General features: G+C 41.4%; 48 protein-coding genes and 1 pseudogene. 18 read left to right on the top strand and 31 right to left on the bottom strand.

Features of this window, described 5'->3' with window-relative positions:
* Positions 1–104 precede the first annotated feature (104 nt).
* The 3 genes from IQ230_RS15575 to IQ230_RS15580 all read right to left on the bottom strand — a co-directional run bounded on the left by IQ230_RS15575 (position 105) and on the right by IQ230_RS15580 (position 2,369).
* Positions 105–797, bottom strand: a complete 693-nt coding sequence (locus IQ230_RS15575) for a helix-turn-helix transcriptional regulator (RefSeq protein WP_228055001.1) — start codon at positions 795–797, stop codon at positions 105–107.
* A gap of 33 nt (positions 798–830) precedes the next feature.
* On the bottom strand, positions 831–992 hold the full coding sequence (locus tag IQ230_RS26735) for a hypothetical protein (RefSeq protein ID WP_228055003.1): 162 nt from the start codon (positions 990–992) through the stop codon (positions 831–833).
* Positions 993–1,286: 294 nt separating this feature from the next.
* Positions 1,287–2,369, bottom strand: coding sequence for a RuBisCO accumulation factor 1 (locus IQ230_RS15580; protein ID WP_193932868.1), 1,083 nt, complete (start codon positions 2,367–2,369; stop codon positions 1,287–1,289).
* A gap of 127 nt (positions 2,370–2,496) precedes the next feature.
* Between IQ230_RS15580 and ubiE the strand changes: the two genes are divergently transcribed.
* Positions 2,497–3,192, top strand: a complete 696-nt coding sequence (ubiE, locus tag IQ230_RS15585) for a bifunctional demethylmenaquinone methyltransferase/2-methoxy-6-polyprenyl-1,4-benzoquinol methylase UbiE (protein WP_193932869.1) — start codon at positions 2,497–2,499, stop codon at positions 3,190–3,192.
* 33 nt (positions 3,193–3,225) lie between these two features.
* Positions 3,226–4,461: a DUF445 domain-containing protein gene (locus IQ230_RS15590; protein WP_193932870.1), complete on the top strand. Its 1,236-nt coding sequence runs from the start codon at positions 3,226–3,228 to the stop codon at positions 4,459–4,461.
* A 3-nt stretch (positions 4,462–4,464) separates the two neighbouring features.
* Here IQ230_RS15590 and hflX read toward each other — a convergent pair whose 3' ends face one another.
* Entirely contained in the window at positions 4,465–6,180 is a 1,716-nt protein-coding gene (gene hflX / locus IQ230_RS15595) for a GTPase HflX (RefSeq protein ID WP_193932871.1), read from the bottom strand.
* Between the two features lie 326 nt (positions 6,181–6,506).
* On the opposite strand from hflX, the gene IQ230_RS15600 reads away from it, so the two are divergent.
* From IQ230_RS15600 to IQ230_RS15610, 3 genes are all read left to right on the top strand, one after another.
* Positions 6,507–6,932, top strand: a complete 426-nt coding sequence (locus IQ230_RS15600) for a DUF29 family protein (protein WP_193932872.1) — start codon at positions 6,507–6,509, stop codon at positions 6,930–6,932.
* 307 nt (positions 6,933–7,239) lie between these two features.
* Positions 7,240–7,839 carry a TetR/AcrR family transcriptional regulator gene (locus IQ230_RS15605; protein ID WP_193932873.1) on the top strand — a complete coding sequence of 200 codons (600 nt, stop codon included), beginning with the start codon at positions 7,240–7,242 and terminating at the stop codon, positions 7,837–7,839.
* 64 nt (positions 7,840–7,903) lie between these two features.
* Positions 7,904–8,587 carry a glutathione S-transferase family protein gene (locus IQ230_RS15610; RefSeq protein WP_193932874.1) on the top strand — a complete coding sequence of 228 codons (684 nt, stop codon included), beginning with the start codon at positions 7,904–7,906 and terminating at the stop codon, positions 8,585–8,587.
* A gap of 51 nt (positions 8,588–8,638) precedes the next feature.
* On the opposite strand, the gene cofG is transcribed toward IQ230_RS15610, so the two are convergent.
* Positions 8,639–9,601, bottom strand: a complete 963-nt coding sequence (gene cofG, locus IQ230_RS15615; RefSeq protein WP_193932875.1) for a 7,8-didemethyl-8-hydroxy-5-deazariboflavin synthase subunit CofG — start codon at positions 9,599–9,601, stop codon at positions 8,639–8,641.
* Positions 9,602–9,739: 138 nt separating this feature from the next.
* Here cofG and psbA point away from each other — a divergent pair, with 138 nt between their 5' ends.
* From psbA to IQ230_RS15640, 5 genes and pseudogenes are all read left to right on the top strand, one after another.
* Positions 9,740–10,822 carry a photosystem II q(b) protein gene (gene psbA, locus IQ230_RS15620; RefSeq protein ID WP_193932877.1) on the top strand — a complete coding sequence of 361 codons (1,083 nt, stop codon included), beginning with the start codon at positions 9,740–9,742 and terminating at the stop codon, positions 10,820–10,822.
* Positions 10,823–10,964: 142 nt separating this feature from the next.
* Positions 10,965–11,558, top strand: a pseudogene (gene recR, locus IQ230_RS15625) (recombination mediator RecR); the annotation flags it as partial.
* Between the two features lie 506 nt (positions 11,559–12,064).
* Positions 12,065–13,036, top strand: a complete 972-nt coding sequence (locus IQ230_RS15630; RefSeq protein ID WP_322742432.1) for a response regulator — start codon at positions 12,065–12,067, stop codon at positions 13,034–13,036.
* Positions 13,037–13,177: 141 nt separating this feature from the next.
* Entirely contained in the window at positions 13,178–14,581 is a 1,404-nt protein-coding gene (gene glmU / locus IQ230_RS15635; RefSeq protein ID WP_193932881.1) for a bifunctional UDP-N-acetylglucosamine diphosphorylase/glucosamine-1-phosphate N-acetyltransferase GlmU, read from the top strand.
* Between the two features lie 132 nt (positions 14,582–14,713).
* Positions 14,714–14,986 (top strand): hypothetical protein, encoded by a 273-nt coding sequence (locus IQ230_RS15640; RefSeq protein ID WP_193932883.1) that lies wholly within the window; start codon positions 14,714–14,716, stop codon positions 14,984–14,986.
* 71 nt (positions 14,987–15,057) lie between these two features.
* On the opposite strand, the gene IQ230_RS15645 is transcribed toward IQ230_RS15640, so the two are convergent.
* Both IQ230_RS15645 and IQ230_RS15650 read right to left on the bottom strand, forming a co-directional pair.
* The gene (locus IQ230_RS15645) at positions 15,058–16,014 is read right to left on the bottom strand and encodes an isoaspartyl peptidase/L-asparaginase (protein ID WP_193932886.1); all 957 of its coding nucleotides are present in this window, start codon (positions 16,012–16,014) and stop codon (positions 15,058–15,060) included.
* 192 nt (positions 16,015–16,206) lie between these two features.
* Positions 16,207–16,374, bottom strand: coding sequence for a DUF2256 domain-containing protein (locus IQ230_RS15650; RefSeq protein WP_193932887.1), 168 nt, complete (start codon positions 16,372–16,374; stop codon positions 16,207–16,209).
* 57 nt (positions 16,375–16,431) lie between these two features.
* On the opposite strand from IQ230_RS15650, the gene IQ230_RS15655 reads away from it, so the two are divergent.
* Positions 16,432–17,172 (top strand): RNA methyltransferase, encoded by a 741-nt coding sequence (locus tag IQ230_RS15655; protein ID WP_193932889.1) that lies wholly within the window; start codon positions 16,432–16,434, stop codon positions 17,170–17,172.
* Between the two features lie 150 nt (positions 17,173–17,322).
* Complete coding sequence (locus tag IQ230_RS15660) at positions 17,323–18,858, top strand: serine hydrolase (RefSeq protein ID WP_322742434.1); 1,536 nt, start codon at positions 17,323–17,325, stop codon at positions 18,856–18,858.
* A gap of 37 nt (positions 18,859–18,895) precedes the next feature.
* Here IQ230_RS15660 and IQ230_RS26740 read toward each other — a convergent pair whose 3' ends face one another.
* Positions 18,896–19,471: a M23 family metallopeptidase gene (locus IQ230_RS26740; RefSeq protein WP_228055005.1), complete on the bottom strand. Its 576-nt coding sequence runs from the start codon at positions 19,469–19,471 to the stop codon at positions 18,896–18,898.
* Between the two features lie 395 nt (positions 19,472–19,866).
* Here IQ230_RS26740 and IQ230_RS15670 point away from each other — a divergent pair, with 395 nt between their 5' ends.
* Positions 19,867–20,673 (top strand): hypothetical protein, encoded by an 807-nt coding sequence (locus tag IQ230_RS15670; protein WP_193932892.1) that lies wholly within the window; start codon positions 19,867–19,869, stop codon positions 20,671–20,673.
* Positions 20,674–20,708: 35 nt separating this feature from the next.
* Here the strand turns inward: IQ230_RS15670 and obgE are convergent, their stop codons facing one another.
* On the bottom strand, positions 20,709–21,722 hold the full coding sequence (obgE, locus tag IQ230_RS15675; protein WP_193932894.1) for a GTPase ObgE: 1,014 nt from the start codon (positions 21,720–21,722) through the stop codon (positions 20,709–20,711).
* Between the two features lie 107 nt (positions 21,723–21,829).
* Complete coding sequence (locus tag IQ230_RS15680) at positions 21,830–22,504, bottom strand: Mo-dependent nitrogenase C-terminal domain-containing protein (RefSeq protein ID WP_193932896.1); 675 nt, start codon at positions 22,502–22,504, stop codon at positions 21,830–21,832.
* A 104-nt stretch (positions 22,505–22,608) separates the two neighbouring features.
* Between IQ230_RS15680 and IQ230_RS15685 the strand changes: the two genes are divergently transcribed.
* On the top strand, positions 22,609–22,977 hold the full coding sequence (locus IQ230_RS15685; RefSeq protein ID WP_193932898.1) for an EamA family transporter: 369 nt from the start codon (positions 22,609–22,611) through the stop codon (positions 22,975–22,977).
* On the opposite strand, the gene IQ230_RS15690 is transcribed toward IQ230_RS15685, so the two are convergent.
* The 17 genes from IQ230_RS15690 to IQ230_RS15770 form a co-directional block, all read right to left on the bottom strand.
* The gene (locus IQ230_RS15690) at positions 22,974–24,035 is read right to left on the bottom strand and encodes a glycosyltransferase family 4 protein (RefSeq protein ID WP_193932900.1); all 1,062 of its coding nucleotides are present in this window, start codon (positions 24,033–24,035) and stop codon (positions 22,974–22,976) included. The two genes, IQ230_RS15685 and IQ230_RS15690, sit on opposite strands and share 4 nt — an antisense overlap.
* 8 nt (positions 24,036–24,043) lie before the next feature.
* The gene (locus IQ230_RS15695; RefSeq protein ID WP_193932901.1) at positions 24,044–24,913 is read right to left on the bottom strand and encodes a glycosyltransferase family 2 protein; all 870 of its coding nucleotides are present in this window, start codon (positions 24,911–24,913) and stop codon (positions 24,044–24,046) included.
* Between the two features lie 72 nt (positions 24,914–24,985).
* The gene (locus IQ230_RS15700) at positions 24,986–26,062 is read right to left on the bottom strand and encodes a glucose-1-phosphate thymidylyltransferase (RefSeq protein WP_193932903.1); all 1,077 of its coding nucleotides are present in this window, start codon (positions 26,060–26,062) and stop codon (positions 24,986–24,988) included.
* Positions 26,034–26,933: a dTDP-4-dehydrorhamnose reductase gene (gene rfbD / locus IQ230_RS15705; protein ID WP_193932905.1), complete on the bottom strand. Its 900-nt coding sequence runs from the start codon at positions 26,931–26,933 to the stop codon at positions 26,034–26,036. Before rfbD ends, IQ230_RS15700 begins: the two co-directional genes overlap by 29 nt.
* Before the next feature lie 198 nt (positions 26,934–27,131).
* Entirely contained in the window at positions 27,132–27,677 is a 546-nt protein-coding gene (rfbC, locus tag IQ230_RS15710) for a dTDP-4-dehydrorhamnose 3,5-epimerase (protein ID WP_193932906.1), read from the bottom strand.
* Positions 27,674–28,669, bottom strand: a complete 996-nt coding sequence (locus tag IQ230_RS15715) for a lysylphosphatidylglycerol synthase transmembrane domain-containing protein (protein ID WP_193932908.1) — start codon at positions 28,667–28,669, stop codon at positions 27,674–27,676. The genes rfbC and IQ230_RS15715 overlap by 4 nt, the downstream gene beginning before the upstream one ends.
* Positions 28,670–28,673: 4 nt before the next feature.
* Positions 28,674–29,300 (bottom strand): class I SAM-dependent methyltransferase, encoded by a 627-nt coding sequence (locus IQ230_RS15720; protein WP_193932910.1) that lies wholly within the window; start codon positions 29,298–29,300, stop codon positions 28,674–28,676.
* A gap of 15 nt (positions 29,301–29,315) precedes the next feature.
* Entirely contained in the window at positions 29,316–30,281 is a 966-nt protein-coding gene (locus IQ230_RS15725; protein ID WP_193932911.1) for a glycosyltransferase family 2 protein, read from the bottom strand.
* A 1-nt stretch (position 30,282) separates the two neighbouring features.
* Positions 30,283–32,037: a hypothetical protein gene (locus IQ230_RS15730; RefSeq protein ID WP_193932913.1), complete on the bottom strand. Its 1,755-nt coding sequence runs from the start codon at positions 32,035–32,037 to the stop codon at positions 30,283–30,285.
* Between the two features lie 360 nt (positions 32,038–32,397).
* On the bottom strand, positions 32,398–32,949 hold the full coding sequence (locus IQ230_RS15735) for a hypothetical protein (RefSeq protein WP_193932915.1): 552 nt from the start codon (positions 32,947–32,949) through the stop codon (positions 32,398–32,400).
* A gap of 171 nt (positions 32,950–33,120) precedes the next feature.
* Positions 33,121–33,915, bottom strand: a complete 795-nt coding sequence (locus tag IQ230_RS15740; protein WP_193932917.1) for a methyltransferase domain-containing protein — start codon at positions 33,913–33,915, stop codon at positions 33,121–33,123.
* A 216-nt stretch (positions 33,916–34,131) separates the two neighbouring features.
* Positions 34,132–36,432 (bottom strand): glycosyltransferase family 2 protein, encoded by a 2,301-nt coding sequence (locus IQ230_RS15745; RefSeq protein WP_193932919.1) that lies wholly within the window; start codon positions 36,430–36,432, stop codon positions 34,132–34,134.
* A 67-nt stretch (positions 36,433–36,499) separates the two neighbouring features.
* On the bottom strand, positions 36,500–37,768 hold the full coding sequence (locus tag IQ230_RS15750) for a sulfotransferase (protein WP_193932921.1): 1,269 nt from the start codon (positions 37,766–37,768) through the stop codon (positions 36,500–36,502).
* A 552-nt stretch (positions 37,769–38,320) separates the two neighbouring features.
* Positions 38,321–39,613 (bottom strand): calcium-binding protein, encoded by a 1,293-nt coding sequence (locus IQ230_RS15755; RefSeq protein ID WP_193932923.1) that lies wholly within the window; start codon positions 39,611–39,613, stop codon positions 38,321–38,323.
* 288 nt (positions 39,614–39,901) lie between these two features.
* Positions 39,902–40,729, bottom strand: a complete 828-nt coding sequence (locus IQ230_RS15760; RefSeq protein ID WP_193932925.1) for a sulfotransferase family protein — start codon at positions 40,727–40,729, stop codon at positions 39,902–39,904.
* A 193-nt stretch (positions 40,730–40,922) separates the two neighbouring features.
* Positions 40,923–42,236, bottom strand: coding sequence for an ABC transporter ATP-binding protein (locus tag IQ230_RS15765; protein WP_193932927.1), 1,314 nt, complete (start codon positions 42,234–42,236; stop codon positions 40,923–40,925).
* A 156-nt stretch (positions 42,237–42,392) separates the two neighbouring features.
* Positions 42,393–43,250, bottom strand: coding sequence for an ABC transporter permease (locus tag IQ230_RS15770; RefSeq protein WP_228055006.1), 858 nt, complete (start codon positions 43,248–43,250; stop codon positions 42,393–42,395).
* Positions 43,251–43,537: 287 nt separating this feature from the next.
* Between IQ230_RS15770 and petP the strand changes: the two genes are divergently transcribed.
* The 3 genes from petP (at position 43,538) to chlG (ending at position 45,996) form a co-directional block, all read left to right on the top strand.
* Complete coding sequence (petP, locus tag IQ230_RS15775; protein ID WP_193932929.1) at positions 43,538–43,732, top strand: cytochrome b6f subunit PetP; 195 nt, start codon at positions 43,538–43,540, stop codon at positions 43,730–43,732.
* An 81-nt stretch (positions 43,733–43,813) separates the two neighbouring features.
* Positions 43,814–44,917: a Get3/ArsA fold putative tail anchor-mediating ATPase NosAFP gene (locus IQ230_RS15780; protein WP_193932931.1), complete on the top strand. Its 1,104-nt coding sequence runs from the start codon at positions 43,814–43,816 to the stop codon at positions 44,915–44,917.
* A 20-nt stretch (positions 44,918–44,937) separates the two neighbouring features.
* Entirely contained in the window at positions 44,938–45,996 is a 1,059-nt protein-coding gene (chlG, locus tag IQ230_RS15785; protein WP_193932933.1) for a chlorophyll synthase ChlG, read from the top strand.
* Between the two features lie 169 nt (positions 45,997–46,165).
* On the opposite strand, the gene IQ230_RS15790 is transcribed toward chlG, so the two are convergent.
* The 4 genes from IQ230_RS15790 to IQ230_RS15805 all read right to left on the bottom strand — a co-directional run bounded on the left by IQ230_RS15790 (position 46,166) and on the right by IQ230_RS15805 (position 50,852).
* On the bottom strand, positions 46,166–46,405 hold the full coding sequence (locus tag IQ230_RS15790; RefSeq protein WP_193932935.1) for a hypothetical protein: 240 nt from the start codon (positions 46,403–46,405) through the stop codon (positions 46,166–46,168).
* 64 nt (positions 46,406–46,469) lie between these two features.
* Positions 46,470–48,299 (bottom strand): signal peptide peptidase SppA, encoded by a 1,830-nt coding sequence (sppA, locus tag IQ230_RS15795; protein ID WP_193932937.1) that lies wholly within the window; start codon positions 48,297–48,299, stop codon positions 46,470–46,472.
* 161 nt (positions 48,300–48,460) lie between these two features.
* The gene (locus tag IQ230_RS15800) at positions 48,461–49,720 is read right to left on the bottom strand and encodes a M23 family metallopeptidase (RefSeq protein ID WP_193932939.1); all 1,260 of its coding nucleotides are present in this window, start codon (positions 49,718–49,720) and stop codon (positions 48,461–48,463) included.
* A gap of 352 nt (positions 49,721–50,072) precedes the next feature.
* Positions 50,073–50,852 carry a biotin--[acetyl-CoA-carboxylase] ligase gene (locus IQ230_RS15805; protein ID WP_228055008.1) on the bottom strand — a complete coding sequence of 260 codons (780 nt, stop codon included), beginning with the start codon at positions 50,850–50,852 and terminating at the stop codon, positions 50,073–50,075.
* Positions 50,853–51,020: 168 nt separating this feature from the next.
* On the opposite strand from IQ230_RS15805, the gene pgeF reads away from it, so the two are divergent.
* A complete protein-coding gene (gene pgeF / locus IQ230_RS15810; RefSeq protein ID WP_193932941.1) occupies positions 51,021–51,800 on the top strand; it encodes a peptidoglycan editing factor PgeF in 780 nt (259 codons plus the stop codon).
* Positions 51,801–52,648: the final 848 nt, after the last annotated feature.

Consider the following 52,648-nt stretch of genomic DNA (forward strand, 5'->3'; position numbering starts at 1 on the left):
CTGATTGAGGTGTCACCTTGTGTGTATGCCTTAACTATTTTTTCTCGCAAGTCGAGCGAGTACGGTTTCATTAGACTTCATTTGTGTACTCCTCTTACTGTACCTCATAAACTTGCAATAGGCTGTATGTTTCCTTGACGCAATAACCGTTCTGCCAATTCTATCCGTTTATCATTTAAGTAGCTGAATGCCGTTTTGCCAAAGATTTCCCGAAATCCACGCCGTAAAGTACGCTCGCTCACCCCCACAAGTTGCGCTAATTCCAGCACTGATGGCGGATTCTCTAAACGAGAGAGTAAAATTTCCCTAGCGTAATGAATCTGGGCGATGGTTTCTGGCTTCAGTCGCGGCGATAGTTGTAATCCATCCTGAGCAGATAATATGGGAGCTAATTGCAACGCTATTAGTTCCAACACTTTTGCCTGTAAATATATCCGCTTTGTTATTCCCTGAAAAGGACAGTTGATAATTTGCTGTGCTATCCCCTCAATAGCCGCAGTAGTTTCGGGGTAGAGCAATGTTTGCCAGTCATTACCCTTTGCCAACAAACGCAACTGTGGAGGAATTTCTCCAGCTTCATCAGGGAAAAAAGTTGCCAGCAAGTCAGGAGACATATGGATGTTAACACCCACATATCGAGATTTAGGGGATTCTGTAATCATTTGGCGTTGAACGCCACTACCAGAAATACACGTATATCCTTCCCCTAACTGCCCTCCATATTCGTCTATGGCTTTGCCTGCAAGCAGAACACTAAATTGCAGTGGGTGACTCCATTCAGGGATTTTGACTAACATATCATCATGACATTCACAATTACAAATCGAAAGTCAAAGATTGGGATGCACCTCAATATGCCGTTCATAGCCTTTCCCCAAACGCTTGGGCATTTCATGAAAGATTTCAAATGGCTCTCGTTCCGATTGAAGATTATTGTGGTTAGCTTCTACCCACAGTTCCGTCAATTCTTTATCTGTAAGAGTAATTGTCATAACTGGTACACAGTTAAGATTAATGATATCTATTCTCAATAATCTTACTGCAAGTGTTTCATACTAAAGTAAGTTTAGATGGTGCTAAATAAATTAGTGGGTAATAAATAAACGTAACTAAAAGGTTGGTCATTGGTAACTGGTAACTGGTAAGTGGTCATTAAATAGCGATTAGCTATTGACTATTAGCTTTTTTTAGGATAGGTGCTAACAGAAGAAGTGCTAAGTGCTTTTCTATTCCCTATTACCCATTACCCAACAAATGTTGTGTGATATTTAATTATGTCCACCTACTTACTCATCAATTTGCCACGAATCTTTTGTTAGTTCTTCATCGACAATTCGCTTAGGACGCAGTACGAGAACAACTCGACCGAGTAGTGGTGTCTCAGTAGCACTATCGAACCACTGAAATTCTAATTGTCCTGATTGTTCAACAATAAAGTAGCTGTTCGCATCCCATTTGCGTTGGGAACGATCGACGAGAACCAAAACTTGTTCTTTGCTAGTATCAGTTTGATTTGGTAGGCGATCGCCTTTACACAAAATCGCGACAGGATCTTGTGTCCCTAAAACAACCTGCCATCCTGGTATTGGTACCCACGCTTGTTCTCCAGCAAACTTGACCATGCGAAACGGTTCAATTTCTTCGACTAAGGGAACTGCTTTAAAGTCATCTACCTTAAGAGGTATTTCACCAACAACAGGCACAAGGCGCGGTAATTCTTCTTCGGCTTCAAGACGATAGAACGGTAAACGAGGCGCAGGACGTTTAGAAGCAGCAGTAAAATCAACTAAAAGTTGCTCAATTTGTTCTCTAGCAGTTGCAGTATGCGCAAATCTTAAGCCTTTGGCAATGAGACGCGATCGCTCTTGTAAATCGTTTTTTTGCCGCGCCAGTTTCCAAGATTGATAGGCAACAGCATCACCAGGATGATCGGTAAACCCTGCGGGTAATGTCCGAAATCGTGAAAATTCTTTAACGGCTTTAGCAACTTCTTTGGCTTCATCTGCATCCAGTCGGTGTAATAAAATTAACTCAGCAGCAGCAGCACGTTCAGCTTGAGTTAATAAGCGAAGTTCATATAACACATCACTACCCCGCTGGGCATAATGCGATCGCACTTCGGGTGGGGCTTCAGCCTTCTCGATTGAATCATACACTTGCGCGCCCACAATCACTTGATTTTGTTGTACTGGCTCAAATCCAGTCGCTTCAAAAATTGCTTGGGAATTATAACCAGACTTTTGTAATTTGGCACAAGCTTTGCCCCATTCTACCCAATTGCCCTGCTTTTGCCGCAGCGATCGCAACAATTCCTCAAGCACTTCTTGGGATTCACCACCATTAGCAGGATTCGCCGGTAATTCAGTCATAATCTCAGCTCGTTAAGCACAAATTCTATTTTAATGTGAAGAGTGAAAGGGAGCTTCTTATGTAAGTATGCAGAGGTATAAATATAAAACTGTTTGTATTCTCACCCCTCACCCCTCACCCCTCTTTATGACTTCAACTGAAATCCGTAACATTTTCGACCGCATTGCTCCAGTTTATGACCAAATGAATGATTGGCTGAGTTTAGGTCAACATCGCATTTGGAAGCAAATGACTGTGAAATGGAGTTGTGCAAAAACGGGAGATAAGTGTCTTGATTTATGTTGTGGTAGTGGTGATTTGGCATTACGGCTAAGTCGTGTGGTGGGAACTACAGGTGAAGTGTATGGCGTCGATTTTTCACCGCAGTTACTGGCGATCGCGCAACAACGTTCTCAGCAACAATATCCTTCCTCGTCAATTACCTGGATTGAAGCTGATGTTTTAGAATTACCTTTTGCAGATAATTCCTTTGATGCGGCGACAATGGGCTACGGATTGCGTAATGTTGTAGACATTCCCCATTGCTTTCAAGAATTACACCGCGTCCTCAAACCCCGCACAACAGCTGCTATTCTCGACTTTCATCGCCCTAGCAATTCACAAGTCCGTGCCTTTCAGCAGTGGTATCTCGACACATTAGTTGTCCCGCTAGCACGTCAACTTGGCTTAACAGAAGAATATGCTTATATCAGTCCCAGTTTAGAACGATTTCCCACAGGTCAAGAACAAATCAAATTAGCACAACAAGTAGGCTTTACTGAAGTGACACACTACCCCATCGCTAACGGTATGATGGGAGTATTAACGATAAAAAAATCATAATGCAAGCAGCATTATTCTTATTGGTTCGCATCCTTGGACTGGTCTAACATTTGGTTTTACGCAGCGCCTCCTGTACTTGGAGCAGTTATTGGCTATTTTACTAATGACATAGCCATCAAGATGCTCTTTCGTCCTTATCGAACTCTGTATATTGGTGGAAAACGCTTACCTTTTACTCCTGGTTTAATTCCCCGCAACCAAGAACGCTTAGCAAAGCGGGTTTCTGACACAATCATGGGGTCATTGCTAACGCCAGAAGAGTTGCAGAACTTAGCACGACGCTTACTGCAACCTGAACGCGTACAAGCTGGTATTTTATGGTTACTACGATTAGCTTTAGACCAAATTCGCTTAGATAAAGAGCAGAAAACTGCAAAAATTACCGCAAATATTCTCAAAGATTTACTCGGTCAATCTTTACCACGTTTACTCAAAGTTTTAGCGCGGCGCGAAGATTTTTTAGAAGCACAAACAAATCAAATTTTCGATCAAGTAATACTTGAGTTTCAACTGAGTGACGAACAAGCAACTAAACTTGCAGATTGGCTACTACAAGTTGTTTTACCACCGGATGTCATTCGGCAACTTTTAGTTGACTTTCTTACCGATCGCACAATTCAAACAATCGATGAAGGTTTCAGGGAAAAAGCTAGCGGAACTTACTGGGTAGTTGCTAATTTATTTGGGTTACGCAATACCTTAACTCGCCTGAGAACCTACTGTTTAGATGAAAGAGAATCCGCCAACGATCGCATCCAAGAATTGATTCGCTCATTAGACGTTCGTACCCGTCTTAAAACTTGGTTGCAAAACTTGTCTTTACAAAACTTACCTGTTTCTACAGTACGTCAATTACGTAAGACAATCCGCGACACAATTCGCAGTTATTTACAAACCCGTGGCGGTGAAGTTCTCCAAGGATTAAGTGATTCGTTAGATTGGGAAAACATTGCGAGTTTACTTTTAAACCGTCTGCGCAATTCAGCAGTAGTTAATACTTCGTTGGATGTTGTCAGTAAAGAACTTGCCTTAATTTTAGAACGTTACTTAGAACGCGACTTAGAAAATATTGTGGCGCAGGCAATTCCTATCTTGTCAATCGATCAAGTGATTGTCGATCGTGTCAAATCGACGTCTGCGGCGGATTTGGAAACTGCAGTTGAAGGAATTGTTAAAAATGAACTACAAGCAATTGTTAATTTAGGTGGAGTTTTAGGATTTGTAGTTGGTTCGCTACAAACCCTATTTCTAGTACTCCGTAATTTTTAGTCTTTAGCTAGGCGCAACAGCATAACGCACAAGTTGTCCGAGGCGTTGGCGGAGAGTTTCTAAGCCTATGCGATCGCTTGCAGAAATATAAACCGCTTGGGGAAACTCTTCTTGCGCGACTGCTAAGGTGTCACTATCAACACAATCAACTTTATTCAAAGCAATCAGCATTGGACCTGGAGTGATTGGCATTTCTGACAAAATACTCATCACTGAACGAATTTGACTTTGCCATGCTGGATGAGAAAGATCCACGACATGAAGTAACGCATCTGCTTCGGTAACTTCTTCTAATGTGGCGCGAAAAGCATCCATTAGTGACGCGGGAAGTTCGTGAATAAAACCTACCGTGTCTGTCAAAACAATTGCTTGCGGTTCTCCACTCACACTAGGAATGACCAAACGGCGAGTTGTCGGGTCAAGTGTCGCAAATAACTGATCTGCTGTGTAAACTTCTGCATTCGTGAGTGCATTGAGTAGTGTAGACTTACCCGCATTGGTATAGCCGACGATCGCCACCGAAGGAACTTCTCGATGTTGGCGTTGTTGTCGCAGACGAGAACGATGTGCTTGTAGCTGATTGACTTCTTCTTGTAATCTAGCAATCCGTCTGGCGATCGCGCGGCGTTCTGTTTCTAATTTTGTTTCACCAGGACCGCGAGTTCCAATCCCACCACCGAGTCGAGACATTGCTTGACCCCGCCCTGTCAGTCGCGGCAGCATATACTCAAGTTGAGCAAGTTCAACTTGTAATTTACCCGCACGAGTGCGAGCGCGTTGTGCAAAAATATCTAGAATCACCTCGGTACGGTCAACAACTCGAATCCCGATTTGTGTTTCTAAATTACGCACTTGCGCTGGTGATAAATCACGGTCAAAGACGATCAGATTTGCTCCCAAAGTTTGGGCTGTTAAAGCAATTTCTTGTACTTTTCCTTCGCCGACTGCGGTTTGGGGATGCGGACGCGATCGCTTTTGGCGAAATGTTTGTAACACTTCTCCACCAGCAGTATCAACTAATCGTGCTAATTCATCTAGCGTGTCTTGAAATGCTTGTGGCGTGATATTATCAGTTTGAACTCCTACAATCAACACGCGATCGCGATCTGTATCTACCTGTGTCGCAACATATTCCCGCTGAAATTCAGCTTCGAGTCCTTCTACTAGATCGAGAAAATCTTGATTGCTGAGAATATCTAAACTCAGGGGTTGCGATACACTCCAACTCGCTAGTGGTGCGTCAGCCTCTGTTGTTTCAACACTAGGTACTAAATGCGCTAGATAAGTTTCTTTAACATAACCTGTAGCGCCCCCACCACGACGTTGAAATCCTGAACCAGTGATATTGAGTATCGCTAGGACATCTAGTCTTTGCAGTGCCATCGCTGTTAACGCGGCTTCGCTGGGTGGTTCCGGCTTGAGTTGCGTTGCGATACAACGAATTCCACTGAGACGTTCAGCACCATAGCGCGGTAGTTCTAGGGGAGGAATTTGAGTTTGACGTGGTGTTCCTACGCCTACGCGAATCACCTGTCCTCGACGATTAACATAGGCGCACACAGGTTGATTAATCTCGGTGCTGATTGCTGCTAACCGCTGGGCAAATTCGGGCGTAGTCGGGCGATCGCCTGGTAAGCGTTGTTGATACAGCCGTTGTAGTTGCTTAATCTGGCTGGATTTTAAACCTTGAAGATTACCGTAAATAGTCTCGATAGGCACCTTCGACCAATATTTGGTCTTCTGAATTCACTACGTCTATTTTATCGCGCTGTTTTCATGTTGTTTGACTCAAGTTAGTAACAATACTTGAAGGTTGGTTAGAAATAATTCATATCGACATTGCTTTTACGAGCAATATAGACTATACAAGTGAAACGCACTACATGACGCACAAATAATACTGGGCTAGGGTAATAACCTGCGTGTCAGCATAGTACTTAAGTGGCAACAGTTACTACTACTCAGAATTGGGTCGATAATCAGCTTTCACTTCATTGATTAGTTTGTCTTAGAGACTAAAACAAACTCTAACGGTGTATAGAACTATGGAAGAGTTATTAGAACGTAAGAATTTAATTTTGAAGGGTGAAAGTGCAGCAGCTTTACTACTGGTAGAAGAACTTGAAGAAATGAGTCGCGATGACAAAATTAATCATATTCGTTCTCATGCCAAAGTTTTGTTACATCACTTGATCAAAAAGCAAGCCGAAAACCGTTACACAAAACCGTGGGAAGTGTCAATTCGTAACAGCGTGCGGGAGATTCAGGGAAAGAACAAACGCCGCAAGTTAGGAGGTTATTATTTAACTAAAGATGAGTTGCAATCTATTCTACGCAACGCACTAGATAGTGCAATTGACACGGCATCACTTGAAGTTAGTCAAGGAAAATCTGAGCCAGAAGAATTAGCAGCCTTAATTGACTCGTCGAAGCTTTTAAATAATGCTTTATTACTAATAGTTGAAGATTAATATCAAACGCTTGACTTTGAGTAGCTAAGTCAATCTGTATAAAACCACAAAGTAAAAACTATTCTGGTTGCTACACGCAAATATTTCTGCCACAGTATAAGCCTTTTTGGATAGACTGATTACAGATGAAACGCACTTATGTCCAAACATTGGGCAAAATTACTAGTTGTCTGCATCCACTGATTGCGTCCTGTTAGGCAACTTTAAATTATCGGTGAAATGTTGATTAATTGGTGATGGTACCAACACCTTGTTTTCTCTAGTTCTTTCTGTTAGTCTTAAACAGACTGATCGGTCTTTAATTTAAATGTCAAAAGCTCAACAAACCAAAACACGTATTATCGAGCAAGCAGCGGCTCTATTTAACCAGCAAGGGTATGCAGGGTCTTCGATGTCAGACATAATGCGTGTTACAGGCTTACAAAAAGGAGGTATTTATAATCACTTCCGTAGCAAAGATGAGCTAGCTCTAGAAGCATTTGACTTCGCAGCCAGTCGCGTACAACAGAAATTTACGGGTGCTTTGAAAGGAAAACGTCATGCAGTGGATCGTTTAATTGCAATTCTTAGTGTTTATGAGCATATGTTGGACGATCCACCCGTCCAAGGAGGTTGTCCAATCCTCAATACAGCGGTAGAGAGTGATGATGCTCATCCAGCTTTACGCGAACGGGCGCAACATGCCATGGATGCGTGGCGTGGTTTGATTCATCGCATTGTCGATAAAGGTGTTATGCGTGGTGAATTGCGTGCAGATGTCAATTCTGATACTGTTGCTACAATTTTGATTGCAACCATTGAGGGAGGGGTAATGCTCAGCAAGTTGTATGGCGATGCTTCTTATTTGGAGCGTGCCCTAAACCATCTTAAAACTTATATTCAAAACCAACTAGCAGCACACATCTAAATTTTTTTGCCCTAAAACAAACCGATCGGTCTTTTTATTGTTCTCATTGTGAGAAGTAGTTCCTATGCTCAAGCTTTACTATGCCCGTCCTTCTGCTTATGCTCGTCCTGTATGGTTGGCTCTACTGGAAAAACAGCTTTCTTTTGAATTAATCCCAGTTGATTTAAGCGGCGAACAATTTGAACCCGAATTTCTTGCCTTAAATCCTTTTAGCCATGTCCCAGTTTTAGTCGATGGTGATTTTCGCGTGATTGAATCGTTAGCAATTCTAGATTATCTAGAAGCGCGGTATCCTGAGCGATCGCTGCTTCCGACTGATGCAATGGTTTTAGCAAAGGTTCGGATGGTGCAAATGGTTACGCTCAATGAATTGCTACCTGCGGTGTTTAGATTACTCGTTCGCGATGAGAACTCAGTAGAGTTGGAGTATGCTCAGCTACGGGCAATTAATACATTGAATTATTTTGAAGCTTTATTGGAGGACTCCCCTTACTTTGCTGGCGAACAGCTGACACTAGCAGAAATTGTCGCTGGAACACTCGTTCATAGAATGCCTGATCTAGGAATTGCTTTGACCAAATACTCTAAATTGAATCGTTGGTCTGATCGTTTATTAGCTCGACCTACTTGGCAACAGATTGCATTGAGTTCAGAAGAATGGAGTAGCTTCAAACGTCGGATGCGAGTGATACCAAAAATTTGGCAGCGCCGTCGCCATCAACGGATAAACGCGCTGTCTCAGCAGTAGATGCAATAGAAGTGCCAGCAGTCCTACAAGTCGATCGAGCAAGCAGAAGAATCAAAAAGCTGCTAAAGACATATTTCTCCAAGATTGCACTGCTGTTTGTAAATGCTGCGGTAGCCATTTGTCATATTGTGGATAAATTGGCAAACGTGGTGTGAGTTGCCATCCGGCTGATTTTAATATTTGTAATAAATCCTCGCGAGTTAGATGTGGATAATCTGGATTAACTTCATCTTTTGGTCCAACACCCCCTAAATCTCTTGCTCCTGCTGCAATACAAGCAAGTAACCACTCTGGATCTGGAACTAAATTTGGTGGAATTTGAATCGTAATTTCTGCGGGTAAGATTTCTTTAGCTTTTACAATTACTTCTGGTAGCTGCTGCGGTTCAAAGCGTGGCGCATTCCATGTCTGTTGGTTTCCTGGACTATAAGGTTGCAGGATGACTTCTTGAATATGACCATAGTGAAGGTGTAATTGAGCGATCGCCTCTAATGTCTCCCACCAATCGTTTGGTGTTTCGCCTATTCCCAAAAGTAAACCTGTTGTAAACGGAATCTGCAATTCTCCTGCCCAAGCAAGTTGTTGTAATCTCATTTCTGGAATCTTACTCGGTGCAAAGCGATGCACTGTATTTAATAAAGCAGGCGTTAATTGCTCTAGCATCAAACCCATTGATACATTCACAGTTTTTAGCTGTTGCATTTCTGTAAAACTCAATGGTCCTGCATTTGTATGTGGCAAAAACCCTAGTGAAAGTGCTAGTTCGCACAAATTGTAAATTAGCTCAAACCATACCTGACGCCGTGATGATTGCGGATGAACCTCACCACTTAATATGAGAATCTCACAGACGCCCTGATGTTGTAATTCTTTAAGGATGTTTTCTGCTACAGAGCGCGTCATCCAAGGGTCTTTACCTGGATCTACCCGAAAATTACAATAATCACAACGATTAAAGCACTCATAGGTAGGTACTAAGGTGTAGGCAGGACTATAAGTAACTATGCCAGACATTACTCTGCATTCCAGAACTCACTTAATTCTAAAAAAAATTTAAAGTCCTTTACAAAACGAAATAAATAGCTTAATGTATTAAGTGTAGGAAAAAACACCTACAAAATCATAAATACATCCAAAAGCAATCATAGAATTATGACAACAACTCTACAAAGACGCGAAAGCGCTTCGTTGTGGGAGAGGTTTTGCAACTGGGTAACATCAACCGATAATCGCCTATACGTAGGCTGGTTCGGAGTACTGATGATCCCAACTCTCCTGGCAGCAACAACCTGCTTCATCATCGCCTTCATCGCCGCTCCCCCAGTAGACATCGACGGCATCAGAGAACCAGTAGCAGGTTCATTAATCTACGGCAACAACATCATTAGTGGCGCAGTAGTCCCCTCATCAAACGCAATTGGACTACACTTCTACCCAATTTGGGAAGCAGCATCATTAGATGAGTGGCTCTACAACGGTGGACCATACCAATTGGTAATCTTCCACTTCTTGATTGGAGTATTCTGCTACATGGGACGCGAGTGGGAACTATCCTACCGCCTCGGAATGCGCCCCTGGATTGCAGTAGCATATTCAGCACCAGTAGCAGCAGCAACAGCAGTATTTTTGATCTACCCAATCGGACAAGGTTCATTCAGCGATGGCATGCCACTAGGCATCAGCGGCACATTCAACTTCATGTTAGTGTTCCAAGCCGAGCACAACATCCTGATGCACCCATTCCACCAGTTAGGAGTAGCAGGAGTATTCGGCGGCGCACTATTCAGTGCCATGCACGGTTCGTTAGTCACAAGTTCACTAGTGCGTGAAACAACAGAAAGCGAAAGCCAAAACTACGGCTACAAGTTCGGACAAGAAGAAGAGACATACAACATCGTCGCCGCACACGGATACTTTGGACGTCTAATCTTCCAATATGCCAGCTTCAACAACAGCCGCAGCTTGCACTTCTTCCTAGCAGCATGGCCAGTAGTGGGCATTTGGTTCACCTCGTTGGGCATCAGCACGATGGCGTTCAACCTCAACGGGTTCAACTTCAACCAGTCAGTAATTGACTCGCAAGGTCGCGTGATTGGAACATGGGCAGACGTGCTCAACCGCGCTAACTTGGGCATGGAAGTGATGCACGAGCGCAACGCTCACAACTTCCCTCTCGACTTGGCTTCCGGTGAAGTGACTCCAGTTGCTCTTACCGCTCCTACCATCAACGGTTAGTTGGTAGTTATTACCTCAAGATCTACGAAAAGCGCTCCTGTATGTAGGGAGTGCTTTTTGTTGTTAATGCAGCAATCTCATATGCTAGAGGTTATCCAGAATAGTTAGGATAGTTGTGGAGTAATTAAGGAGAACGACAACGGTTTACGCACGTCCTTTAGCGCGTTTAATTGAACAACTACAGCGCTTACCTGGAGTTGGACCCAAAACTGCCCAGCGCTTGGCATTACACATTTTAAAAAGACCAGAAACCGAGATCCAAGCTTTGGCGCAAGCCTTAATTGATGCCAAACAGCAAGTAGGCTTATGTTCAGTTTGTTTTCACTTGTCAGCTGAGCCAGTATGTGAAATTTGTCGCAATACGAATCGTGACGATCATACTATTTGTGTTGTCAGTGATTCTCGCGATGTCATTGCTTTAGAGAAAACGAGAGAGTATCACGGCAAGTACCACGTATTGGGTGGTGTGATTTCTCCTATGGATGGAATTGGACCAGAACAGCTGACAATTCAGTCCTTAGTTCGGCGAGTTAGCCAGCAAAAACCCAAAGAGATTATTTTGGCTATTAGCCCTAGTGTAGAAGGGGAGACTACTACTTTATATCTGGGTCAGCTATTAAAGCCATTTACTCGAGTTACGCGAATTGCTTTCGGTTTACCTGTAGGTGGCGACTTGGAGTATGCAGATGAAGTAACTCTTGCAAGAGCACTTGAAGGTAGACGAGAACTAGATTAAAAGCAAAGCTGAATATTCTTTTGTGGGTGCTTCTACATTGTTAGAGCATCATCTTTTTTTACTAAATACTACCAATTTTACTAGTTTATAGGTGAAGTCAAATGGGAACCTTAGAGAAAGTTCAATAGAGACGCTCTATCTGTAGTATCTATAAAGATCTGCGTAAAAGAAGACAAACCTACGTAAAAAAACTGATTTCCTCTGGTTCAGAATTAAGGATACTGTAAGTGTCAGTACTACTTGATCAAAAGCTGATTTAGATAAAATTGGTATGTTTTTTTTACAAACTTGGGTGATAGCAAAGCTTGTCGCTTTTACATCTGATCAGCACAGAAGTTTAGTCGTACGTAACAGGGACAGATTAAGCTTTCGAGGCAGCAATGACTTTTTGCCACAATATTTTGAGATAATGCCAAGCATAACTTAAACCGTGATTATTAGGGAGTTGGAGTGTTACTTCTTTACGATTCATGATCTCTACGTTGTACAAAGCAGAAAGTTCTCTAGTGAACCATTTTGATTTAGAGCCGCCAAAAATTTTGGTAGTTGACGACCATGCCGCAAGCCGGATGACTGCAGTTGCTCTGCTTGCAGTAGAAGGATACGAAGTTTTGGAAGCAGACAGTGGTGTCACAGCACTAGAGCTGGTGATACGAAGTCAGCCAGACTTAATCTTGCTCGATGTTATGATGCCAGGAATGGATGGTTTTGAAGTTTGCCGTCAACTCAAGCAAGATGAACAGACTCGCTTGATTCCTGTCATTTTTATCACTGCTTTGAATGATAGGCGATCGCGTATTAGCGGAATTGAAGCTGGAGGAGATGACTTTCTTACAAAACCTTTTGATCGACTAGAATTAGCAGCTCGTGTCAAATCGCTTGTACGACAAAAAAGCTTAAACGAAGATTTGGATCATGCAGAACAGGTGCTGTTTTCCATTGCTCAGGCAATAGAAAGTCGAGACCCCAATACAGGTAATCATTGTCAAAGATTGGTGGAGTTGAGTAAAGCTTTTGGAGAATATCTCCAGCTTTCGCGAACACAAATGCGTAATTTGCAGTGGGGAAGTTATCTCCATGATATCGGTAAAGTTGGAATTCCTGATGCGGTATTGCTCAAGCCAGGAAAACTAACGATAGACGAATGGGAGATTATGCGCCAGCACGTCCTGATTGGGGAAAAAATTTGCTTGCCTTTACGGACAATGCAGGGGGTTATTCCAATCATTCGCCATCATCACGAGCGTTGGGATGGCTCCGGCTATCCTGATGCTTTGGTAGGAGATGCGATTCCGTATTTGGCTCAGGTGTTTCAATTAATTGATATCTACGATGCTCTAACTAGCGAACGTCCTTATAAACGAGCTTTATCGGGCGAAGCAGCACTGCAAGTCATTGAAGAGGAAACAACAAAAGGTTGGCGCAATCCTGAACTTGTTCAGCAGTTTACTGAGTTTATTCGTATTGCTTCTCATTAAAATACGAAAAAAGTGTTGATTGACGATAGATGTAGCTCAAGAAGACTTGATATTAAGCAGCAGCTTGATCAATTAGCTGATATCATTAACCCGACGTATAAAATTTATAAGCTGGTGCTCATAGCCACTCAATAGCTCATTATGGTAGCGGTAGCAATTTTAGCAGCAGGACGTGGAACACGCATGAAATCTTCTCTCCCGAAGGTACTGCATCCTTTAGGAGGACGATCTATGGTAGAACAAGTTCTCCAAAGTTTACAGGCAATTTCACCAACACGATGTCTTGTGATTGTTGGCTACCAAGCAGATCAAGTAAAAGCCTCGTTGGCTAAGGTGGACAACATAGCCATTCCATTTGAATTTGTAGAACAGACAGAGCAGCTAGGAACGGGTCATGCTATTCAACAAGTCATGCCGTACTTAAAAAACTTTACAGACGATTTACTTGTGCTTAATGGTGATGTTCCTCTGTTACGACCAGAAACACTACAAAAGTTATTGCAAATTCACAAAGAGCATCAAAATGCTGCCACAATCCTCACTGCACAACTACCAAATCCGCAAGGCTATGGGCGAGTATTTTGTGACGAAGGTAATATTGTGCAACAAATTGTGGAAGATCGCGACTGTTCTGCTGCACAAAAACAAAATTGTCGCATTAATGCTGGTGTTTATTGCTTTAGGTGGTCAGACTTAGCTGATGTATTACCACGATTGCAGCCTAATAATAATCAAAAAGAGTACTACTTGACAGATACCGTCAATTTTTTAGAACCTGTCATGGCAGTTGATGTCGAGGATTATCAAGAAATTTTAGGAATTAACGATCGCCAACAGTTGGCAACTGCTTACAGTATTTTGCAAGAGAGAGTCAAGTCAAAATGGATGGCTGCAGGTGTCACTCTCGTTGACCCAAACAGTATTACGATTGATGACACTGTACAAATTCAACCTGATGTCATTATTGAACCGCAAACGCATCTACGAGGACAAACAGTTATTCAATCAGGTTGTCGCATTGGACCTGGCAGTTTGGTTGAAAATAGCTCTTTGGACGAGAATGTCAGCGTGCTGTATTCTGTCATTACAGATAGTAGAGTTGCAGCAAACACTCGGATAGGTCCCTATGCTCACTTACGCGGTCATGCGACTGTTGGTACGAGATGTAAGATTGGTAATTTTGTCGAATTGAAGAATAGTCATTTAGGCGATCGCACGAACGTAGCACATTTGTCTTATTTAGGAGATGCCACACTAGGAGCGCAAGTCAATGTAGGTGCAGGTACGATTACTGCTAATTATGATGGCGTACAAAAGCATCCTACAAAGATTGGCGATCGCTCTAAAACTGGTGCTAATAGTGTTTTAGTTGCACCGTTAAATATTGGTAATGATGTCAACATCGCTGCAGGTTCAGCAGTGACAGAAGATGTTCCTGATGATTGTTTAGTCATTGGTCGAGCGCGTCAAGTTCTTAAACCAGGTTGGCGGTTGAAAAGAAGGGGTCAGGGATCAGAGGTCAGAGAGCAGGGAGAAAAAGAGTAAGATTTCTTTAGTTATGTGCGGTAGGCATCCTGCCTGCCCATTAATACAACATAAAAGATTATCCGTGATTAAACTAAGTTAAAATTAATTAATGGCTTTCGATTGCTGGTACTAGAGACTGCAATAGAGAGAATGGAAAAACTACTAGAGCTTCGGGAACTACTACAGCAAGGCAAGGTTGAGGAAGCTTTGCTGTTGGTAGATAAGTTGGAGGACATGAATCGCCGCACAGCGGGTGGTTGTTATTTATCGCCAACACAACTAAGCAATATTCTCCAAGAAGGGTATCAAATGGTACTCAAACGAGTGTCTGCAGAAGCTTTTGAAGGACGTTTTGAGGCTGAAGAACTAGAAAGCATAGTTGATCGGCAAGCAATTTTGTCGCAAGCGATCGCATTAATTTAATATCATCTCCGGTTAAATAACCAGATTAGTGGTTGTTACTAGTCACTAGTCACCATTTTTATCATCACTAATCAACCGGATTTAACATAACAATAGCTTGTCAATTCATCACCTATCCATTCCAATGTATCGCCTACTTGTTCGCCTGTATGATAAGCAGCTAGTAGCACTTCACTTGTTTTTCCCCAAGCGATCGCACCCGTGGCATCAATTGCGATCGCGCCTAAATCCCGTTTATGTTTAAACGCTTCAGTAAACGAGCGTTGCATTGCTTCTGATAAAGCTAAGCCATCAGTCACGCGAATAACGATTCGTGGTGCTAGACATTCATCAATAATATCTTCGCCAATTCCAGTACAACTTACTGCAGCATGGGCTGTTGCATAATTACCTGCAGGCATTGCTGAATCACTGACACGCCCAATGCGCTCAAAGCCTTTACCACCAGTTGAAGTGCCAACAGCTAAGCGTCCTTGGGTATCGAGTGCAACAACGCCAATAGTGCCACGTCCTGCGTTACTCGATTCTACCAACTCTTTTTCAGCAACAACCCCTGCCATTTTTTTTTCAAAATTATCTTGTCTTTCCTGAAGCCACTCTTGTAACCGCAACTCAGTCAAAGCATCATAACTAGGAATTTGCAGTTCGCGTAACAACTCTGCCGCGCCATAGTCTGATAACACGCGATCTGCTGAAGTTTGCAAATTATTGGCAAGGTCAATAGGGTGTTGTACTCGCGAAACATTAATCACACCACTAAAGCGCTGACAACTGCCATCCATCAGCGATGCACTCATCCTAATCTGACCGTCAGATTGCAATACCGAACCAGTACCAGCATTAAAGCGGGGATCGTCTTCTAATAATTGACAGCCAAGGACGACAGCATCAGTAGCCGCGGCACCCGCACGTAACAGTGCATAAACTTCTTCAATCACTGCGTAGAGCGATCGCCGAATTATTTCTACTCCGCCTTTACTTTTGAGGGAACTACCAGCCCCGCCATGAATAATTAACTTTGGTTGCACTCGTTATCCTAAATTTTTAGATTTGTGATTTTAGATCTTAGATTATCTAGGGAAACGATTTAGTAATTTATAGTGAGTTTTATAATGAGTATGACTCAAATTTTACTGTTCTACCCTCAAAACAGTCAGTTAGGCAGTTGAGAGTCCCAGAAAATTAGAGGAAGTCGCATGATTTCAAAAACGGTGATTTCCCTAGCCCCCGACCTCTGACTCTGCATTTGAGCGCCGACGGCGACAGCGTTCAGAGCAATATTTCACATCATCCCAACAATCTGCCCATTTTTTCCTCCAAGTGAAGGGACGTTGACAAACTGGACACATCTTTGTGGGTAGGTCAGATTTTGTGCGGGTACGAGCCATGTTAGGTTATCGATACATTGTTACTTTAATTTTAAGAAATATTACTGAGTAAGTGTTATGTCAGCAACTGCCTTAGCTGGAGTGCGAATAGTTTTAGTAGAGCCAGCAGGGGCTTTAAATGTAGGGGCGATCGCTCGTGTGATGAAGAATTCTGGACTAGAACAACTGGTGTTAGTCAATCCACAATGCGATCCCCTGTCGCCAGAAGCACAGCTGATGGCAGTTCATGCAGCAGATATATTAGAAAGTGCAGTTCAAGTAGCAACGTTACCAGAAGCTTTATTTAACTGTACGCGAGCGATCGCTACAACTGCACGCGATCGTGACATAGGAATTACACTAGAACATCCGCGTCATGCACTGCCGTGGTTAATTGAGCCACAAAACACTGCACTCATTTTTGGACCAGAATATCGCGGCTTGAGTAATGAAGAATTAAAATACGCGCAACGCTTTATCCGCATTCCTACAAGCGATCAATATCCATCACTCAATCTAGCTGCATCTGTAGCAATTTGTAGTTATGAATTGTTTCAGTGTGTTGTGCAGTCAAACGTTAAAGAAACACCTGACTTGGATACGGTTTCCTTTGATGCCTTAGAGGGATACTATCAGCAACTTGAGCAAATCTTGCTGGAGATTGGTTATCTCTATCCACATACTGCTGCGAGTCGCATGCAAAAGTTTCGCCAAATTTTTAATCGCGCGCAGTTAACAACATCTGAAGTAGGAATGCTGCGAGGGATTCTCTCTCAAATACACTGGGCATTGCAGCAGAAAACCGAGGAAGAAAGGTAAATCTTATATTATACCAGTACAAATGAACTATTTTGCGTTATTTTAAGCGCAATTGATGCCATTTCTTTATAGATTGGTATAAACTAAGTTGCCAACGCCACATATTTCCTAAAAATAAAGCGCAGTATTAGGGTGCTTGAGGAGTTAACTGTGAAACATCTGTCTGCTACAGAGTTGAAAGTCTCACACAAAATCCCAGTTCCAGATGGTACAACTATAGCCCGACGGGAAGTCAGTCGTTCCTCGGCTAGCAGTCAGCAAAAGATGAGAAGTAGTAGAAATCAAGCAGCAACTACTAAAACGTCATCTGCACAGCCATCAGCTTCAACAACAGCTAGTAGCAATCGTAAATCAGTTGACTTGCCACTGAGTCCACAAGTTATTAATCGTAGTTCTAGGGTAAATCAACCAAATTATACAAATCAAAATGGCGTTCAGAATGTAGATGTTAGAGAACCATTCATGCGAGTAACACTACCTCAGGAAGTCAATGAGAAAAAACGCGTTGTTGTGAATAAAGCGTTTCCCAGCACGAGCACTTACACAGTTATGCCTCGTTCGCACGGGGAAAAACGCACTCATCGCCGCAAAACCACCATCTTGACAAAATCAATACTTTATACGTTCAGGTTACTCATTTTAGGTGTAGGTGTGGGAGCGATCGCAGGAACGTTGTTATCGGTATTAGATCCTACAAACCGCATTAAAGCAGAAACGCCAACTGCAGAAACACACTCAGAAGTCACAGAAGTAGCTATAGTTCCAGGCTCAGGGTTGAAGTTAACTCAACAGATGAGTTCGTTGAAAACGACAGTAGAACAGTTAGCCGCAAAACAAAAAAATTTACTACCAGGAGTCTTTTTCGTTGATTTAGATACTGGTGGTTATTTGGACGTCAATGGTAACACAACTTTTGCTTCTGCCAGCATGATTAAAGTACCGATCCTTGTGGCATTTTTTCAAGATGTTGATGCAGGGAAAATTCGCTTGGATGAAAGCCTAACGCTGAAGAAAGAGTTAATTGGCGGAGGATCGGGCGATATGCAATATAAGCCGCTAGAAACAAAATTTACAGCGTTGGAAACTGCAACCAAGATGATTGTTATCAGCGACAATACAGCAACCAACTTGCTGATTGAGCGCATGGGTGGAGTAGCAGCGTTGAATGAGCGGTTTTTGAGTTGGGGTTTGACAGCAACACAAATTCGCAATCTTCTGCCAGATTTGGAAGGCACAAATACGACAAGTCCTAAAGACTTAGCACATTTAATGGCATTAGTCAACGAAGGAGACTTGATGTCAGTGCGATCGCGCGATCGCTTGCTAGATATTATGCAGCGTACAGTAACTAACACTTTGCTACCACGAGGTTTAGGTGAAGGAGCAACAATTGCCCATAAAACTGGTGATATTGGTTCTTTGGTAGGCGATGTTGGTCTAGTTGATATGCCGAATGGTAAGCGCTATATTGCCGTAGCAATGGTAAAACGTCCTCACAATGATGGTCGCGCTCAAGAGCTAATTCGTCAAATTTCGCGGGCAGCCTATCAAGAATTTAATAAGCCCAACTTAGAGCAAATTCTACGGACAACACCTTTTGTTACAACTACTCCAGCAGCAAATTCAGCAGAAACAGGTGTTTCTCCTACTGTAACGCCTGAGACACAGCCATCTACTTCTAACTAACAAAGCAAGATTTCGCTTGTGGCAGATGCTTCCGCAATCAATAGACTAAGCTATTTCGCAGTAAAAATCTGCCAGAAAACGTCATAGGAATGCCTATTCCATCTAAAATTGTCTCTCCACTATTTTCTTGTCGCGCATGGATGTGAAGATGAGGTTCGGTTGTATTTCCTGAATTTCCTACCTGGGCGATCGGTTGATTTACGCTCACGAATTCTCCTTGATTGACAACGATGGTTCCACTCATCAAATGAGCAACTAATATTTCAACGCGATCGCAGGCGATTAGAACATAGTTTCCCGCAGGATGTTGTCGATCTGTTTCTGGTGGAATTAAGTCAGGAAAACTATTAACAGCATTTATAACTTTTCCTGTACATGGGCTGTAGACAGTGTCCTGAAAGATCGCATATTTTGTTAGTTCTGTTGGGTAAAGTCCATTTGCTCTAGTGCCAAAGCTATTAAGTTTTACAAGATCCAGTGCATATTGTTGAGCGCGGTCTGTATTGTGGTAGTTGATGATCGAGCTATTTCCACCATGAGCTACATAATATGTACCGTCTTTTAATGGGAAAGCAAATTCAACAGGTTTGTTATGAAAAGAAAAGCCTTGCAAAATCAGAAAACTGAGATTAGCAAATATTATTATGATAAAACAGTTAACACCTAAAGAAAATAAAGATTGATATTTTTTTATTGGATAAAAGGGCAAATGTCGAACTTTTTTATATGACCTAAGTACTGCTATGAAAAATAGAATGATAAGAATAAATCTTAAGTAGTAACTTAACCAATCCCATCGTCCTGAGAAGAAAATATAAATAGTGTAAAGCGTATCTACTAATATATTGAGTAACCAATCAAGCTTACTTTTGGCTTCACCCCTCCACAACCAAGAGAGAAAAATAGTAGGAAGGAGGAGATGGGTAATTAAAAGCAATCCTATTTCAATCAGCATGTTACTTGAACAGTAATTCTGCACTTTTATTACTTGAGACAAAGGAGCAACAGATGTTCAATGAGTTAAAAGTTGCTTATCTTCTTTCGCTTATTATTGCGGTCTTGACCTTTGTTGCAGCTGTGGGTGGGCTTGTTCTTCCAGATCTCTATCGGGACAATCTATTTGTTACTTCTGGATGGTTTGGAAATGACTTGGTGACGCTTGTCGTCGCATTCCCTATTCTAATTATCGCTTTAATACTGTCAGCACGAGGTTCACAGCGGGCACAACTCGTGTGGTTAGGAATGCTGAATTACACGCTTTACAATTTCGCTTTTTATTTATTTGGCGCAGCTTACAATCGTTTTTTCCTCATTTACGCGGCACTATTTACACTATCAATTTTTGCGCTGATCTTTGGGCTAGTAGGACTTGATGTTAAAGAAATTAGTCAGAAATTCGGTGCTAAAACACCAGTGAAATTGATTAGTGCTTATATGTTGTTTGTTGCGATCGCCCTTGGTGGATTTTGGATTTCGCAGGCAGTGAATTTCATTTCCACTGGGCAAGTTCCCCAGATAATTGTCACAGTAAATGGCTCTACTAATGTTATTGCGGCTTTGGATTTATCAATGGTAGTGTCAATATTTCTCTTAAGTGCAATCTGGCTATGGCAACGCCAGCCCTGGGGTTATGTGCTGGGAACCATTGCCAATATCAAAGGTGCTGTTTATACGTTAGCATTGACTGCCGCTACGATATCTGCTGCTTCTTCTGGTGTCGCAGATACGACGTTAGTTCCTTTATGGGGGTTTTTGTCACTAGGTAGCCTGATAGCAAGCTTATTCTTGCTCAGATTCCGCTCTAATAGTTATTAGCTTAAGGCGGTATATTGCACAAAACCACCAAACTACTAAGTGACTTGTTGTGGTGTATCAACAGTATCTAAAACAGACCAGATGTACTGTAGCAGTGGTTCTAATCCTTGATGAGTAGCAGCAGAAATGAGATAAGGGTTACTACCATGATGCTGTGTAAGTTTCTGAGAAATTGCTCTGAGTGTATCTTCGTCAATAGCATCAATCTTATTCAACGCCAAAATTTGTGGGCGATCGGGTAGTCCGCGTCCGTAAGCGTGTAACTCTTGCTGAATCGTTTGATAATCAGTAACAGGATCAGCAGCAGTAACGTCAACTAAATGCAGTAGCACGCGAGTACGTTCGATATGACGTAAAAAATCATGTCCTAACCCTGCCCCCTGATGCGCGCCAGCAATTAAACCTGGAATATCAGCAAAAACTGTGCCATCACCTGTTGGTTTACGAACGACACCCAAATTAGGGATAAGCGTTGTAAAGGGATAATCAGCTACTTTGGGACGGGCTGCGGAAAGGGCAGCAATTAACGTTGATTTACCGGCGTTGGGAAGTCCAATAATTCCAACTTCAGCTAGTAACTTTAACTCAAGACGCAGCAAACGTTTTTCTCCAGGTAAACCTGGAAGCGCATACTCAGGGGCACGGTTGCGGTTGCTCAAGAAATACTTATTACCTAATCCACCTTTACCACCTGCAGCGACACACAACGTTTGTCCTGGCACAATTAAATCGCCTAAGAGTTCGTTTGTTTCTGCATCGTAAATGACCGTACCGCAAGGAACTTCAATAATGCGATCGCTTCCTGAAGCCCCTGTCCGATTATTTGGTCCACCACGCGAACCATTTTCAGCTTGGAAACGGTGTGCATATCGAAAGTCTAGTAGAGTTTGTAGATTTTCCGCTGCAACTAAAACAACTGAACCACCATTTCCCCCATTGCCCCCAGAAGGTCCCCCTGCTGGCACGTATTTTTCACGACGGAAGGCTACAATTCCATCACCTCCTGAACCTGCTTCAACTTCAACTTCTGCTTGATCGATAAATTGCATAGTTTTTGGGAATGGGTAATAGGTAACGGGGAATGGGTAATGGGTAATTGCTAGAGGATGTTCTTGCCAATGACCGATTACCAGTTACCAGTTACCAATGTTAATGACTAACAATATTCTGTGACATCTTCATGACACTCATCAGCAAGATAGGACAATGCACGAAAGCGTAATCCGACAAGTTGCTCATAAAGCGGGTTGAGCTTACACAGAGGGGGAATGTGGACAACTTTCTTGCCAAAGAGTTTAACATCGCGCTCAAACGGGCACTGGGGTGGAATCATTTTACACAAGAAGCGGGCAACTTTAGGATCGTGAATATCGAGTCCATCAAGCCAATCACGCACAGGATGCAAGACATCGATCTGTGTTTGTTCGGTGGTTAGTAAAGACGTTGCATCGACATCTGCGGGAAGATCGCATAACGTTTGACGCAAAGCAACAAGTGCCGTTTCTTGTAACTCTAAAGCTTGGCAGAATTGATGAATAATTTCATCTTCGACCGAGGAGTAAGTACCATCGGCGATCGCTACCATCACAGCAGTCCGTAAGAAATTTTCTGCCGCAGTTGGATCGTCTTTTAAAACAGCGGCTAACTCTTCTGGGGTAATTTTTTCAAAGGATTCTAGTTTTGAATCAATAGTAAGCTCTTGAGTTAAAGCAGTAATGAGTTCTTGCTCTTGGGGATCGAAGTCACCATCCGCCCAAGCGATTGAGAGTAATCCTCGTAACCAAGCTACGATCTGTTCGTTAGTGTAAGGAGATTTGACAACGCTTGTCATCGTATCAATACTTATAAATAATTTTCCGAGACTATCCTAGCGCTGGTAGTAGCCTAGCTGGCTGTAAACTAGAAAACCGAGTTGCTGATAATAGGCATAAATTTGTGACGCTACCAGAGTTTGGATTATTTCTCATTTCGATCCTAGCGAGTGTGGCTGGGCAATGGCTGCTCAAAGCAGGCGCTGTAAAACTAGGCAGAGTAGATGCGAATAATTTTGTTAGCCATGTGTTGGAGATGATTACGATTCCAGAATTACTTGCTGGATTAACGTGTTACGCTTTAGGCGCGATCGTCTATATTTTAGTGCTGACTCGCGTTAAACTCAGCATTGCTGGTCCGGCGGTGGCTTTGGTATATGTCTTTTCGCTGCTGATTGGATATTTTGTCTTTCGAGAAGCGATTCCTTTAAGCCGAGTAGTTGGGTTAGGACTCATTATCTGTGGTGTCATTCTCGTTATTTGGAAAAGTTAAAGATAGCGAGATAATACATCAACAGTCGATTGCCCAGTTTTTGCCCAACTGAAATTATTTGCTCTTGTACGACTCAGTTTTGAAAGTTGTGATCGCAATCCAGATTCCGTTGCAATTGCTTGCATTGCGGCAGTGATTTGTGCAACGTTATGAGGATCGACTAACAGCGCGGCGTCTCCTGCAACTTCGGGTAATGAAGAAATATTCGAGGTAATGACTGGAGTTCCACACGCCATAGCTTCTAATACAGGTAGCCCAAAGCCTTCCCACAAGCTAGGAAACACAAGTGCGATCGCTTGATTGATAATTGTCGGCAAATCTTGATATTTTACATAGTCGAGAATTTTAATGCGATCGCTGATATTGAGTTCGGCGGCGGCTGTTTGTAGTGCAGGAGTGTAGCGAGGATCGAACGGTCCTGCTAACCATAGTTCATAATCGCATGGCAATGCCGCAAAAGCAGTAATTACTCGATGTAAGTTTTTGTAGGGATCGTGGCGTCCAATGTAGAGGAAGTAGTTACTCGTCGGTAAATCAAGAAAGCGAAAATGATTGACGTCATGCGCTAGCAGAATTGGGGTAATCTTATTTGCACTAATACCAAAAAAGTCTGTGATGTCTTTAGCTGTGGCTTGGGAGATGCAGAGAATATGTTCAGCTTGCTTTAAGACTTGTGGGACGTAGTAACGGAAGTAGGATGTTAGAGGAGAACGATTAGGAAAATGCAGTGGAATCAGGTCGTTAACATTAACGATGTAACGGCATTGAGTATATAAAGGTGCTTCTGGAATTGGAGAGAACAGAAGATGCGATCGCAGTTTTTTGTAAATTTGTGGCAGTTGAAACTGTGTCCATGATAAGCGACGAATATGACCGCGCAAACCTTGCTCTGCAGTTTGATTGGAAGGAATTATATAGCAATTATGTGCAGTAATTTGCTGAGTAACGAGCAATGTATGATCAATTTGCAAATGAGGGATAAGATTTAATGCATAAGTACTTGTTCCAGTAGGGCGACTTAGCAAATAGGATAAATTTATGATTAATTTTCCTGGCATTACATTTATCAATCGCAATTTATTTTAAGTGGATATTTCTTAAAGTTTAATATTAGCAAGATAATTTTTAGGTATTTCTTTTTTATTGTTGCTCTTATCAAGAACTTACTTGTTAGATAGATTCTAAGCAATATTTGCTCCCATAAAGGTCGGTGCTTTTGATAGTAATAAATTTGACTGCGTCGATATTCAACAGTCATTAAATCAGAAATATTTCGAGATGAATAACCCCTAATATGAACTAAAGACACTTGAGGTGCATAAATTATTTTCCATCCTTGCTCTTTCACTCGAAGGCACAAATCAACATCCTCAAAATACATAAAAAATCTTTCGTCAAAACCTCCTACTAACTTAAAGATTTTCTTTCTAATGAAGAAAGCTGCACCAGTGACAAAGCTTACTTCGCTTTGAGTGCTTATATTTTCCTCATCCAGATTATTTTTACTTTTTATAAGAAACTCTTGCCAAATACTTAATACTGAATGGTTTGAAGACTGTAGCGTTCCATCAAAGTTTAAAATTTTTGGACCAACAACTCCAAACTTTGGTTCTTTTTCTAACAATTCGACTAGAGGGAATAATATATCATCTTTTATTAAAGTATCAGGATTTAAGAATAGTAGAAATTCACCTTGAGCTAGATTTGCACCTGCATTGCTTCCTGCACCAAACCCCGTATTTTCTTGTTTATGAATAGTGAGTTGAGGAAAATTCTGTTTGACTAAAGCGACGCTACCATCTGTAGAGCAGTTATCGACTATGATGATTTCATATCTAATACTCTGTATGTATCTCTGTATTGACTTTAAGCAATTTACTAATACTTCTCCAGCATTATAATTAACAATAATGATAGAAACTCTTACTTGTTCCATTATGATTGGACTAAAATCATATTCTGCTGAGATATCCGCGTTCAATATAATGTGAATTTACCGAAATACTCGCTACGCTAGTTCAATTTGGCAATCATCACCAATGAGAAAGCGCAAAGCTTTAGGACGTCTTGCGGCTACTGTCAGTTGAGCACATTGTCCAATGACACTATCAATAATTCGTTGATGAATTCGATCAATTCTTGCCCCTTGTAGAACAACGCTGTGTTCAATGTCCGTTTCAATAATCGTTGCTTGATCGGCAATACTACTGTAGGGACCAATAAAACAGTTTTCTAAATAGCAGTTACTACCAATGATGACTGGACCGCGTATTGTACAGTTAATGACTTTAGAACCAGAACCAATTTGTACGCGCCCAATAACTTGACTATGTGCATCTACTTCGCCAAGATTGGAAGTTTTAAGGTAAGTATCGAGAATCAGGCGATTAGCTTCTAAGAGATCGTCTTTTTTTCCTGTATCTAACCACCAGCCTTCAAGTTGACAAGCTGAGACTTGTTTTTGCTGATCGATTAAGCATTGAATTGCATCAGTAATTTCTAATTCTCCTCGTGCAGAAGGTTGAATGCAAGCGATCGCTTCATGAATTGTGTGAGAAAAAAAGTAAACACCGACTAAAGCAAGGTTTGAAGGGGGAACTTGTGGCTTTTCGATTAACTCTAAAACGCGCCCGTATTCATCGACTTTAGCAACACCAAATGCACTAGGATTCGCTACTGGACGCAGTAAAATTAAAGCATCATGTTGCTTTTGAGTAAATTGCTGAAGAAAGTAGCTTAAGTCTCCTTGCTGAATTAAGTTATCACCCAGGTACATGATAAAGGGGTCATCCTTTAAAAAAGACTGGGCAATTTGAACTGCGTGGGCAAGACCAGCAGGTTTATCTTGCAGGATATATGTAATATTGGCACCAAAGCGATCGCCGGTTCCTGTTTTATTTTTGACCTCGCGCCCCGTTTCTGGACTAATAACAATACCTATATCAGTAATTCCGGTAGCAACGATTTCTTCGATACCGTACCAAAGAATTGGTTTATTGGCGACAGGTACAAGTTGCTTTGCGCCAGTATAAGTCAGAGGACGCAAGCGTGTCCCTTTACCGCCGGAGAGAATCAGCGCTTTCATAACTATTCGTGTAAAGTTCTGCCAGCATTTTCCTAAGTCCTTGTCGCCAGTGAGGCGATGGAGTTCCCAAAACTTTGGTTATTTTCCCACACGCGAGAACCGAATAAGCAGGTCGTTGCGCCAAAGTAGGATACTCGGGGGTAGTAATAGGAATTACGCGCTGGATTTTGAGAGGAATTAATTGCTGGGCTTCTTCAAAAATCGCGATCGCAAAATCGTACCAGCTAGCAACACCACTGTTGGTATAGTGATAAATTCCAGTTGGATTATTGAGTTCAAGTAATTGGGCGATCGCACGGGTAATATCGCCTGTCCAAGTCGGACTCCCAATTTGATCTGCAACTACACGAATTTCTTCGCGTTCTGTACCCAGTCGCAGCATAGTTTTGACAAAGTTGTTACCGTAGCTACCGTATACCCAAGCTGTCCGGAGAATGATGTATTGATTGCAGTTATTTTGAACTGCTTGTTCGCCACTGAGTTTTGATCGTCCGTAAGCCCCTAAGGGATTTGTCGCATCGATTTCTTGGTACGGGTGACTTTGACGACCATCAAATACGTAATCTGTAGAAATATGAATGAGGTGTGAATTGAATTGTTGTGCTTCTGCGGCTAAGATACCAGGTGCGATCGCATTAATTATAGTTGCGAGTTCTGGTTCAGTTTCAGCTTTGTCTACCGCTGTATATGCCGCAGTATTGATAATAATCTGAGGTTGGACTTTGTGGATAATTTGACGCAGGCTATCAGGTTGTGTCAAGTCAATTGTAGGGCGTCCTACCGCAGTAACATCTGCTACGGGTGCGAGGTAGCGTTGCAGTTCTTGACCTAATTGCCCTGTGTTACCAATCAGTAAAATTGACCGTCTCATGCAGTTAATTTAAAACAGTCTTGCCATGCGGATATCATAGCGGATTGTGTGGGAACTTATTGTGAGCCTGGCGAATAAATTCGCGGCTCAATAGACTAAGTCCACCTCCGTGGACTAACAAAAGCAGCATAAGCCTATGAAGATAGGTTTTGTTTGTGTAGCTGTGGTTTCAACCGAATCAGCTTTTTTCTGACTCTATCAAGCAAAGACTTCAGCTTGGTGAAATAGTTGACCTGCTTGGTCTTTCTGTGAAAGTATAGGTGGAGTAGAAATAGTCCAATCAATCGCAAGATCTGGGTCATTCCACAAAATACAACGCTCGTGCTGTGGTGCGTAGTAGTCTGTCGTTTTATAAAGAACTTCAGCGCTGGGAGAGAGAACTAAGAAGCCGTGGGCAAAACCTGGAGGTACCCACAATTGGCGTTTATTCTCAGCACTCAAGATACAACTAATCCATTGACCAAAAGTGGGAGAACTTCTGCGGATATCTAAGGCGACATCAAGGATTGTACCAGCGATCGCGCGGACTAACTTTCCTTGGGGTTGCTGAATTTGATAATGTAGCCCTCGCAGGACGTTTTGCAGAGATCGCGAATGGTTATCTTGGACAAAGTTTAATGATACTCCCACTTTATCGGCAAAAGTTTTTTGATTGTAGCTTTCAAAAAAGAAACCGCGATCGTCACCAAAGATTCGAGGTTCAATCATCAAAACTTCAGGTATCTCAGTCGGTAATATATTCATCTTCTTATTGTTGCGCTTCTTACAGACAGACCAATCCAGCTAAGTACGCCATATATTCCTGCAGCTAAAATAACTATGACATGCATTACAATACCAGCAGTCAGCATGCGGTAGGAATCAAATCCTAATAAAGTAAAACCAAACACCCAACCAGCTTCTAAGGTGCCGATATTACCTAACGTACTGATTGGTAGTAGCTGAGTTAAATTAGCTAAACTCGAACCTAATACGACTTCTGATAGGGACATTGAGAAGCCAAGCGACTGTAAAACGACCCAAAACAAGATAAATATTGCTAACCACAATAAAATTGAGTAGCTAAAAAGTTTTAAGTGAAGCGAAAGTTGGCGATAAATTAGCAACTCATTATAAAAAGTTTTAATTAAATTATTGACCTTTATAAAAAAATTATTGATTCCTTTATAGGCAGTAACTCTTTTTCTCGAAGTACGTGCTAGTTGCTGATTTTTTGTCATGAATATGAATAAGCCTATAACAAGTGCGATCGCTACTAAACTCAAAACTAAAGAACTTAGCCAAAGGCTAGCGATTCTCCCCTGAAGTACAGCAACTCCGACCCCTATACTTACGATACTTGCTAGTGCTAAAGCATCATGAATGCGTGTTAATAATAGTGATGCTACTGAACTAATGTAAGGATAATTTGAATAGCGCTTCAGTAACAAAGGTAAACTTAATTCTCCCGATCTTACAGGTAAAATATGATTAAGAAACTGATATATACAAGTAATTTGAAAGATTAAAAAAAAAGGGATACTTGTTTTAACTGAAAGCAGTTCAAAAAAGCGCAATGCTCTTAATATTTGAGTAATTCCTACCAAAAAGAATAGTTTTGTTACACCTTCTAAACCAACCTGCGACAATGCAGAAAAGATATCAGAAGGTTTTAAAATACTTCCCAAAAGAACTATCAAACAGACAGTAAAAAATACACTCCAAACTTTTTTGCTACGAACTAAACTATAAATCATTGTGTTACTTAGTTTGAGCTAAAATCACCGTCCACGGCAATAGAGATTTTACGCTTAATATCTCAAATTTTGTTTTTACTAGTTTGATAAAACCTCCACGCGACCAGTGTTGAATATGTCCAGGACTGTTACCAAATTCAGTAAAATAAGCACCTCTTAAAAAATTGAGTGTTCTAAATATTGGTTCTCTAGGAACGCTTAGAATACAGTATGGCAGAGCAACACTAGCCAGTTTTTCTAAGCCTACTTGAGGATGTTCTAAATGCTCTAAAACTTCACAACATACAACTAGATTTGCTTGGTCTGTAGCCTTTTGTAAGTCGTATATGCTTTTTTTCTCAAACGAGAGTCGAGAATAATTAACTCTACTTTTTGCAATATCAAGAATTTTATCCGAGATATCTGTGCAGTGTAAAGAAGCGTTCGTTTTACTTAGTATTTGAGTAACATGACCTTCGCCACATCCTACTTCAAGAATAGATTTAGGATTTATTTGACTGACAAGTTCAGTAATAGCTTGATCGAACTGATATAGTAAATATCTACCAACTGGATTTTTCATTTCATATTTGTTCGATCCAGTGCCAACAACTATACCGTCTTCTATTAGTGGGAAGTGCTTTTGATTCATGGCAAACAATCTTAATTAATGATACTGCAGATTTTCATCAACTACTTCAGCAACCTGTTGTTCTACGCAGTCTGAGTGAGAATATCGAGTTAATAACTCTGCTAGTACTCCTAGAGAAATCAACTGAACAGATAAAATAGTCGATAATATGCCAAAAAATAGCAGTGGGCGATTTCCAATTGGACCTAAACCAAGGAACCATAAAATTACGAGATAGATGATTATCCCACTTCCTAAAAGACCAAAAAATAGTCCTATTTTACCGAATAAATGCCCTGGTTTATATAAGTAGCGAGTAATCACAAGCACAGTTAATAAATCAATAAAACCACGCGAGTAACGTTCCCATCCATACTTAGACTTTCCATATTGTCTGCGAAAGTGACAAACTCCTACTTCTCCCACTCTAAATCCTAAACTATGGGCAAGAACTGGAATGTATCTATGAAGTTCTCCATAGAGTTTTATGCAGTCTAAAACTTCTTTACGATAAGCTTTAAAACCACAATTAAAATCGTGTAAAGGAATACCAGCAATTTTTGCCGTCACTTTGTTATATACCTGTGAAGGTAGTGTTTTAGAAATAGGGTCATTTCTATTTTGACGCCAACCTGAAACTAAATCAAAGCCTTGTTCTAACTTGTTTAAAAACTTAGGTACTTCAGATGGATCGTCTTGGAGATCGGCATCAATAGTAAAAATGACACTGCCTTTTGCTTTTTTAAACCCTGCAAAAAGTGCTGCTGATTTGCCAAAGTTTCTACGGAGTTTGATTCCCTTAATTTGTGTAGGATATTGATGAATTAAATCTTTAATATGAAACCAAGAATGATCGACACTTCCGTCATCTACAAAAATAATTTCATATTTGCTAACCCTTTCTTGGAACATCACTCCGCGAATTTTTTCTGACAAAGTAGCAATCGTTGCTTCTTCGTTGCATACGGGAATTACAAAACTGATACTAATACCAGGTGACATATTAATTTAGTTCTTTAAATGGAGTTGTCTGATGCAGTTTGTAAACATTTTGTAGTTTGCTCCAATCTGGGTGAGGTGCCTTAGCATAAGCAAATAATGTTTGGTCTTCTGGTGAAAGGCGGACGTATCCTTTCCAACCCGAAAATTCGTAAGATCTCCCTAATGCTTTAGCAACATCTGGACGAGGAAAACCCGTGAGCGCAAAACCACGTATTATGTTGTTTTGATTTAAGATGGCAATGCAGTTGATGTCGCGATGTTGGCGATCGCCTGCCCAGCCTTCTACTCTAGCTATGTCAGGTGTCAGCTGAGTCAGATTATCGAAAACTCCTGGCAATACTTGTGGGGCTGGAGGTTTTAGTAAGTCGGAGCTAAGCTTTTGATTAGATGCACAAAGCTTATCTACTTGAACAGATTGGTGAAATGGAACTAAACGGTTTTGTTTTAGAGCATCTGTTAAGTTTAGAAATTGCTTAGGAGCGGGACTAATAACCTGCTTGATAATGTTTTTATCAGTAACTCCGAGTTGAACTGACAGAGTTACCAACGGTTGTAAAGAAGCTGCACGCGCGATCGGTTGAGATGCCTCAGTTCCAACTCTGTACATCGACAGAATCAATACAGTTAGCCCTGCTAATAGTGGTGTTAGTAATTGCCAATAAGTATTACCATTTCGTAAAAATTTTTGCAACCCTATCGCAACAAGCACAGTCAGACTTAGCCAAAACAAACTTGGTAAAGAGGCATAGCGCGATTGAATTGCCGATGCGATACCAGATCCCGAACGACTCACTGCTGCCATCAATGCAGTTCCGATGACATAACCTTGTAAGACTAGCCACGGTAGCCAAGAAGTGCGAATGGTTTTAGCTTGTGGATTTAACGAGTAACCTGTACAGCAGATAGCAATTATCAAACCAACAATACCGATGCTACAGGCAGTACCAATATCAAGGGTAAAAACTGCACCTAAATATGTGGGAATGAATATCAGGATATCGCTCAGGCTTCGTGATAAAGGCGGATGATAACCAGGAGTTTTGTAAGTCAGGAGATATATACTGCAAATTGCGATCGCACAACCGATATACAACAACACAACCCGTATCGGTAAGCGCGTTAAAACAACAGCAGCGTATAATACTGGTAATACAGCGATCGCAGTACTATAAGTCAGAGTGCCTAGTAGAGCAAAAAATAAGCTACCAATTGCCCAAAATATTTTTTGTGAGTATACAAGCTTTGTTAAGCAACAGATAGAAGCAGTAACAAATAAATTTGCTCCTATCCAAGCCACACCACTAAAGCCTCGCATCCAATTATGTGCTGCAGCAGGTGTAAAGCAAAAAATTGAGATACACAAAAGCACTACGACAAATAAGCTGCGAGAACGCCGTAAATCATTGGGTAGCAGCGTCGCTAAGAGTATAGCTTGTCCTATGGCAAATAAGAATGTAATGCATGATAAACCTATATTTGAACCTTTTGTGACAATTATGTTAAAAGCATAAATGATTGCAGGAATTAAAACTAAGTGCTCGTTAGAACGAACTAACCAGTCAGTAGGTTGAGATGAAAAGCCATCAGTTGAATAAAAATGACTAATGATATCCCAGTAGTCATAGGTGGAAATTTCGCCTGATTGTGTAATCCAGTAAAAAATGTAGACAGCTGGTAAGACAATGACGATCGAAGCAACAGCTAAATAGAATTGTTTTTTGCTGAAAGTCGGAGCAAGGCTGCTTTTGTAAGGCATACGATCTGTTCCACACACCTAAAAAACGTGGCGTAGCGTAACTGTATCCAAGTCTTCTGACTCACTCGCCGTACATTGGAGTTGAGCTATCTAGGGTTCATAATACATTGCTCAAGATAATATCAAAAATCGTATACAAAACTTACATTACAAGCCTGGTATAGCTGCGAATTCTTCAGATGAATCTGGGAACAGCTGCATCACAATACGCAAGTCATCTAATTTTGCACAGTCAGAAAGCTTTCTAAGCTATATATCTATCAAGTTGATAAATACTTATAGATTTACTATCAACTATTTAAACTGTTTATTAAAGTTTTATGCTTTGTTTAGCTTAAACGTTAATTTTGTTCACTAACTTTACCTGGTGACAATTATTTCAGGTGTAGTGGTTAACTGCGTAGCTTCTTTAGTTTCAGAATCATAAGCCCAAGCCTTAAGAATTACTGAACCTTCAGGAAGTGTAGCAGCGTCAATATTTATATTCCAACCAGAGTTAGCAAAAGCAGAATTATTTAAAATCTTGACAATATCTGGTCTTTCTACATTAACAGGGGCTACTGCCACAACAGTATCATTATCTCCATAGGTGATAATGACGTTATCTGCTGGTCTTCCTTTGTTTGCAAGAATAGCCCACCCATAAACATTTATAGGGTTAGTTCCAGACACTTCTACTCTGGTAGCATTAGAACCATTAACAGCATCAAAAAAGCCTTGAGCACCTGTAGAAGTCGTTGTAAAATTAATTTCTCCTACGTGAGTTACTCCAGGAATATTGATAGTTGGTGACGGGTTAGCTGAATCTGGAGATGTAGTGGTGGTTTGATTAGTAGAACACGCAGCCAAAGTAAGCGCTATAGCTGTAATTAATAAATTTGTTGGATACAGCAACTTTTGAATTCTAAGCATGATTTCCTTGCACCTAATAAATTGGTTATGCTCTTAAAAAGTAGTTGTTCTTAACTCTTTGAAAGAGTTAACAATACGAATTAGGTATGTATACTCAAAATGGCTTTTATTTTAGATTTGTAAAAGTTTACTACATAAATTGATAAAATTGTATTTTTTCTCCAAACTAAGCTATCTTTGTATCCGTAGTGACTCCATTGTTTTTCTGAGAATAACAATAAACTCTATTTGATTTTTTTGAAGTAACTCAATTTCAAGTGGTAATGATAAAGAATTTCGGCAATAAAGCAAGAGTTCTAAAAATTCGATTTGCGTCCAAACATGAAAATGGATGCTGTAGTTTATAGCAAGCAAGTTTTCAGCCCTAGTTGCAACGTTACTATCTGCTGCTTTTTCAACAAGTCTTGCCCATTCTTCATAGTGCGATCGCTCTGACCAACTTCCTCCTTCTTCATAATCGCGAATGATGTGTTCTAGTGGGGTGATTGGGCGATCGCAATCAAATGTGTAGCGTTTATCTGGTACAGCCATATATAAAACTCCACCAGGTTTTAAAACTCTTAACCAATTTTCTAAAGAAAATATAGGGTTTTGACAATGCTCGATCACATGATTCACGATGACAAAATCTAAAGAATCATTAGGTACAGTTGTCAGAACTTCACCATCATCGATAATATCCGGTTCTACTAAGTTGTGTGCTGCTAATTCTGGATATTGTTTTCTTAGTTCCTCTACTGATATCCTATCTACATACTGAATGTTTACTTCCGCTGGAACTTGTAGTGGTGAATGTAAAGCTCCAATTTCAATACCATAACCAGTTAAATATTTAGCAGCGATTTGTTGGCGTAAATCATTTTCTACACTAGCAGTACTACCTGCTGGCTTATTCGTCGTAGACACAAGTAAGTTTAGCTTACGTGCTAATGTACTAACTGGAGCAGTCAATGTTTTCAGTTTCATCTATAACTCAACTTTGTTGTATGGGTAGTATCACTTGTTTTATGGTGGTTAATAGCTAATAGTTAATAATGAATTATTAATCTACCAACCGTTGACCATTGACTGACAACAGCCTTTAAATTAGGTTTATTTTCACCTACTTACTTAACTAAAATTTAGGTTAAATTCTGTTTATGAGTTTACATTACAAGTGAAATGGAAGGTTTATTAAGAGAATTAGATTTTAATGCTGTAATCTTCGCGATCGCGTGTTAAGTTTGGGTTGTAGCAAGGATCGTTATCAACTATTTCTTGCCATTTGCTCAGTAGATAATCAGCTTCTTTATGAAGTCTAGTAATTTTTTCTGGAGTATCTTCATACCCTCTACTTTTAGATTCATAGTGGTATAAAACTACATGAGGTAAATAAATATTCCTGTAGCCTAGATTGCTCATTTTGAGACATAGATCGATATCGTTGTAAGCAACAGCTAAGGTTTCATCGAAACCACCAATTTCTGCAAAAACTTCGCGCCGACACATCAAACACGCACCAGTAATCGCAGAATAGTTATTGATAGTTTTCACCTGACAAACGTAACCAGGGGTTGTTGCTGGAAAGTAGCGATGACTATGCGCCGCAACACCACCTAACCCAAGAACAACGCCAGCGTGTTGAATTGAATTATCAGGATACAATAAAAGAGCGCCTACTGCTCCGATTGATGATCTTTGTGCTTGTTCTACCATTGCTTCGATCCAATCGGGTGTAACGACTTCGGTATCGTTGTTTAAGAATAGTAGATAGTCTCCTTCAGCTTTACTAGCAGCGTAGTTATTGAGTTGAGAATAATTAAAGGGAACATCAAGCGGATAACATTTGAAGTGTTCTGGCTGTTGCTCTAACCATTGCGAGATAATATTTAAGGTCTTTACTTCAGTGCTACCGTTATCTATAACAATGACTTCGTAATTAGGGTAAGTACTTTTTTGAAAGATTGATTCTAAGCATTTATTTAAAATATTGCCTAAGTTGCGGGTGGGAATAATAATACTGACACGTTTATAGTGAGAGATCTCATACCGCACGCTGTAGTTTCCAGGAAACTCAGGAATTCCAGTGACTTTTCCAGGTTCATTGCGTCGCGTTAAGGCTTCGGCGATCGCCTTTTCTGCAGCTAGCTGGGCATATGATTTGACACTGGCTACACCCGCTGCAGTCGATTCAGGATGAATTCGCCAGTGATAGAGTATTTTCGGGATGTGAAAAATATTGGCGGTTTTTTCAGTTAACCGCAAAACGAGATCGTAATCTTGGCTACCTTCATAACCTACACGAAAGCCACCAATTTGCTCAATCAGCGATCGCCTGTAAGTTCCTAAGTGACATGTATACATGCGTGAGAGAAAAGAATCAGGACACCACTCAGGCTTAAAGAAAGGATCTTTCAGACGATTTTGCGTGTCAATCTTGTCTTCATCAGAGTAGATCATATCGGCTTCTGGATGCCGATTGAGGAGTAAAGCCACTTCGTACAAAGCATCTGGCGTCAGACAATCATCGTGATCGAGTAAAGCAACAAACTCCCCTGTAGCTAACTCTAGAGCAGAATTGGAAGCCTGGGAGATATGACCATTTTCTGCTCTAAAAACAACTTTAATTCGAGCATCTTTACTTGCATATTCCTCTAAAACTGACTTAACGTACGGTTTAGTCGAAGCATCATCTGCAATACATAATTCCCAATAGGGATACACTTGCTCTAGAACAGATGCGATCGCCGCTTGTAGAAACTGCTCTGGAGGATTGTATACTGGCATAATAATGCTGATCGCAGGTCTGTAGGGAAAAATTTCCACTGTTTCAGCCATTTTTTTAAGATCTGCTGCTCTGGGAAAATTCTTGCTTAACCATCGCGCGTATTGTTCTTGATATGGTGCGGCGATTGTTTCAACTTCAGTCGCTGTTGGTGCAATGTCTAGCTTATAGTAAATTTTCTCTAATGCTCGTGAGAGCACGTAGCGCGTACCTTTAACCCGTAATACTGCAAAATAATGCTTAAGCCGTGATAATAAACTGCGTGACTTGACACTAGTACTTGCAAGGCTGAGTAGCGTTGCTTCGTTACGTGTAGCACTGTATGCCCAGGCATTGAGATGAATTTTTCCGGCTGGGAAATCAGCGAGATTTAGCTTCACACTCCAACCAGAATTTTGGTAAGCTGTAATACTGAAAGCTTGTGCAACATCTGCTCTTTCTGAATTAACTGGAGCAACTGCAACCAGTTGACGGTTTTTACCGTGAGTGATGATAACGCAATCTGCGGCTTTTTCTTCCTCTGGTAAAATTGCCCAACCTCTGGCAATAAGCGGTGTTGCATGAGGCACTTCAATCGCGGTAGGGTTGACGCCATCAATGCTATCAAAACATCCATTTAATGTTTTTGGCGCAGCGTTAAATTTAATTTCCTTGAGATCGCGAACTCCAAGCAGATCGCTTGCAGCACTACTAATTGGTGCTAGGGCAGTATTCTGCATATTTGGTATATGTTTAATACGTACTAATTACTTTAAGCTAAAGTGGAAGATTCGCAACTTCCATTGACTATTTATGAGTTGCTACACCCATCCTTTTTTTCAGGGTGAACCATGCTGTCCGTAGCTTCCAAAATTTGCTCGTATGCATTGCGGCAATAGTAGCCTCAGCTTGTTGCCGTTCTACTTGCGTTTGGGCGAGTTGGGCTTGCGTTTGGGCGAGTTGGGCGTGGGTTTGTCCCAGTTCTGCCTGTGTTTGGGCGAGTTGGGCTTGCGATCGCTCTAATTCTGCCTGAGTTTGTGCTAGCTGCGCTTGTGTTTGCCCAAGTTCCGCCTGTGTTTGCACTTGCGATCGCTCTAATTCTGCCTGAGTTTGTGCTAGTTGCGTCTGCGATTGTCCTAATTCTGCTTGAGTTTGTAATAGTTGCGCGTGCGATCGTCGCTCTAGTTCACTCTGAAGCCGTTTGCCTTGTTTTTCTGATTTACATAAATCTACCCAATCCTGAAAAGCCCATACTTTATATGGAGAATTCCTGACTTTTTGAATCGTTTCTAATTGATGCTCTTGATCAATTTGAATTGCTTTAGCATTCAGTTCTTGATATATATTCAAAGCTTCAGGAAAGTAATAAGCAACTAATGTAGCTCTATGCACGTTTGCTTCTTGGACGCGTAGTAGTGAACGTTCAAATATATCAGGTGCAGGGTTAGCTAGCGTCACTTGAAATTTGTGATTAATGGCTTCAATGTTTTTTTCGAGTTGATTGGCTATACTGTAAACACTAGTTAGAATACAGCGATCGGGAAAGCGATCGTAAAAGTTTAAAATTTTCTGGTTATAGTGAATCCATAGTTTAACTGCTAAGTCTGGGTGAGAAAAAAAGATCGTATCATTCTCTCCTCCTCGACGATATAAAGAATCTACGACTTCCCAAGGAGAGCGATAAACTAGAATAAACTTTGCTTCTGGTAGTAAATCTGCCCAAAAATTGAGAAAAAGAGTCGTTCTAGGATCTTTCCATCCCCAATATGGGCTTTTAGAATTTATAGCAATAAGTTCTTTTGCTTGGTCTATATACTGTTGTTCGACCTCTACTGTTTCTGTTAATGTCCATCCAGCATCATCTATTCCCTGAGAGCGCAAAACTGTTTTGTGAAACTCGAAAAAATCAATATTTTCAAAATGACCTTTTGCATTGCTTTCATTTGCTCCTAGCAGTCTTTCACCAACATCTACTCCTGCACTTTGAAGTATTGCCGCTGTCAGTGATGTACCCGAACGATGCATCCCAGTAATGATAAAAGCAGTTTTGTCTGAATTAACTGCAAACGATTGCATAGATTTCTAACTATTTACGGATCAGATTTTAGAATAAAAATATTCTAGAACTTTCTCAACAAATTCAATTCATTTTATCAGCGTCGGTAACTAAATTTGCTGAATAGACAACTAAAGCTTGTAGGCCCAAGTTATACTTAGGTTTTACACTTACAACAACCGTAAAGGATTTAAATGCCTTGCTTGCAGCCCAAGTCAGATAAACTCGACTCTATACAGGTTTTCAGTCTACTGAAGTAGACTTTTACTATCAGTCGTCAACTTAAGTTGACGACGGGTCTGGATACCTATTAAGAATGCTGCAAGATCTGAGTTAAAAGTTTTGTTTTAGCTCAGTTGCATCTATTTGCATCCGCCTTAAAATTAATTTCAAGGCTCATAACCTAAGTCCATTTAAATGGACTAAAAAAGAGTTCTTACCAAGCTAGTCGGATTGATCCGACTTAAGCTATTAGCCCAGGAATTTATTTCCTGGCGGGACAGTGCAAGATTTGATTTGTACTAAAAAAGGGTGTCTAATGAGGCACCCTTCAGAGTTAGATGAGTATTATTCTAGACAACAATATCTGGGGTAGGAATAATCACGGGATCGCCAAGAAAAATATTCGTACTACCAAAACTTCCAGCATCGACAAAAGTTGCAATGAGAGTTGCATCTTCTGGAGTAGTACCACCAGTTGGATCGTAGTAAAGTTGTCCGATACCAGCTTCACCACCTTCACCACCACTAATTGCGTAGATAGAAGCAACGCCACCAGGTAACGTATCTTCTAATATTGCTGCCTCAAGAGAAGCAGCTGCGACAAAATCATTTGGACTTAACTCATTATCTTCAATAAATTGTAAACCTGTAAATGCAGATGGGTTTAGAACAATAATATCTCCCCCTTCTCCTCCGTCGAAGCCAAAGAAGTCAGTAATGACATCACCGCCATCAGTGATAGCGTTATAGCCAAAGCTAGTAGGACCAACACCACTAGTCAGTACGTCAACGCCAGCACCACCAATCAAGGTATCATTACCACCACCAACAAGGGTATCGTTGCCTAAATTACCAAAAAGTAAGCTGCCATCCTCAAGACTTGTACTGATGAGATAGTCACCACCTTGACCACCATAAAGTGTATCTCCACCACCAGCAGTAGTTAGGATATCATCTCCTAAGTTGCCATACAGGACATTACCGCCACCTGTGGCATTTAAAGCGTCGCTTCCCTGACCGCCAAATAGGGTATCTTCACCATTACCAATAAGAACATCATCCCCTAAGTTGCCATACAGCTCAGCCGCACCGTCACCATCGTTAACGAGGGTATCATTACCCTGACCGCCGTACAGTGTGGGGCTACCACCTCCACTATCTAAGCTATCGTCGCCTTGATTACCAAATAGGAGATCGCTGCCACCACTATCAAGCGTGTCATTCCCTTCGCCGCCATACAGGGTGTCATCACCATTACCAGTAAGACTATCGTTTCCTGCGTCGCCATACAGCTGAGCAGCAAAATTACCAGTAACTGTGAGCACATCATTATCCTGACCACCGTAGAGGGTGTCATTACCCTGCGCAACTAAGTTATCGATACCCAGGTTGCCAAAAAGCAGACTACTGCCACCTGCAAAACTTGTTAATGAGTCATCTCCTTGACCACCATACAGAGTTGCATCTCCAGTAGCAGTTAGAGTGTCGTTTCCTTCGTTACCGAAGGCTTGATCGCCTGCACCTACTGTAATCGTATCGTTGCCTGCAAGACCATTAACGATATCTGGCTCTGCAGTAAGATTAGGAAAAGTGCCAAGGTTTGGAAAAGTGTCATCTCCAGTGGTTAAATTGATAACTGCCATTAAAGTTCACTCCTAATTAGGTTGTTGATGTGAAATAACTGTGTTTCAGCGAAGTAACGCACGCGACAATGAACCTGAATGTCAATACTCCAGGTATCGTAATGAGGGGCTAAACCTACGGATGTCTCCAGGTTGCCTTACTTAACTAAAATCCAGAACAAACCTAACCGCCGTCATTGCGTGTATCCAAGCGCAAATTTACGGATAAACAATTTTCTTACGACTAGATAAATTCAGTACATCTACTGTGGCAGTCTTAATTTTCGCGTGCTTTCATCTACAGTTTTTTTATCTACGTGAATTTACGGTAGACAAGAACTTTAACACCTTATTTAAAAAACGGGGTTTTTGCGCTACAGAATGCGATGCGTCAATATATCCAAAGCGCCGTAAACTTTCCTCACCCTGCAACATTAAGCTATGCACAATTTCTGCATCGGCTTGCTGCCATCGCCCAATTGTGGGTGGAACTATAATTTCTAAGTCAGGCATCTCGCGCTCAAGCGGAACTTGTAAAAACTTCCACAATTGCCGAACCGTTGGCAATGTTTGCAAGACTAACTCTTCAAATTGAAGACGAATGTAGCGTTTTCCTAAGAATTTATTACCAAAATCAGCCGCAAAATTATTAACTTTAAGCCACAGTTCAAACGAGTCTTGAGGATTCATCTCCGCAATATCTCGACCTAATACCGCTGCCCCATGCTTGCGCAGCTGGTTCTGATTTCCCGAAAATGCCATATCACGACCATCGCGGACGACATGGATAAAACGCATTTGAGGAAAATGACGATAGATGAAGGGTAATAAATAGATTGTGCGGGGATACTTCCAACCCCAATTGATGCCAGCTGGCATATGCGCGCAATGCTTTTCGATGCATTTTAAAAATTCTGCATCCATAGCTGCTTGCTCTGATGCTGTTAAATAAGCATCTTTGCCATTGTGAGCGATGTCAATCCATTTATCACAAAACTCGGTCAGGGCTAGGGCATCTTCCGATCCATTCAAGATTTTGCCCATATCCACACCTGCATTGTCAACCGCTCGCGTAAATACTCGCGTTCCAGAACCCCCAGTACCGCCAATTACAATAGGGGTATTACTCGGAATCATGACTCATCTCCTGACACTAATTTGAATTCTAAGCATGAATCACAGATGCCCTCCGACTGGAGTCGGGGCTATCCAGGCAAAGTGTACCAAGGTACACTAAAACAAGATTTTTATGAGTAAGTCCACGGAGGTGGACTTTGTTTATTTAGCGGCGAATTCATTCGCGATTCTCTTTATGCAGGAGGTTTCAGGATTAGGATGAAGAAATAGAACTCGCATTTATTTGGCGATCTGAGAAAATATTTTGACTGTTATCTAATACATTGCATTCAATATTGATAGGTAAGGCAAAAAAACCTAATGAAGGTGGGTTGCCAACGACTGCTAATGGCAACATATCAAAGCGGCGATCGAGTTGCGTTATGCTATGGTTCTCTCCTAATTCGGCAACTCCAGCAGAGACAGTATAATTTCCTGGAGACATATAACATTGCCAACTAAATTCAATGACTACCATACTTTTTGCCAAAGTAGGAGCTAAGTCTTTTTTAGAGTGAAAAGTATTAGTTCCAATAATAGGAATACCTTTTAAATCTTTGATAGCAAAGCCTACAAATGGACGAACAACTTCACGATAAAAATAAATTGTGATACGTACAGTAATTATGTCTGCCCATTCTACAGTTTGAGTAGTTGTCCCTTGAGAATTGACAACTTCTACACTAATGACTTCTGCACCACCAAAACCAATCCTCGATTCACCTATTTGATTGTCATTTTTTTGTTCATACTTTTGTTGAAAACTTGCTAAGTCGGTATTTTGATCGGCTTCTCTTTGAGCAATTAAGCTTTTGTATGCTAAAGCAACTTGGCGAGGTTCGCCTTGAGATATCATTAAACTCTTGTCAAGTAAGATGGCGCGATCGCACAGTTGCAGAATACTTGTCAGATCGTGAGAAACAAATAAAATTGTTTTCCCATCTTGATAAAATTGCTCAATTTTTCTAAAGCACTTGCGCTGAAAAAGAATATCTCCTACAGATAGCGCTTCATCAATGATGAGTATTTCTGGATTGACATGAGTCGCTACTGCAAATGCTAGCCGGACAAACATACCGCTAGAATAAGTTTTTACAGGTTGATCGATAAACTCTCCAATGTCTGCAAAAGCTGCAATTTCATCAAATTTATTTTCAAGTTCTTCTTGGGTCATCCCTAATAAGCGACCATTAAAAAAGACATTTTGACGACCCGTAAACTCTGGATTAAAACCACTACCTAGTTCTAGTAACGCTGAAATTCGACCGTTGACTGTTACTGCTCCTGTTGTTGGTGTTAGAGTTCCTACAATAATTTGCAATAATGTACTTTTACCAGAGCCATTTTGTCCGATAATGCCTAAAGTGTGTCCTTTAGGAATCTCTAGGTCAATATCCCGCAATGCCCAAAATTCTTCTGCTCTACTTTTCCCTGGTAACAGTATTTCCTTAAGTCGTTCAACGGGGTGAGGATATCGCTTATAGCATTTCGAGACATTTTTTAATGAAATTGCAATTTCTTCAGCCATTGTTTCACATTTACCCCTCAAAACTCCCACACATCAACTGCTAGTCAAACAAAATTACCAGGTTCGACTTGCAGCGATCGCATTTATTTCCCCAGTTCAATTAACTTAGTCATGCGACAAAATGATGACTCTACCTACCTCCAACATGATTTGATTCTAGAGTACGTCAGCAAATGCAGGACGCAAACGTCGATAAATCAACAAACCAACATAAAAAATGACTGCGGATAACATCGTAGCCACTCCCAATTCTCCCCAGTGCCGCACTTCTCCTTGCAGGATGATGTCTCGATGAGTTTCGACAATTGCGGTCATTGGATTGAGCCAAAATACCCAATTTCTCCATCCTTCAGGAATCAGCGATGCTGGATAGATAATTGGTGTTGCATAAAACCACAAATTCATCACAACGACCAAGGTCTGTGGTATATCTCGGAGAAACACCGTCAGTCCAGCAGCTAAATATCCAATGCCAGCTGTTAATAGTAATTGCGGTATCCATATCAGTGGTAGCAGCCAAAGCGTAACGTGAACGATCTGTGTTGTGATTGCCACGAGTAAAATCAACACTATCAATCCCAAGGAACTTTCAATAAAGGCAGCACAAACAGGTACTAAAGGCAATAGTGCTAGCGGAAACACCACTTTCTTGACTAAGTTTGATTGGTTAATGACACAGGTTGCTGCTGGTAAAAATCCATTCAAAAATGCTGTCCAGGGTAGCAATCCAGCAAATAGCCATAGTCCGTACATGAAGTTATTTTCTGGTAAACCCTCTAAACTCAGCCTGACCCGCAAAACAATGGAAAATACATAGGTGAAAATTAGTAACTGCGACAGCTGATTGAGTAAAGGCCATAAGTTGCCTAAAACTGAGCCTTTGTATCTTGCCTCTAGTTCTCGCAACACTAGTATTCTGAGTAAATCTAGCTTTGCCCACCATTGCTCACTAAATGGGAGTAAACGCCTAGTTTGACCAGCTTTTCGGACAACGCCTTTAATTGTTTGTCGCAATTTTCACATCCTCGCTCACTACCGACACACCACACTTTTTGAGACGATTTTGATTGAGTTTACCTCTTAATAGTGAATAAATCAGATAGTTCGCTTAGGTTCTACTAAGCACAAGATTGTATCGGAAATTTTCTATAACGCAATACTTAATTAAGGCATCTAGCATCAGTGTTGAGAGCAAAAGTCATCACCAGTCAACAAAAATCATCGAAATCTAGTGACGACTAGCGCTTGGAGCCAAAGATTCCGCTACACTGGGTCATGGTTCACTTGCGTTGTAAGTTGGCATGGAAATCGGACAACAAGTTAAGGTCTGTCGTTTAAGAGATCGAGTATCACCGCTAATTATCAAGCGCCTAGGCAAAATCGGTACTGTCAAAGGCTATAAAATGCTTGATGGTAGTAATGTTGGCGTCGTCGTTCAATTTGAAGACCAATTTGCCACTTGGTTTTTTGAAGACGAACTCAAAGTTATGCAGTAGGGGTGATACTGGGGGTAGCTGTCCCTAGATATACATAACTAGAAAACCCCCTTAAATGAAAACTGCTTAGGAAATATTGTAATGGCGCTGATATTGACCTTTTTAGGGAAAAGTGGTGGCGATCGCCAAAAGATTGCGATCGCTGCTGCCAAAAAATTTGCAAACGAAGGCAAACGCGTCCTCTTGACAGGACGAGATACTGGACCTGGATTGAGTTTACTACTCAACACCTCACTCAGTTCTACACCACAGCAAATATCTCCCAACCTCGAAGCGGTACAACTCAAAACCTCTGGTTTGCTAGAACGCAGTTGGGAGGAAGTCAAGAAGTTAGAAGCGCAATACCTGCGCACGCCCATTCTGAAAGACGTTTACGGACAAGAACTGCCAGTTTTACCAGGAATGGATAGTGCGTTAGAACTTAATGCCCTACGCGAATACGATGCGAGTGGTAAATACGACGTTATCCTCTACGAGAGTAGCGGTGACTCTACTACACTGCGAATGCTAGGCATGGCAGAAAGCTTGAGTTGGTACGTGCGACGCTTTCGGCAATTGTTTACTAATTCTGATTTAGGTAAAGCAATTGCTGAATCACCATTTATTCAACCTTTGATTAGCAGTTTTCTCAATGTCAATTGGACGGCAGATAACTTTGCTCAGCCTACCAATCAAATTAATAACATCCTAGAACAGGGCAAAGCTGCACTTGCTGATCCAAAACGCGTTGCTTCATTTTTAGTGACAACCGATGACCCACTTGATATTGCAAATGTTCGTTATTTGTGGGGAAGTGCCCAACAAGTAGGTTTAATTGTCGGTGGTGTTATTCTCCACTCCGCTGATACGACAATTGCCAATTTATCAAATTCATTTGATCCGTTGCCCGTTACAGTTGTTACCGGTCATACTTTAGATGACACGCAGCTAATGAACGCTTTACCTGATTTTGTCCAGCAGGCACAACAAGCTCCTAAACCGATAGAAATTATGGTTGCAGCAAGTCAAGTACGCCTATTTTTACCTGGATTTGATAAAAAAGAAGTCAAGCTGACGCAATCAGGTCCAGAGATTACAGTAGAAGCAGGCGACCAGCGGCGCAACATTTTTTTACCCCCTGGTTTGAGTGGGAAACAAATTGCTGGTGCTAAATTTCAAAACAACTATTTGACAATATCTTTCTAGAAGCTGTCAAGTAAAATATTATGTCTAACTCAACTCCTCCACCCTTTCAACCTGCTGATGAGCCACTCAATACAACACCAGATGCAGTGAATACTAATCCTAGTCAACCAGCACCGATAACACCAACAGAACGTAGTGCCAAAACTCGGCAACTACTAGGGATGAAAGGTGCTGCGTCAGGAGAAACATCAATTTGGAAAATCCGCCTGCAACTGATGAAGCCGATTACGTGGATTCCCTTGATTTGGGGCGTAGTCTGTGGCGCAGCTTCTTCGGGCGAATACACTTGGACACTAGAAAATGTCTTAAAAGCAGCAACCTGTATGCTACTTGCAGGACCATTACTGACGGGTTACACGCAAACACTCAATGATTTTTACGATCGCGAAATTGATGCGATCAACGAACCTTACCGCCCCATTCCTTCGGGAGCAATTTCAGTTCCTCAAGTCGTCAGCCAAATTTTGTTATTACTTGGTGCAGGAATCGCTCTAGCGTTTGTCCTTGATCGCTGGGTGAATCACGACTTCCCGACAATTACAACACTAGCGCTAGGTGGTTCATTCTTGGCATACATCTACTCAGCACCTCCTTTGAAACTTAAGCGCAATGGCTGGTTGGGAAATTATGCTTTAGGGGCAAGCTACATTGCTTTGCCGTGGTGGACAGGTCATGCTTTATTTGGTGACTTGAACTGGACAATTGCAATTCTGACTTTGATCTACAGTATGGCTGGATTGGGAATTGCTGTTGTGAATGACTTTAAAAGCGTAGAAGGCGATCGCCAATTAGGATTAAAATCACTGCCAGTGATGTTTGGTATAAACACCGCCGCTTGGATCTGTGTTGCCACGATCGACTTATTTCAAGCAGGAATTGCCGCTTACTTGATTGGTATTGGTGAAAATTTGTACGCAGCAATTTTACTATTGCTATTAATTCCCCAAATTACCTTTCAGGATATGTATTTCCTGCGCGATCCACTTAAAAATGACGTCAAGTATCAAGCAAGTGCCCAACCGTTCCTCGTGTTAGGAATGCTCGTTGCTGGCTTGGCACTAGGTCATGCAGGTGTGTAAGAGGGGTGAGGATTGAGGGACGAGGGGCGAGGGAATCCTTACAGTTAAATTCAGGGGTTTAAGAGCAAGAAACATTTTGCACGGCTTTTCCTTGAATAAGTCTGCGTTTGTCGTATCCATTTTAGGGTTGGTTCTTAAGTTCCCCCTGACTCCAAACCTCTGATCTCTTCTAATCTTCGTGACGTAACTGCCAGGCAGCACCAAGTGCAGCTCCTGCACCAGCAATGAAACCAGTACTAATTCCTTGTAAAGTATTCGTGACAGGATCTTGAGTTAAGCATTCGCTTGTCACATTAGCAGCCTTTAAACACTGTTTGCTTTCTGCCCAGCTTGCAGTTCCTCCCAAAATGACTCCAGCGGCACTGCAAGAAACAATTAGCAATAAGAGACGCTTTGCTTTTCTATCCATAGATGGATGCTAAAAATAATAAGTTGCGGTATATACTACCTAATTTACCCTGAAATTTCTAATTTCAATCAATTTGTAAGTCAAAAAGTAAGCGAGCATAAATATCTAAAGGATCGTTGATTGCTTGCAAGGTGGCGATCTCGTTTTGAAGTTTCTGCAATTCAGTTTTTAGGGGAACCGGAATAGATTGCTCAAATGAATAATCTTGAACTAGTAGCCGCAGACCACTACCTAATGCTAAAAGTCTTGCGTCAAAAGTACGGACTTCAGGATATTCTTGTAATTGCCAATCGTTGCCTAATTTAGCTTGCTTTGCAGCATACTGAATCGCCATATCCAGACCACCGATTTCATCAACTAATCCAACTTCTTTAGCCGCCAAACCAGACCAGACTCGCCCTTGAGCGATTTCTGCTACTTTTGACACTGGTAGGTTACGCGATCGCGCAACTCTGTTAAGAAAAATATTATACAATCGTTCTGCTGTCCGCTGCGATCGCGTCAGTTCTTGCTCAGATAGAGGACGAGCAATTGTTTGGCTATCAGCATAGCGACCTGTTTTAATTGTGTCCCAGGTAATACCATTATCATTAGCAAGCTGTTGGATGTTAAATCGCAGCCCAAAAACACCAATCGAACCTGTCACAGTATTCGGTTCAGCAAAGATCCGGTTAGCATCAGTTGCGATCCAGTAGCCACCAGAAGCAGCGTAATCACCCATTGAGACAACAACAGGTTTAACTTGACGCGCCAGTTGCAACTCGCGCTGAATTTCTTCGGAAGCTGTCGCACTACCACCGCGACTATTTACCCGCAAAACAACGGCTTTAACTTGATCGTCTTGGCGAAGTGTGCGGATTGTCCTCGCAAAGCGATCGCTTCCTACTTGTCCAGTGCCACCTTGCCCATTAACGATTGTTCCTTCGGCATAAACAACAGCAATCTTGTTACGATGATTGCGTTCTGTCCGCCTTTTACTCAACTGTGCATAGCTTGGTAAGCTGATTTGCCGAAATGTACGACTTTCTTTTGTTTCTCCTGTTAACTGCTTTAATCGTTGCAAAACCTCATCAAAATAACCGACTTGATCGACCAAACCACTTGCTTGTGCTTCATCAGGTAACAAAATGCCTTGATTGTCAGCGATCGCTTGTAATTGCGTTCTATTTACCTGGCGACTGTTACTGACTGCATTGAGCCATTCTCCCCAGACATCACTTAATAGGCGTTGCAATTGTTGGCGGTTTTCGGAACTTAATTGCGATCGCGTAAAAGGTTCAACCGAACCTTTGAATTTACCTACCCGAATCACTTGGACGCCAACCCCATATTTTTCTAAAGCATCAGCAAAAAATACAGGTTGACTACTTAATCCATTAAGTTCCATTGCACCCAAAGGGTTCACAATGATTGTATCGGCGACTGAACTCAAATAATAATCTTTCTGGCGCCATTCTGTATTATAAGCAACAATTGTTTTTCCAGAAGCACGAAATCTTTCTAATGCTTGACGCACTTCTTTCAACGTAGCAAAGCCAGCATTACTACTTTCACCAGTGCTGCGACTACCATCAAGATACAAGCCAACAATTCGATTATCCTGCTGCGCTTGTTCTAAAGCGTCTAATACTGCACGCAAATTAGCCTGATTACTGTCTTCTCCCGATAAGGTTTGCAGAATTGCACTCGTGTTGGAACTCGGTTGCGCATCAGTAATATTTAAAGACAAATCAAAAACAAGGACTGATTGCTCTTTTAGTTGTGGTTCTGTATCTCTAGATGCTACAACAACAAGTAACAACAGTAATCCACCAGTTCCTACACCAACAAAGATTAACAGTCCTAGTAACGTTCCGATAATACTGGCTATGGTTTGTTTGAAAAAGTTACGCATTGAAAGGAGCTATAGCGTGTTTCCACACTAGTTTAATTTAGTTGACAGAAGACTTAGAGAAGAGGGTATTTTGAGTTTTGAATTAAAAGGATTGTCTCAACTTTCTTAAACTTATAACTCATAACTTGCTTAGTTTCCCTATCTCTCAGTCTCCTTTGCTTCTAACTTCTCTCTGTCTCTTGCTGCGATCGCGCGGTTTTGAGGACTTCTACAAGCTGAGTTAAAGCGTACTCTAATTCAAAGCCAGGATCGCTAGCAACCCAACCATCAGAAGTAAGATATCGGCTTTCAAAGTGGAGGTGAGGACCTGTGGAGTTACCAGTGCTGCCAACCAGTCCAATCACAGTGCCTTGTTCTACTTTCTCACCAGGTTTGACAAAAGTCTCAGATAAGTGAGCGTAGAGTGTTTGGTGTGGAAGAGGGTCTGAGGGTGATTTTGCTGTATTTTTATTTTTAGCTAATTCGTGTTCGAGGACAACCGTTAAACCATAGCCACCTAAAAAGTCAGACAGCCCAACCTTGCCTTTGTAAGCTGCTAGTACTGGTGTACCCATCGGCGCACCTAAGTCTGTTCCGGTATGAAAACGGCGATCGCCTGAAATTGGATGAATTCGCCAGCCAAATAAAGAGGTTATTGGGGCAGGAATTGTCAGAGGAAACAGTAAACCAGTATTTCTTTGACTGAGTTGTCCTTGGCGCAGGGTTCGGTTGTAGTAAGCTTGCGTACTAGGAGAGATACTTTGATTAACAAGAGCGATCGCTTGTTGAATATATGCAGGTGGTTTTTGGGCATCACTTGCTTTTGTTAACTGCGTGCGACTAGCAAGCACCGGCGATACACTCGCAATTTGATTACTTGCCTTTGGTGTTCGCGTAGCAGCTTGAGGACGATTAGGCATACTGCAAACACTTGCAGCATCTTGTCCGCTGCGGACAACAGCACGGCATCCTGTAGAGCGTTCTGACAATACTACTGCACTAGGTGGTTCATAAACCTTAGTAGCACCAATACTGTAATCTGTTGGGTCGATATGAGATTTACTAGAGTCCGGCGTAGGGTTAGTTGCTGTTTGACGAGTAGTAGATTGACGCGGTTGTGTCTGAACTGTGGGTACAACAGGAGTTGATGCGCTAGGAACCGGAGAAGTAGCTGATGAAACCTCTGGCTTGACTGGAACTGCAGGAGAAGCTAGTTTTTGGCGCAGTCTTTCAACTCTAGCTTGGTGCGCATCGGCTGCCGGTGCTGTCGATAAGGCTGGCTGTGATTCCTTGACCGGAATAACTATATCGATACTTTCCTGTGCAAATCCTGGTTTGTGACTGAGGAGGCTAACTATGCCAAGAGTCAAACTTGGTAATAGCAGCGAGTGCCGCCGAAGATAAGATGAAGGCGTATTGGCATTTTCGTTCCGCTGGTTCATTCATTCCTCTCAGTTGCTGTTGGTTCGCCTTGGTGGAAAATTATACTGGTTTGTCTTGTCTCAGGGAAGAGGGGGTGAGTGATTAGTTTTGAGTTTTGAGTTTTGAATTAAGAAAATATATTGATAAATCTGAGAAAAGTTTTGAATTTGAGTTTTGAATTGTTCGCTTTCCAAAGGTGCCGGAGGCAATTATCTTAAGTTTTGAGTTTTGAATTTTGTTAGCGTAGCGGTGCGTTAGCACGTTTTGAATTAAAAGATTTTTTTTAACTCATAACTCAACACTCTTAACGAGTAACTCTCTTAAACTCATAACTCAACACTTCACGACTCCCCGTCTCCCAGTATCTTAGTTTTAAAAATCAGTTCCCTCATCCTCATAACCTAATCTGATTGCCCCGACTGGTAACAAGACTTCTGTACTGTCTTGGTCTAGACGCACTCGCAGGTTGCCATTAACAGCGACGCCAATGATAATTCCTGAGTGCCCATTAATCGTAACAGTACGACCTATACTTGTCAGGAGTTGTTCGTAGGCTGGGAGAATTTCACTTCCTGCTTCGCATCCGGCTGTTATTCCCAAAATTGTTGCTGCTGCAAGCATCTCTAAAGAAGTCATGGCTGTTTCAGTTTGATGCGTCAAAAATGAGTGCAAATTAATTCCTGTTTTGGGAACAGGGTTAGCCCAATTAATACCAACGCCGATAACAGCTTGAGTGATTTTCCCCCCACAAATTTTAGTTTCAGTTAAAATTCCACCAAGTTTGCGTCCCCATAAAATTAAATCATTAGGCCACTTTAAGGTGACAGGAATACCGCGATCGCGTAAAGCAGTAGCAATTCCCCAAGCGCTACTCATTGTCAATTGATAGCTGTGAACGGCATCAAATTGAGGAGCGATCGCATAAGAAAGATATAACCCTCCTTCTCCAGAAGTCCATTGGCGTCCCCATTGTCCTCGTCCTGCAGTTTGCTGTTGTGCGATCGCAACTGTAGCTGATTTAGCTCCCTGGCTCAATAGTTGCCATAAAATTGTGTTTGTTGAGGAAACAGATTTGTAGAGATGTATAGAATAGCGCTGCAATGCTTCTCGATCGACAGCTGTTAAAATTGCTTCCAACTGTTGCTGATTCAAACTCAGAACATCTCCCTAACTGTACAGTAGGTAACTAACATTAAATATTAGTGGGTAGGCTTTCAGCCTGCCATCTCGATACAAGATTTGACTTGCTGAGTTATCCAGCTACTAGTTGTAGTTATAACTAAATAATATTGTTTGATACATACTTTAGTAGACTAATCGATGCATACTTGGCACTGGCAAACTTGGCAAGGCTTACCATATCTTACCTGTAGCATTTTAGACCCTTGGGCACATGGCTTTTTTACCCAGCAGTTTTGGTCGCGTTCTCCCGCAGAACTTGTGGAAGTATTGCAACCAACTGCAGAAGTGTATCGAGTCAAACAGGTGCATGGCAATGTTGTGCTAACTCCCTCAGAAATAACCCAAACAGCAAGTGCAGAAGAATCTTTACTACCAGCTGATGGCGTTATGACAGAACAAGCAGTGCAGTCAGCGTGGGTAGCTAGTGCTGATTGTACTCCTGTGTTGATCGCTGATTCTCGCACTGGGCAAGTTGCAGCAGTACATGCTGGATGGCGCGGCACAGCAGCTAAGATAGTTACCGTAGCGATCGCTCGTCTACAAGCTCAAGGTAGTCAATTATCCGATTTGCGCATTGCCTTAGGACCAGCAATTTCGGGTGCAGTTTACCAAGTTTCTACTCAAGTAGCGGCTCAAGTTGGCGCGACTGTGCATGAGTCTGATGATGAAGAGTTGATTTTAAATATACTGCAGCGCTTGCCCGATGCGCCAATATTGCCAGATCCTGAACCTGGACGCGTGCGACTAGACGTGCGGCGCGCGATCGCTCTTCAGTTGGAATATTTGGGGATTCGCCCAGAACAAGTGGCGATCGCTCCCTATTGTACTTATCAAGAACCGCAATGTTTTTTTTCTTACCGCCGCGATCGCCAAAAAAAAGTTCAATGGTCAGGAATTGTAAGTAGGAAGCCGATATAAAAAAGGTTTTGCCATAACTTTTATTGTATAATTTATTTTAGATTATCAAAAAAAATTAGGTAATAACCGAAACCAATGACTGACGCAGAGCATTCGTTATCCGTACTTAACAAATACTTTGCAATTTTTTGGATAATATTCACAATATTTTTATAATAAATTGGTTTTTATTTAGCTAAGCTATAAACATATTCAGGGATAACTAAATTAAACTCTATATACCGAACTAGACGCCTTTAGAGAACAACCTCTAGAGGCGTTTATAATTTGATAACCTAGCTAATTGTGGACAGATTTCTAAATTTAAAATGCCAAAGACTACACATCAAGTACAGTAACCATCTTGGCGAAAGATTTATGCAAGTTAAATACGTGACGCTGACCACATCAAATTTAGTACGACACTTGCCTGTTTTTGCAGCGGTTTCTAAAGATTAAGTTAGCATGTTTTAGGTCATTCTACTTAGCTATTAAGGCTATGGCTAGCCTAATGTGAGGCTGTAAGTTAATTAAAGTGACTTTTTAAGATGACTAAATCCAGGTTGAAATTACTATAACTAGTGTGACAAAGGAAGTAACAAACACTACAGTAATCACTTCATGAATTTCATTATCAAAAATCATACTTTTCCTTTTGGGTTTAACTTACTTAGCTATTCCAGCGTAATTAATTTTCCTTTTTAAATAGCTTGTAGGAAATACTGAAAATTATATGAAGAATTACAGCCTATTGCAAGTTTATGAGGTACAGTAAGAGGAGTACACAAATGAAGTCTAATGAAACCGTACTCGCTCGACTTGCGAGAAAAAATAGTTAAGGCATACACACAAGGTGACACCTCAATCAG

This window comes from Gloeocapsopsis crepidinum LEGE 06123 (assembly GCF_015207655.1).
Lineage (GTDB): Bacteria > Cyanobacteriota > Cyanobacteriia > Cyanobacteriales > Chroococcidiopsidaceae > Gloeocapsopsis > Gloeocapsopsis crepidinum.

Coding starts and splice junctions, on each gene's coding strand:
- IQ230_RS15760 (WP_193932925.1), bottom strand. CDS start 40,729: ATGATTCCGAGTAATACCCCTATTGTAATTGGCGGTACTGGGGGTTCT.
- IQ230_RS15600 (WP_193932872.1), top strand. CDS start 6,507: ATGGAAGAGTTATTAGAACGTAAGAATTTAATTTTGAAGGGTGAAAGT.
- obgE (WP_193932894.1), bottom strand. CDS start 21,722: ATGCAATTTATCGATCAAGCAGAAGTTGAAGTTGAAGCAGGTTCAGGA.
- IQ230_RS15695 (WP_193932901.1), bottom strand. CDS start 24,913: ATGGAACAAGTAAGAGTTTCTATCATTATTGTTAATTATAATGCTGGA.
- IQ230_RS15680 (WP_193932896.1), bottom strand. CDS start 22,504: ATGACAAGCGTTGTCAAATCTCCTTACACTAACGAACAGATCGTAGCT.
- IQ230_RS15720 (WP_193932910.1), bottom strand. CDS start 29,300: ATGAATCAAAAGCACTTCCCACTAATAGAAGACGGTATAGTTGTTGGC.
- IQ230_RS15750 (WP_193932921.1), bottom strand. CDS start 37,768: ATGCAATCGTTTGCAGTTAATTCAGACAAAACTGCTTTTATCATTACT.
- IQ230_RS15670 (WP_193932892.1), top strand. CDS start 19,867: ATGTTCAATGAGTTAAAAGTTGCTTATCTTCTTTCGCTTATTATTGCG.
- ubiE (WP_193932869.1), top strand. CDS start 2,497: ATGACTTCAACTGAAATCCGTAACATTTTCGACCGCATTGCTCCAGTT.
- IQ230_RS15745 (WP_193932919.1), bottom strand. CDS start 36,432: ATGCAGAATACTGCCCTAGCACCAATTAGTAGTGCTGCAAGCGATCTG.
- IQ230_RS15700 (WP_193932903.1), bottom strand. CDS start 26,062: ATGAAAGCGCTGATTCTCTCCGGCGGTAAAGGGACACGCTTGCGTCCT.
- IQ230_RS15690 (WP_193932900.1), bottom strand. CDS start 24,035: ATGCCAGGAAAATTAATCATAAATTTATCCTATTTGCTAAGTCGCCCT.
- psbA (WP_193932877.1), top strand. CDS start 9,740: ATGACAACAACTCTACAAAGACGCGAAAGCGCTTCGTTGTGGGAGAGG.
- IQ230_RS15575 (WP_228055001.1), bottom strand. CDS start 797: ATGTTAGTCAAAATCCCTGAATGGAGTCACCCACTGCAATTTAGTGTT.
- IQ230_RS15740 (WP_193932917.1), bottom strand. CDS start 33,915: ATGAAACTGAAAACATTGACTGCTCCAGTTAGTACATTAGCACGTAAG.
- IQ230_RS15610 (WP_193932874.1), top strand. CDS start 7,904: ATGCTCAAGCTTTACTATGCCCGTCCTTCTGCTTATGCTCGTCCTGTA.
- chlG (WP_193932933.1), top strand. CDS start 44,938: ATGTCTAACTCAACTCCTCCACCCTTTCAACCTGCTGATGAGCCACTC.
- glmU (WP_193932881.1), top strand. CDS start 13,178: ATGGTAGCGGTAGCAATTTTAGCAGCAGGACGTGGAACACGCATGAAA.
- IQ230_RS15715 (WP_193932908.1), bottom strand. CDS start 28,669: ATGATTTATAGTTTAGTTCGTAGCAAAAAAGTTTGGAGTGTATTTTTT.
- IQ230_RS15735 (WP_193932915.1), bottom strand. CDS start 32,949: ATGCTTAGAATTCAAAAGTTGCTGTATCCAACAAATTTATTAATTACA.
- IQ230_RS15650 (WP_193932887.1), bottom strand. CDS start 16,374: ATGGCTCGTACCCGCACAAAATCTGACCTACCCACAAAGATGTGTCCA.
- IQ230_RS15800 (WP_193932939.1), bottom strand. CDS start 49,720: ATGAACCAGCGGAACGAAAATGCCAATACGCCTTCATCTTATCTTCGG.
- IQ230_RS15765 (WP_193932927.1), bottom strand. CDS start 42,236: ATGGCTGAAGAAATTGCAATTTCATTAAAAAATGTCTCGAAATGCTAT.
- petP (WP_193932929.1), top strand. CDS start 43,538: ATGGAAATCGGACAACAAGTTAAGGTCTGTCGTTTAAGAGATCGAGTA.
- IQ230_RS15730 (WP_193932913.1), bottom strand. CDS start 32,037: ATGCCTTACAAAAGCAGCCTTGCTCCGACTTTCAGCAAAAAACAATTC.
- IQ230_RS26735 (WP_228055003.1), bottom strand. CDS start 992: ATGACAATTACTCTTACAGATAAAGAATTGACGGAACTGTGGGTAGAA.
- IQ230_RS15790 (WP_193932935.1), bottom strand. CDS start 46,405: ATGGATAGAAAAGCAAAGCGTCTCTTATTGCTAATTGTTTCTTGCAGT.
- IQ230_RS15580 (WP_193932868.1), bottom strand. CDS start 2,369: ATGACTGAATTACCGGCGAATCCTGCTAATGGTGGTGAATCCCAAGAA.
- IQ230_RS15780 (WP_193932931.1), top strand. CDS start 43,814: ATGGCGCTGATATTGACCTTTTTAGGGAAAAGTGGTGGCGATCGCCAA.
- rfbC (WP_193932906.1), bottom strand. CDS start 27,677: ATGAATATATTACCGACTGAGATACCTGAAGTTTTGATGATTGAACCT.
- IQ230_RS15725 (WP_193932911.1), bottom strand. CDS start 30,281: ATGTCACCTGGTATTAGTATCAGTTTTGTAATTCCCGTATGCAACGAA.
- IQ230_RS15755 (WP_193932923.1), bottom strand. CDS start 39,613: ATGGCAGTTATCAATTTAACCACTGGAGATGACACTTTTCCAAACCTT.
- cofG (WP_193932875.1), bottom strand. CDS start 9,601: ATGTCTGGCATAGTTACTTATAGTCCTGCCTACACCTTAGTACCTACC.
- IQ230_RS15640 (WP_193932883.1), top strand. CDS start 14,714: ATGGAAAAACTACTAGAGCTTCGGGAACTACTACAGCAAGGCAAGGTT.
- rfbD (WP_193932905.1), bottom strand. CDS start 26,933: ATGAGACGGTCAATTTTACTGATTGGTAACACAGGGCAATTAGGTCAA.
- sppA (WP_193932937.1), bottom strand. CDS start 48,299: ATGCGTAACTTTTTCAAACAAACCATAGCCAGTATTATCGGAACGTTA.
- IQ230_RS15655 (WP_193932889.1), top strand. CDS start 16,432: ATGTCAGCAACTGCCTTAGCTGGAGTGCGAATAGTTTTAGTAGAGCCA.
- IQ230_RS15605 (WP_193932873.1), top strand. CDS start 7,240: ATGTCAAAAGCTCAACAAACCAAAACACGTATTATCGAGCAAGCAGCG.
- pgeF (WP_193932941.1), top strand. CDS start 51,021: ATGCATACTTGGCACTGGCAAACTTGGCAAGGCTTACCATATCTTACC.